Here is a 56,031-nt window from a genome sequence, read left to right on the forward strand (position 1 = left end):
CCCGGTCCCCCGTGGGATCGGCGCCGACGGACACCGGAGCCGACGCCCGCCCCGTCGCGTCCTTCCGGACCGGGCTGGCCACGAATCTGTCGAACCCCAAGGCCGTCCTCTTCTTCGCCGCCATCTTCGCGCAGTTCGTCGACCCGGACGGCGGGTTCGTCGCGGGTGCGACGATACTGGCACTGCTCACCGTGACCGGTGTCGCCTGGTTCGTCGGCTTCGCTCTGGCCGTGCGGACGCTCGCCGTGCGTATCGTCCGCAACGGTCCCCTGATTGAGCTGGTCAGCGGCCTCATCTTCGCACTGATCGCCGCCTGGATGATCCTCGAGGGCCTCCGCGGGGTCGTCGGGCAGGGATAGACTCGCAAAAACACAGTTGTCCGTCCGGGGGGCCCGCACCATGATCATCACCACCACAGATTCGGTCGCAGGACGAGAAATCCACGAGTATCTCGGTGTGGTCACCGGTACCGGCTACGCCTACACGCTGCGCAGCAGTGAGGACAAGAAGGCCGCTGCCGCCCTGAAAGCCCGGGGCCAGGCGCTCGACATGCCCCGGGAGGAGGCCGCCGGGCTGCGCGCCGATGCGATCATCGGTCTCCGGGGGTCTCCCACCCCTACACCGGTGCCATCGGGAACTTCGCGATCATGCTCACCGGGACCGCCGTCCGGCTCGTCTGAGCCTGTCGGCGTCTGCGCTGCTCCACCGGTGCCCTTACACTCGGCCGTGAAGCGCACAACCAACGAGGAGCACACACCATGATCGTTTCCACCACCCCGACCGTCGACGGCCGAGAGATCAGCGAGTACATCCGCGTCGTCGCGGGCGAGACCATCGTCGGCATCAACGCCCTGAAGGACTTCGCCGCCGGATTCCGGAACATCGTCGGCGGCCGTAGCCAGGGGTACGAGCAGGAGGCGGCCACCGCCCGGGAACAGGCCCTCGGTGAGATGGTGCAGCGCGCCACGGCACTCGGCGCGGACGGCGTCGTCGGCGTCAGCATCGAGTACGCCGTCCTCGGGCAGGGCAACATGCTGCTCGTCGCCGCCACCGGCACCGCCGTCCGCTTCCGCTGACCGGAGCCGCACGGTCTCCCGCCCCGGCGGTGTCGGGGCACCACTGGACCGCCCGTACACTGGACCGCATGGAAGCAGTCGACGTCGCGATCCGGGACGACACAATCAAACTCGGGCAGTTCATCAAGCTCGCCAACCTCGTGGACACCGGCGGTGCCGCCAAGGAGGCGATCGCCGCCGGTGAGGTCACGGTCAACGGCGAGGCCGACACCCGCCGTGGGCGCACCCTGCGCGTCGGCGACGTCGTCACCGTCGGTGGGGCGTCGGCGCGTGTCGCCGCCTCCGGCAGCGACGATGACGACGATTTCTTCGACGAGGCCACCGCGAACGATGACTTCGACCCCGAAAAGTGGAGGAACATGTAATGCCTGCGTTCATGGCACAGGACGGTATGCCGTTCTGGATCGACCTCACGACCTCCGAGATGCGGAAAACCGCGCACTTCTACTCCGAGATCCTCGGCTGGGACGTCGAGGAGGCCGCCCCCGGTTACCGGCTCGCCCGGGCCCAGGGGCTGCCCGTCGCCGGCTTCATCGAGCAGCCGGAGGACGCCACGCAGCCTGACACGTGGATCACGTACTTCCTCACCGGCGACATCGACGCCACCGTCGCCCGCACCCGGGAACTCGGCGGCACCGTCCTCACCGAACCGTTCGACGTCCACCTCGGCCAGGTCGCGATTCTCGTCGACTCCGCGGGTGCCATGTTCGGTGCGATCGAGCCCTCCGGCGAGGAACGCTTCGTGTCCGGAGGTGAACCCGGTACCGCCGTCTGGCATGAACTCACCGCAACTGGTGACTACGATCGCGCCGTCGACTTCTACACCGAACTGTTCGGCTGGACCGTCCGTCGGCTCGACGAGGACGGCGCCCGCTACACCCTCATCGGCGTCGACGGTTCCCCGTTCGCCGGCATCTGGGACGCGGAGGGCAGGTTCCCGCCGCAGATCCCCGGCTTCTGGCAGACGTACCTCGGCGTCAGGGACATCGCCGCGACGGCGGAGAAGGTGACCGAGCTCGGCGGAGAGATCATCCGCGGACCCTTCGAGGCCGAGTTCGGCACCATGCTGATCATCGCCGATTCCACGGGCGCGACGCTCACCCTGTGCGAGGCCGACGAGCCCGCGGAGGAGGGCAATGAGGCGGACCCGCTGGAGGGCATCGACCTCAGCCAGTTCGGCGGCTGACCGACACTCCCGTTGACCCGGGTGGCCACTTCGGGCCGCCCGGGTCTTTCGCTGTCCGGTGTTCTCGTCACCGCGTGCTAGCACGTACCGGCGAGACGTGTTTCCGCAGGACGGCATTTGCTACCGGGTGGGTTGGCACGTGTTGACGACGCTTCGGACGGGGCTCGGCCGGTGTCGTGGGGCGGGGTGTCCGGTGTTCTCGTTACCGCGTGCTGACACGTACCGGCGAGACGTGTTTCCGCAGGACGCTGTTTGCAACCAGGTGCGTTGGCACGTGTTGGTGACGCCCCTCAGGTCAGCCGTGGAGAAGATGTCGGGTCCGAAGACAAAAGTGTCCGGGAACCGGCGACCCGCCTTCGGTGCCTGGTGTCCCGGCGTGCCGAGGCGGACGGCCGCCCGTACCGTGGATGTGCCTGCCGGGACCTGGACGCTTGTCGACCGCTCCCGCGTGGCCCCTTTCTATCCCCGCAGGAAGGCCGCGGCGTCCTTCGCCATCTTCCGCGCGACGGTGGGCGTGACGATGCTGTGTTGTGCCGTATAGGTCAGTACCTCGGCGACGTGTTCCGCCCACCGGAAGCGCGGCACGGTGGTGTCCTGCTCACCGACCTGGATCAGGGTGCGCGGCCAGGTTGCGGGATCGGGTATCTCGGCGTCGCCGCGCACGACGTCGGGCAGTCCCCCGAGGTGCAGGCTGGGGCGGGTGAGCAGCAGCTTGTCGATGTCGCCCGCCACGAGCGCGGCCAGCGCAGCACCGGAGGATTCGCCCCAGGCGGCGACATGGCGTGCACCCTGCTGACGGGCGTGGGCGATGGCGGCGCGCGTCACCGCGCGCATCGCGGTGACCGGGTGCTCGGGTGCGAGGGGATAGTCGACGTCGATGATGGTCGTACCGGACAGCTCCGCCACGGCGGCGACGCCGGGCCGCCAGGCGTTGTCGAGACAGCTTCCGGCGCCGCGCCACCACCCGCCGCCGTGGAGGCTGACCGCCCAGTCACCCGTCGGTTCGGAGGGGGTGAACACCACACCGAGCCCGGGGAGATCGTCGGCGGTGATCCCACCGAGGTAGGCGACGCCGGGCATGCGGTGGCCGGCGGCGGTGCCGAGCATGAGCATGGCCGCGTGGGTGAGCCGGTCGGGCAGGCGCGCGGCCCAGTCGTCGCAGGTGACCCGGTCGCCGGTGCCGCCGGCCCAGGGTGGGGTGAGGTCGGGTGCGGGGTGGTGCTGGTTGAGGTACCAGGCGAGTTGTCCGAGCTGCCCCTCCTCGTCGAGGCTGCCTTCGGTGCCGCCGACGACGAAGTCACGTCCGGTGGCGTCGTCGTGGATGACCTGGGGTTCGTCGGGTGTCTCGCTCATGGTGACCATGCTACCGGCGGGTAGTGTCGGTCCCATGAACACATGTGCGTTCCGCACGCTCGACACTCCGTTCGGCCCGCTGACGGTGGTGGCCGGGGACGCCGGTGTGTTCCGGGTGCTGTTCCGGGGTGCGCTTGTCGACGACCCGTCCGGTTCCGGTGCGGCCGCGTGTCACGCCGCGCAGGCGGTCGGGGAGCTCGGGGAGTATCTGGCCGGTGGGCGTCAGGTGTTCGGGGTGTCACTGGATGTTCCGGAGCCGGTGACGTTCACGCAGCGGGCGCAGGCGGCGTTGCGGGGGATCCCGTTCGGGGAGACGGTGAGTTACGCCCGGCTGGCCGAGCTCGCCGGTAGCCCGGCGGCTTTCCGTGCGGCGGGGTCGGCGTGCGCCTCGAATCCGCTGCCTGTGCTGGTGCCCTGTCACCGGGTGCTGGCGTCGGGTGGTCGGATCGGTGGGTTCGCCGGCGGCGTGGACTTCAAGCGCGGGTTGTTGGCTCTGGAGGGGGTTGATGTCCCGGGCGCATCGTGAGATCGGTGCGCCCGGGACATCGGGGTGGATCATTCCCGTCGGTCGCTCAGTGGGCTTCGGTGCCCGGCGATCCAGGCGCCGATCGCCAGACCGGTGACCCAGGCGAGGACCGGGATGCCGGTGAGGGTGGCCAGGAGGGAAACCGACCGCTGGACGGTGTCGACCTGGTGGAAGACCTCCTTCAGGAAACCGTCCCTGTCTCCGCTGAGTATCTCGGCCAGGAGGGGGACGAAGGCGGCCAGGGTTCCCGAGACCGCTCCGCCGAGGCCGATGATCAGGCCCTGTGCGCCGACGTACCGGGCCAGGAGCCGGGGTGATCCGCCGACCGCCGTGAGGACATCGGTGTCCCTGCGGGATTCTGCGGCGGTGAGCAGCATGAGCAGGACCACGATGCCGTAGCTGATCAGGCAGGCGATCAGTAGCGGGAGCATCCAGGTCAACAGTTCGTAGGGGGGCTTGTTGGCCGTGTCCACCCGGAGCGGCTGGTCCCTGTTCACCTTCGTGTCCATCCGGAAGGAGTCGAGGGTGCTGACCGGTTCGAGCGTGCGCACCAGGGTGCCCGCGTAGGTGGTCCCCATGCCGATCTCGGCGGCGGTCTCCGGGGTGAGGAGCCAGACACCGGGGCCGTCGAGGGGGATGACCGTCACCGGGTGGGTGAGTACCTCGTTGTCCTGCGGTTCCTCTGTAGCCGTGTCGCCACGGTGGGCCGGGGCGATGGCGAATCCGTCCGTGTCCACGGTCTGTGCCGCGTGTTCCGGGGATGCGGGGCTTCGTCGTCTCTCGCGGCCGAATCCGGCGTCTCCGTCGACGGCGAGGTCGGGATCGGTGACGACGATCTCGCCCTTGTCCAGTGCCGTGTGGATCGCGGCGCGTTGCCGGTCCGTGAGGCCCTCCAGTGCGGTGACCGCTGAGCCGTCGTTGATGAGGATCTTCTCGTGGACGTCGGGGAGTCCGTGGGCGTTCCAGCCCTGGAACAGGGGGGCGTCGAGGTAGAATTCTTCATCGGCTGTCGTGCTGCCGGTGGCGGCGAGCCCCTTCCAGTCGGTGCTGTTCCACCGTCCCGGTTCGGGGATGAAGATGTCACTCTGTCCGGTGTGGGGCCGCTCGAGGATCCCGTCGATGCGTTCGTGTGCGGTGTCCGGGGTGAGATGGATCGCGCCTGTCGTGGTGAACAGTGCCGCGTCGTCCGGCAGTCTGTTCTCCCCCTCGTACACGGTCGTCGGGAGCCACAGGATGCTGAGGAATGTGGTGGAGACGAAGGTGATGCCGGCGATCGCCCCGACTGCGGGTGCAGTCCTCGTCATGGAGCGTAGTGCGTCGCGGGAGGCGAGTCTGCCGGGGAGGGGGAAGCGGGCGGCGACGGCGGCGGTGCCCCACAGCAGGAGGGGGGCGGACAGGACCAGACCCAGTCCGAGCAGGGGGTGGGTGAGGGCGTGGGTGAACGGTGAATCGGTCGCGACGCTCCACCAGGTGGCGATGAGCATGATCACGGGTCCGATGATCATGGGTCGGGAGAACCGGCGGATCCTGATGCTGCGTCCGCCACGGAGTGCGACGACCGGATCCTGCCGTCCCGTCTGTAGCGCGGGGAGAAGGGAGGATCCGACGCCCACGATCAGTGAGGTGACGATGACCAGGAGCGCCAGGTCCCAGGGCCAGTGGACCTCGACCCCGGGATCGACGGCTCCGACGAGCACCCGTTCGACGGGGATGGAGAGCACGCTGCCGAGGACCGCGCCGACGGCCCCGATCATGAGTCCCTGGATGAGCAGCACCCGGCGCAGGTGTGTCGGGGCGGCTCCGGTGGCCGACAGCAGACCGGTGAGCCTGGTCTGGCGTCGGGCCGCGACCGCGAAGATGGGTGTGACGACGGCGATGACGACCAGGAGTGCGAAGGTGAGGAGGGTCCAGTTCAGAAGGGCGCTGTCACTGGTCAGTCCCCGGAGGACGTCCCGGGCGATGGGCGCCGGTTGTCCGCTCTGTGTCGTCCGGTCGCTGATGTAGACGCCGTTTCTGTCGGCCCGTTCGGTGTCGAGACCGTCAGTGATCGTCTCGGTGAGCTCCGGGGGGATCAGGTAGCTGACCCGCCACGGTGACGTCTCGGGGGTGCCGGTGAAATCGGGATCGTCGATGATCCGTGATCCCGGGACATCGGCGAGGGACAGGAATGTTCCGCTGGGGCTCGGACCTGTGTAGGTGAGTTCGAGGGCGTGTTCGTCACCGTCGCGGCCCAGAACCGTGACCGTTGCCGTGTCGCCGGGTTTCAGGCCGAGACCTCTCGCGGTGTTTTCCCGGGTCATGAAGGATCCGGGTTCCGGTGCCCCGGTGACGGTGTCGGGGAGCGCGGTCGCGGTACGGTCGAAACTCGTGCCCCCGGGCGTGGATATCCGGGCTTCGGTGTCCAGGGTGGCTATCGGGTCGTCGGAGTCTGTTCCGAGGTTCTCGGCCATCCGTTGACGGTCCGGTCTCGCAACGGTGGCGGCATCGGGCGCCTCACAGTTGTCGACGGTGTCCGGGCACGGGGAGTGACTGAGCCACACATCGGTGTATGCGTCAGTGGGGTCGGTGCCCTGGTTGATTCTGTCGCTGAGTACGGCTCCCGCGAACACGAGGACCGCCATGACGGGCAGGGCGAACAGGAGGACGGCGGCGAGGGAACGCCACCGGTGGCGGGTCAGGTCGCGCCGGGCGATCCGGGCGGAGGTGAGCCAGGCGTTCATCGGGCATCACTCCCGGTGCGGGGCTGGACGAGCTGCCCGTCGCGGAGCCAGATGGTGCGGTCGGCGTAGGCGGCGAAGCGGGGTTCGTGGGTGACCAGCAGGCCGGCCGCGCCGGCGTCGATACGTGAGCGCAGGAGCGCCATCACCGATTCCGCCGTGGTGGTGTCGAGTGCGCCGGTGGGTTCGTCGGCGAGCAGCAGGGAACGCTCGCCGACGAGGGCGCGGGCGATGGCGACGCGTTGCGCCTGGCCGCCGGAGACCTCGGCGGGGAAGCGGTCGGCGAGTTCGGTCTGGCCGATGTCCTCCAGCGCCGCGAGTGCCGCGCCGCGTGCCTCGCGGCGGGGTACGTTGTCGAGCTCCAGGGGGAGGGCGACGTTCTCCGTGACGGTGAGCGTGGGGACCAGGTTGTAGTACTGGAAGACGAAGCCGACGTCACGGCGGCGGATCGCGGCGCGCTCCGTGGGGGAGAGGCCTGCGGTGTCCCGCCCGTTGATGATGACGCGGCCGTGGTCCGGGGCGTCCAGGGTCCCGGCGACGTTGAGGAGGGTCGACTTCCCGGAGCCCGACGGTCCCATGACGGCGACCAGTTCGCCGGGAGCCACGGAGAGGCTGACGTTCTCGAGGGCGGCGATGGTGTTGGGGCCGTCGGAGTGCAGTCGGGTGACGTTCTCCAGCGTGAGGATGGGGGAGGTGGTCATGATCGGGGGCCTTCCGGGTCTGCGAGGGTTTCAATGTGGTCGAGCCAGCGTGCCTCGGCCTCGAGGTCGAAGATGCGGCGTTCGAGCAGGAGACGTTGCGCGGTGCGGGCCGGGGGGATCGAGGCCTTGGTGAGGGTGATCTCGCGGAGCTCCCGCATCGTAGCCTCGCGTTGGCGCTGGATGAGCTCGCGACTGTTCACCCCCCGGATGACGGTCGCGACGGCGATCTTGATGACCAGGTCGTCGCGGTCGTTGCGGGGTCGGAGGGTCGGCTCGTTCCACCACTGCTCCAGGGCCGCGCGTCCGGCCTCGGTGGTGGTGTAGATGTCGGCAGGGCGGGTGGAGGTGGTGTCGGTTCCGGTTTTCTCGATGAGTCCGTCGCGGTCGAGTCGTTGGATCGTCTGGTAGACCTGCCCGATGTTCATCGGCCAGATCCCCTGTGTACGGTCTTCGAAGCGCTGCCGGAGTTTCCCTGCGCCGCAGGGTTCGTCATCGAGGAGTCCGAGTAGCGCGAACTTTATTGACATCGTCGGATCCTTAGGCAATCGGGCGGGGTGGTCACCCAGTATGTTACCCAGTAACTTACTGGGTAATCAATATGGTGGCCCCGTCAGAGAGCGCCAGTGGCGATTTGTCCCTACCGCTGGTTCTTCGCGCGCACCGATTCAGCTACGGCCGCGATCAGCAGCCCGACGAGTGCGGCGCACCCGGCTCCGCCGGCGGCGCCGAGCAGAGCGAAGAATCCGAGTGGCCCCACGTGATCGAAGACGAATCCGCCTTCCGGCCAGATCACCGGGGCGAGGGCCCTGGAGATGGGGTAGGCGGCGAGCCACCCGAGGACAATCCCTCCCATCGCGGAGAAGGGCATGAGAACCAGTACCAGGGCAATTTTGCGGCGGACGGTCAGTCCCCAGAGAATGGCGGCGATAAACGCCAGTGTGCTCTGGATGACCCACCTGTTGTAGGGGGCATCCAGGCCCTCCAGTCCACCCGAGGGGGCTGGGGCCCCGGCTTCGCACCATGAGGCGAAGTCGGGGCCCCGTGCGTACTCGGGGGCGAAGTCGCAGCTGTCCTGCAGCTGGCGTGTGCCCTCGAGTCCCACCACTGACAGTGCCCCGAACCCACCGGGGACCGTACGGGCCGTCCACCAGCCGGTGGGCGGTGTTCCGTCCAGTGCCGGGATGTCGGTGGCGGAGAGAATCACCTGACGTGCGGCGTCCGGATCGCCGGCTTCCTCGGCCCGCTCATCCACCGCCGGGCGGAAGGTTCCGGCCAACCGGAGCCGGGCCCCGACCTCAGTGCCGGTATCCGCGGTGACGCGGAGATCGACCTCGTTCCCCGCGGACAGTCCCAGCTTCCGGGCGGTCAGATCGTCGAGGAGGAACTCGCCCGGCCCCGGACCTTCCGGGATCCGGACCCCGAGCAGATACGCCAGGGTCCGTTGTGATCCTTCTCCGGTACCCAGGGTGGCGCTCGCCTCGATCACGGGAACGGGGTCCGCATCCGGGCCGACGACGTCGGTCATGCGTTCCGGGATGGGTGGACACGGCGTGTCACCCGGGCATCCCTCCGGCGCGTCACGGACGGCGGAGTAGCCGTACAACGGGGACGCGGGGACATCCCGGGCGGCGCTGGACAGGAGGGAGCGGCTCGTCACCGCCTGTGCGGTGATGGACGCGTAGAGGAGGAGGATGAAGATCACCAGAATGATGTTCGACCAGTTCCACTGGCGTGTCTCCGTCGGTGCCGCGGGCTGTCCGTAGGGGGGCGGATAGTGTGTCATCCGGGTCTCATCCTCTCGTGGCCGGTGTCACCAGATGGTGACGCGCCGGGTTGGTTCCAGGTACATCATGCCCTCGGGGTGCACGTCGAAGGCGCGGTAGAACTCGTCCACGTTGGCCGCGATGATGTTGCAGCGGAACTCGGCGGGCGAATGGGGGTCGACGGCGAGGTACTGGGTGGCCAACTCCGGCCTGATGGCCGTCCGCCAGACGCGCGCCCAAGAGATGAACAGGCGCTGCAGGCCGGTGAACTCGCGGCCCTCCATGTCCGGGTCGCCGCCCTCGTGGTCGACGGTTTCGGTGGGGGCGGAGTCGAAGTCGAGGCCCTGATCCGCCAGGTAGCGACCGTAGGCGACGACGGCGATGCCGAGGCCTCCGAGATCACCGATGTTCTCACCGAGCGTGAACTCCCCGTTCACACCGGTGGATTCGGTGCCCTCCAGCGCACCGGGGACCCGCCCGTTGAACTGGTCGACCAGTCGTGCGGTCAGTTCCTCGAAAGCGGCCCGGTCCTCGTCGGTCCACCAGGAATTCAGGTTGCCCTCTCCGTCGTACTGGCTGCCCTGGTCGTCGAAACCGTGCCCGATCTCGTGCCCGATCACCGCTCCGATCGCGCCGAAGTTTGTCGCTGCGTCGGCGTCGGGATCGAAGAAGGGCGGTCGGAGAATCGCCGCGGGGAAGGTGATGTCGTTAACGACGGGGTTGTAGAAGGCGTTGACCGTCTGAGGGGTGGTCACCCACTCCGTCCGGTCGGCGGGCTTCCCGATCTTGTTCAGCTCGTAGTCGTGGAGGAAGGCGCTGCCGCGGCGGACGTTCGCCACGAGATTGGCACCCCCCGGCTCGAAGGTCAGCCCCTCGTAGCTGCGCCAGTTGTCGGGGTAGCCGATCTTGGCGTTGAATCTGTCTAGCTTTACCAGAGCTTTCTCCCTGGTTTGCTCGGTCATCCAGACGAGGTTCGTGATCCGCTCACGGTAGGCCCCGATCAGATGGTCGACGAGGGTGAGCATCTGCTTCTTGTGTTCGGGCGGGAAGTGCTCGGCGACGAAGAGTCTGCCGATCTCCTCACCGACGAAACGCTCGGCCAGACCGATTCCGCGCTTCCAGCGGTCGCGCTGCTCGGTGGCGCCCTGGAGGACGGTCCCGTAGAAGTTGAAGTTGGTCCTGCTGATCTCGTCCGTGAGCAGACCCGCCCGGGCGTTGAGGATGTGCCATGTGGCCCAGAGCTTCCAGTCCGCGAGATCCGCCGCGCGCAGCAGCTCGTCCAGGTGCCCGAGGTAGGACGGCATCATCACGATGAGCCGGTGTTCCGGAAGGCCCGACGCCGTGCAGAGGGTGCGGACGAGCGCCGGGAGATCGGCGAATTCCGTCGGGTTGAACGTCTTCACCGCGTCCCGGGCAGCGACGACATCCCAGTGTCCGGCGGCGATGCGCTTCTCCAGCTCGACCACGCGCTCGGCGGCGTCGGCGGCGGAGAGTCTGCCGAGGCGCCCTTCGGGGAGGAAACCGAGCATGGTGGCGACGTGCGCGCGGTAGGTGGCGAGTGTCTCCGCGTGGGCGGGATCGCGGTAGTACGCCTCATCCGGCAGCCCGAGACCCGACTGGACCAGGTATGCCAGTGCCTCCTCGCCGGCGGAGTCCTTCTCCACCCAGAAGCCTGCGGGGGCGCCGACCCCGTCCCGGTCGAGACGTCCCAGGGCGGCGACGAACTCCTCCGGGGTGTCGACGTCGAGCTGGTCCAGGTCCGCGTCCAGGACCGCTACACCCGCTTCCTCGATGGCGTCGGTGTCCATGAAGCAGTCGTAGAGGGTTCCGGCGCGGCCGTTGTCGGCCTCGACGATGACGCGGACGTCCTCCTCCGCACGATCACGGAGTTTGTGGAAGTTGCCGTCGACACCACGGTCATTCGGGATGACGTGGGAATCGAGCCAGGGGCCGTTGACATAGCGGTAGAGATCCTTCATGGGTCCAACTCTACGGGCTTCCAGATCCGTGCCACCGGCAACAGGTAGCGACAGTGCTCGCGATTGTGTACCGGAGCAGGCCGCACCAAACCCCCGAGCACGCGCTTCTGGTGGCGGTGGGGGTTCTGGCTGCGGCGGGGACACCCGCGGCGGCCACCACCGTCCTGGCACATCCGGGGGAGGGTGAGGATGACCGGTCCCAGCTCGTCCTCGGCGACACGCCCGATGACCAGTGGGGCGTTCCGGTGACGGTGAACGGCTCCGACCCGGTGCTCCGCCGGGTCGAGGGGAGCAACCGCCCGCGCACATGTTGAGCTTTCGACGGTATCTCCGTCAGCTCCCTGGCGCTGGACGGTGACGGCGCCCCGGATCACGCGGCCGGGCGGATGCTCCGGGCGCTCAATGTCGATGGGGTCGGAACTCATCTCCAGCCGCCCTGACGGGATCATCCGGCCGCCGGAACCCGATGATCCGGACACCCCGAGTGTCGGGATGGTGTTGCCGGGACCGGTGGAGAGAGCGGACGGATCCAGGTCACCTCCGTCAGCGGAGAAAAAAACACCGGGGATGTCGTTCGAGAGGTACGTCAACAGCTCGTGGATGCCACGAAGTCCGGAACGATGACCGCGCGGTACAACCCGGCGGTGTCAATCGGGGAGTCGGATGTACGGCGCGTTCCGGGGCCGGATGGGTGTCGGGTCGCCTGGTAGCGTCGTCGGGCATGGGACGCTACCGTCTGAAACCCCAGTTCCGGGCTTCGCATGTCATGCAGTTGATCGGGGTACTGATACTGGTTGTATCGGTACCGCTTTTTGTCATGGGTCGACTGCCCGCGAGTTCGCGGTCCGCGGACGAGGTGGTCCTCGGTGACTCCGTCGGCGGTGGCTGGCAGATCCCACTGCGGTACGCCGACGGCGAACCCGTCATGTGTGAGTCGTCCCCGGACGCGATGCTGGAGGGTGGCTGGGACTGTGCCGGTACCAGCGTCAGGTCCCTGGTGGCGAAGGATGTCCCGGATCCGGACCTCGCCGCACGCCGGATGCTGCGCGCGATGGGTGTGTCCCGGGGAATGGACCTCGAGGTCACGCGGGACGGTGACCTCCTCGAACTGCACCACCCGGAGCGAACCGCGCCATCCGGGGAACGAGTGCGGGAAGAACAGTTCACGGGCCTGGCGTTGTCGGGTTCCGGGGATCACGAGGGGGAACTGCTGGTCGTCGCGGTCCACGGTGAGCGGGGCGACGACTTCACGGAACTCGTCCGGCCGCAGATCCGGAACAACGGTGAGCGTGATGTCACCGAGCTGGATCTGCCGTCTCGACTGACTTCGGAGGTGCGGGTGTGAACAGGTTCCTGCGGGGTTCTTTGTGGGTTCTGAACGGCATCGGGCTCGTCGGGGGATGTCTGGCTCTGGTGGTGGCGCTGGTCGCCGGTGCGGCCACGGACGGTGAGCTGCCTTCGATGGGTGTCATGGGGCTGAGTGTGTTGCTTGCGGTGCTGGAACTCTCGGTTGTTCTGCTGGTGATCCGGTTCAGTCCGTTGTGGCCCCGCGCCGGGGCAGGCTATGTGGTGGCGGCACTGCTGTGGGGGGCCACGGTGTCCCCGCTGCTCGTTTTCCCGCTGGCCTCGGCATCCCTGGATCTTCCCGCGAGGCTCGGACTCGACCACTTCGAGGCGTCCTGGGGAGGCGCCTATCCGGAGGAGACGGTCAAGACCCTGGGGGTACTGATCATCCTGTTCAGTTTCCGCCGGCTCGTCCGACCCTGGCACGGCTTCGTCACCGGGGTTCTCGTCGGCATCGGGTTCGAGGTCGTCGAGAACGCCGGGTACGCGGTGATGGGTGCACTGTATGACCCGGTCAGTGACATGGACGGGATGCTGGGGATGTGGGGGTTGCGGATGGTCGCCGGCCCGTTCCTGCACGTCCTGTTCACCGGTATGGCCGGTTGGGGACTGGGTGTGGCGGTGTTCACCGCTCATCGCGGTCATCTGTGGCGGCTCGGTACCGGGTTGCTGTGGGTTTGTGTGGCGTTCACCGCGCACTTCTGCTGGAACATCATGCACGACGACCTGAGGGTGAGCATCGTGTCCATGGGGGCCATCGCTCTCGTCATCTACCCGTTGTTCATCTGGGTGGTGGTCCGTGCGTGGCGGTCCGCTCGGACGGACGCGGGGTATGTCCTGCTCGATCGGCCGGTGGTTTCGGTGCGCCAGCTCGAGCAGGGTGGCTTCGCCGTACTGGGGACAGGTGACGTCCGGCCCCGGGGCGAGAACCGGCCCCGGAAGTGACGGAACCGACACCCCGGTGTGCGTGTTGCAGGAGTTAAAGGTGTGACTCGTGTGAATTTTGCTGTAGATTTACGTCCATGGACTTTTTCACGCACGATCGCGCTGCCGTGCGCGCGACGCACCACCGCGCCGTCATCATTCCCGCCACCGCACTCATGACCGCGCTCGCGCTGGTCGCCGCTCTGCTGGGCGCCCCGAAAGCCGCCGCGTTCAGCATCTCCTCGCCCCAGGGCGTCGACGTCGCCAGCTGGCAGCACCCCGGAGGCGCCGCCATCAACTGGCGCGAGGTCTCCGCTTCCGGCCACCGGTTCGCCTTCGTCAAGGCAACCGAGGGCATCGGCTACGTCAACCCCTTCTTCGTCGCCGACTCCAAGCAGGCCCAGAACGCGGGCATGCTGATCGGCAGCTACCACATGGCCCGCCCCAACTCCTCCGCCACGGCGCAGGCCGCCGAGTACGCCGCGGCACTGGCGACGCAGCCGCAGCCCTCCCTGCCTCCGGTACTCGACATCGAGTATGCGGAGAATCTCGGACCGGCCCAGCTCAGCGCCTGGGTACGCGAGTTCGTCACCGAGATCGAGCGACTCACCGGCCGCAAACCGATCATCTACACCTACCGGTACTTCTGGCAGGAGAATATGGCGAACACCAGCGAGTTCAGCGACTATCCGCTGTGGCTCGCCGCCTACGAGAACCGGCCGCCGAGTGACATCCCCGGTGGATGGAACCACATGACCTTCTGGCAGCGCGCCGACAACGGTGTCGTGCCCGGTATGGTCACCGTCTCCGACGTCAATCTGTTCAACGGCAGCGAGCAGCAGCTCAACGACTTCAGCGCCGGCATCGACGTCAACCTCGGTGAGGTACTCACCGCCGGCATCGATCTCGACGCCATCGGCGGCCGGGTCGCCGAGCTCGAGGCGCTGGGCAACAACAACCGGGAACTCGTCGGCGCGATCCTCGCCGTCGCTGCCGGAGCCCTCGCCATCGGTGCCCTCGTCGCGGTCGCCCAGAGCCAGGGCATCGACCTCGGCCCCGCCACCGAGCTCGTCGACCGGGTCCGTGGTCTCATCGCGAGCGGTGACCTGCCCGTCCCCGATCTCCAGACGATGCTCCAGACGGGTGAATACACGATCGGCGATCTCCTCATCCTGCTGGAGAACGCCCAGCACTTCGCCGAGCAGATCGGCTGATCACCGGCCCGCAGCGCACCGCCGACGGGCGGCACCCGAGACAGATCCGGGTGCCGCCCGTCGGCCTTTCCGTGTCTCGTCCGCGGTCGGTCGAAGTACGGCGCCCGTTGCGAACCCCGAATGGACCCCGAGTGGGTGTCGCCGGTCCCGCCCGGAGGCGGTGGCTGCGGGGGGGGGGGGAGCCCCGAGCTTCTCTGTTTTACCTGTTGCACCGTGCCACCGCGTTCCGGCTGGGTTGCGGGCACGGATCGGGCCCACGGTCCGTATCCGGTACGTCGTGAGACCCCGGATGGCGGGCTGTGACGCAGGACGCCGGGACCCCCGGGACGGGCCGGACCCGGTGGTGACGCGGAGAAGGAGCGCGAGGGGCACCATTGGCACCGGCCGGAGGCAGGAGCAAAAGTCCCGGTTCCCGGCGGCTGTGCACCGGGACCCCCACCAGCCACTGTCGGGGCCCGGACGACGGAAAGGCCCCCTCCGCAGCTGTTCGCTCTGCGGAGGGGGCCTTTCCCGGAGACTCCGGTCAGTCGTCGATCTTCATCTTGCCCGGATTCCAGAAACCGGAACGCTGCACCGTGCGGTAGTCGATCACCGCATCGACGGGGGCCTCACCGCGGGAATCGGTGCGCAGCTCGTAGGACTCCAGGGAGCCCCAGTCGCGGTGCCAGTCGTCCTTGAGGTAGCTGGGCAGCTCGGTGGCCTTGTTGACGGCCTCGGCGACGCCCATGACACCGCCACCGTTGTAGTCCTGCCACGGGGAGAGCGTCACCTTGCCGCCGTGGTCCGGGGAGATCCGCCAGAGCGGGGTCTCGGCGACTCCCGCCCAGTGGTCGAACGGACGCTGGCAGGGGAACTGCAGCGACACCGACCAGTCGAGCAGTGTGGGGTCGGCGGAACCGACGACGTCGTTCAGCGAGCGCAGTGTCGGGACCCGGGGCGGCGTGACGGCGAGCCACTGATCCGGGTCCAGACTCGTGTCTGCGGCGACGATTCGGACGACGTTGACCTCGGGCGGAAGCTGATCGAGCGGAACACGCAGGTTCCGCCAGCCGGGAGCCGGACCGATGTCGAGGGGCTCGATCTTGTTGACGTCGGTGACCTCACCACCCGGGCCACGGGTGCCGTACTCGATGACGAGGCGTTGCCCGTCCTGACGGACCCCGTTGATGTCGTTGTGTTCGATCCGGCCGGCCGCGGACACCACCAGCAGCGGTGCGTCCGGACGGCGCTCCGGGAGTTCGTACCAGGAAGTGGTGACCTCGGCGGGGAACTGCGGGCCGGCGGTGTAGGAGCCGAGGACAGGTACCTCGCGGTAGTCGATCCCGAACGGGAGCTGCGCGACGGATCCGTTGACGCCCACGTCGCCGCGGATACCGCCACCCGAACCGGAGTCCTGGCCACCCGTGTCACCGGAGGCGGTGTCCTCGTCGGTGGCGCCGGCGATGGAGCCGGCTCCCGCTGCGGCGGTGTCGACGCCCGCGGAGTTGATCGACGGCGGGACGTTGTTCGCGTCGAAACCGCGGTTGTCCTCGCTCTCCAGGGACTCGCCGAGCGGCGTCCCGTCGACGGGGGTGAGGAAGCTGTCGTTCGTGTCCGATTCGATCAGGGCGTCGTTCGCCAGTGCGCAGCTGTTGCCCGTGAGGGAGCGGAGGTTTCCGAGTCCGATCGAGTAGGCCGGGTACTGGGCGACGAAGCCCTTGCCGAGGGACAGCATCGAGAACACGACGACGAGGGCGGAGACGACCGCGAGCGGGGAGGCCGCCAGGCCGTCGAAACGGCGCAGACGACGCTGCTTCTCCGCCGCGTACTGCTCGGCCCGGCCCTCGGCCGCGGCGCGGGCGGTGGCGACGTCCGAGACGAAGGACTGCACCGCGCCGAGTGCGAGCACGGCGAGCGCGATGAACAGCATCACCGTGGACGCCTCGATGTGCCGGTACTGGATCGTCTTGTCGAACCACGGGACACCGTAGCTGGAGACGTACCACCAGCCGTTCGTCCCCGACAGCGCGAACGCGAGAAGGAAGAGGATCGCGCCGATGAACAGGGTGCGGGAGCGGGCGCTCTTCAGTGCCATGTTCGACACCGCGATCGCGGCCAGTGCAGCCAACGCCGCCCCGATACCGGCGTACACGCCGAAGTGGTGGGTCCACTTCGTCGGGGTGAACATCATGAAGAACATCGTTCCGAAGAACACGAGCATCAGGCGCATCGACGGGCCCTTGGCGGAGCCGGGGACACGACCGTTGCGCAGCACACTCGCCAGCACCAGGGCGAGGCAGACGAAGAGCATGAGCACGGCGAAGCGGCGGGCGAAGGACCCGTCGACTGTCTGCTGCATGAGGGTCTCGTAGCGCACCCATTCGTCGTACCAGTTCAGTGACGGGCCCTTGGCGGAGCGCACCCGGATGGACTCGAGGACGGTTCCGAGGGTCTGGTCACCGAACACGGCGAGCAGGATCGCGGTCCCGGCAGCCAGGAACGGCGCCATCATCGCGGCGGCGGCATGGAGTGAAGCGCTTCTCGGGCTACCCGGTCCCGCGCCGAGAAGCGGCATCCTGCGCAGGCCGATGCGGATCATCCCGGAGAGCCCGGCGAGCAGCGCCGCGACGGCCATGAGGCCGGTGGGGCCGGCGCCGAGGCACACCGTCGCGATGATCACGGCGACGGCTGCGGGCAGCAGCCTGGAGGTGGCGATGGCCCGCTCGATGGACACCCAGGTCAACAGGGCGCCGACGGCGATGACCGGCTCGGGGCGCAGGCCGTTGTTGTAGACCATCCAGAAGCCCAGGAAGGAGAACGCCGCGGTCCAGTGTGCGACCCGGCGGTTGTTGATCTTGGATCCCAGGCGGGGAAGGACCTCGCGGGTGATGATCATCCACGTCAGCAGGCCCGCGATGAGCTCCGGCAGGCGCATCCACACCGAGGCGGTGGAGACCTGCGCCATGAGGCCGAGCAGGTCGTAGTAGGGGGCACCGAACGGCGATTCGGGTACCCCGAACCAGCGGTAGTAGTTCGCCATGTAGCCGGAGTGGTCCGACACCCGCGCCATGGTGAGCAGGTACCCGTCATCCGACGTGTTGGCACCGAAGATGTACCACCAGACGAGCACACCCCCGACGATTCCGTCGAGGAGCCTCGGGCGGAACCAGCCGACGGGCAGGAAACGCCGGGCCCGACGACCGTCGAGAATGTCCATCCGGTGCAGCGTCCACAGCGCGACCGCGAGCAGCACCAGGCCCGAGAACATCGTGACGTACTTCAGGGCGCTCGGCGCGGAGGTGAAGCGGGAGTTGATCTCGATGTGGGCCGACAGGCCCTGATCGATGAGTCCACGGGCTGCGGTCCCGTCGCCGTTCAGCTCCGTGTAGATGCCGGTCAGCTGGGGCCGCTGGTCACCGGTGACGGTACCGCTGTACTCCTCACCGTCCGGGCCTCGGGCACCGTTGATCCGGACCGTCGTCTCCTCCTCCGTGGAGGAGACGTGGAGCACGGCATCCCGGGGGAGTGCCTCGAGCTGTTCGGTGTCGAGTTCGAAGGGAACCTGGTTGCGGACGATGACGTCGAGACCCGTGGGGGTGAGTCGGACGAACAGTCCGCGCGTGGTCGCGTCCTCACTGTCGGCGGGCAGGGTGCCGAGGACGGTCGACTGGTTCTCGCGCAGTTCCGTGAGTGCGGACACCGGGATGTCGATGTCGACTGACTGGGGCACATAGCTGATCAACGGCGCGTTGACGCTGTTCAGGGAGTCGTTCTGTGGCCAGTCGAAGGAGGACTGGGTCTGGGAGACCGGCATGAACGGCGTGAGCACGAACATGAGGAAACCCAGGACACCACTGACTATGGCGAGGTTGAGCAACCGTCTCGACGCGGTGGGCGGGGTATTAACGGCTGTTGCTGACACAGCAGATGATTCTACGTCAGAGCTTTCCCCGGGTTTCATCGGCTGCGGGTCACCACCACGAAGGGACCCACCTGTTCGACGTCCCAGGGGGAGCCGTCCCCGGTGAACGATGCGGGGTTGAACCAGACGCCACGGAACCGGACGTTCGGGTTGTTGGGGTAGATGTCCTCGGCGATGTCGTACTTCCAGCCTTCCTGCCGGTCCCCGGCGTCACCCCGCAGGATGAATACGTCGGGCGGGGTGAAGGGGGAATCCTCGAGCGCGGCGATGAAATCCCGCGGCTCGGCGAGCACGTTCCACGAGGCGGTCGCCCACTGTTCGATCTCCCGGTTGCGGAGATCGAACTCACCGAGCGGATTGGCGTAGTGGCTGGTGAAGGCCTGGAAACCCCGGTAGGGGTGGTAGGACATGAAGTTGTGTTCGTCGGTGAGGACGACGGTGTCACGGGGGATGTTGCCCCTGCCGCGGATCAGTTCATCGATCTCCCCGTACCAGACACCCGAGTCCGGCGGGTAGAGGTCCGCGCGGACCCCGTCACCGTCGGTGTCGGTGTACGCCAGGTCGATGGCGTTGTGGTTGCGTTGCGGGATCGTCTGCGCGTACGCGACACCCGCGATGAGCAGCAGCGTCACCATGACGAGCGTGACGTTGCGTCCCGTGCGCGCCGAGATTTGGTGGGGATAGAGGGCGTCCGGCCCCAGCAGCCGGATCTCCGCTATGGCGAAGACACCCGCGGTGGCCAGTTGCAGGGTGACGACGGCATCCATCCGGAACCCGAGCAGGGTGTTTCCGGCGAGGGTCGCGATCATCGACGCCACGATCCAGCCGTAGAACACGACCAGTGATATGCCCATGGAACGGACATCGCGGTCCACCGCCCGGACGACGAGGAAGATCATGCCCAGCAGGCAGAGGGCCCCGGCCGCGGAGAAGGAGAGCATCGGCATCGGGACCTGGGTGCCGTTGTACGGCAGGTAGTGCATCGCCGTCGCGCCGGAGTGCGGCTCGCCGCTGATGATCGCGAGCAGGTACGGCCCCCACACCACCGATGCGATGGCCATGGAGCAGACACCGATGAGGACCATGCGCAGCAGCGGGAGCCAGGACCGGTCGACGACCGCTGCGAACACACCTGAGACGGTGACCACGGACAGCGCGATGACCGCCGTGTAGAGGGTGTAGATCGATGCCGAGGCACCGAGGTAGATGATCATCCCGGCCATCGCGAGCCGACTCCCGTCGAGCGCACGGCGTACCAGGACGGTGGCGGCGGGAACGCCTAGGGCGACGATCGCCGCGTACGGTTCCTCCGGGGAGACCACGAGGACGAGGCAGATGCTGGTCAGCCCGATGCCCGTGGCTACGGAGAGTGATCCGCTGAGACGCTGCCAGGTGGGAACCACCATCGACGCGGCGGCGGCCAGGGACACCAGGGCCCAGGGCTGGAACGCCGCCCAGCCCGCCATTCCGAGCAGGTTGGCGAAGCGACCACCGAACCAGAACCAGGCCCCCGGATAGTAGGAGGGCATGTCGATGTAGTTCATGTCGCTCAGCGCCGGTGAGTCGGTCAACCGGGTGAGGAACTGGGTGCGGAACCCCTGGTCGACGGTGATGCCGTCGAGGTAGAGGCGGGTCGCGGACAGTGGGAGCGCGAGTGCGGTGACCACGAGTGCCGCGGGAGACAGATAGCAGACCACGTAGGTCAGCCACACGCGCCACCGGGGTCGCGTGGGGGTCAGGCGTTCGCTGTCGGGGAACTCGGCCACGGGGGGATCGGATTCCTCCGCGGCATCCCGGGTGGTTTCCGGGGCGATTGCGGCACCCGGCCCCCGGGCGAGGGACCGGACCCCGTCGGTCTCCGATCCGCGGCGCCGGCGGTCATGGTGCTCGTCGCGCAGCCACAGGAAGATGAGGCTGATCACCAGCAGGAGGACCACCACGGTACCGGCGGTGGACAGGGCCCTGGAGACCAGGGAACCGCCGAACGCGGGGAGACTGGTCATCTTCAGGATGAACCAGCAGATCAGCGTCAGTGTGCCGCCGCCGATGCCGGCCGCGGCGATCGCGAGGACGGTGGCCCGACCTCCGAGGGCATCCGAGGTGAAGTCCGCGCCCCCCGCCGGGGCGGTCGGGCCGAAGAACACCCTTTTGCGTGTCGTCCGGGCGGGTACGGCAGTGAAGCCATCCGTCGCGTGTGTCATGTGTCCAAGTCTCCCACACCCGGCCCGGACACGGCGGTCACGGACCCGGTGCGGGAGGCGTCGAGCGGGTCAGAACGGGAGCTTGCGGAAGATCGCCCGCGGGATGTGGTTGAACACCATCATCACGTACCTGAACAGCGGGTGGACCCAGACGGTGTCCTTGCCGGCATCGACCGCCGAGACGACCGCTTCGGCGACCTGCGAGCGGTCCACGGTGAGTGGAGCCTCCTCGACGTCCGCGCTCATCCGGGTCCGGACCTGGCCGGGGCGGACCACGAGCACCTTCGCCCCGGAGCCACGCAGAGCTTCGCCGAGCTGGCTGTAGAAACCGTCGAATCCGGCCTTGGTGGAACCGTAGACGAAGTTGGAGCGCCGCACCTTCATTCCGGCGACGGAGCTCAGTGCGACGATCGTGCCGTGGCCCTGCGCCTCGAAACGCTGGCCGAGCAGCACGCCGACGGAGACGGCACCGGTGTAGTTGACCTGGGCGGCGTCGACGGCCTTGGCCTGGTTCCGCCACAGTTCCTCGTTGTCACCGAGGGTGCCGAAGGCGACGATGGCGATGTCGACGTCACCTTCGGAGAACGCTTCCTCGATGACGGCGGGATGGCCGTCGAAGTCGGTCGCGTCGAAGTCGATGACGCGGATCTCGCTGGCTCCGGCGCGTTCGAGCTGCGCCTTCGCCTCCTCGAGGTGCGGGGAGTTCTCCCGCGCGGCGAGGGTGACCGCGGCTGGGCCGGCGGCGAGGAACTCGGAGGCGATGGCGACGCCGATCTCCGAGGTGCCGCCGAGCAGCAGGATGTTCTGGGCCTTGCCCACAGCATTGAGCATGTCGTGTTCTACTTCCTGATCGTTGTCGTGTGGGGGTCGGTCTAGTGCAGCTCGAGGCGGCGGGACAGATCCGACGCGAAGACCCCGTTCGGGTCGATCGCGTTTCGGGTGTCCAGCCAGGACTGCATCTGCGGGTACATACTGTGGAAGTTCTCCGCGGAGGTCCGCGACTCCTTGGCCAGGTAGAGGCGGCCACCGAACTCCATGACGCGGCGGTCCAGTTCGTCGAGGAAGTGACCCAGGCCCGGTTTGATGGGGAAGTCCACGCACACGTTCCAGCCCGGCATCGGGTAGGACAGCGGGGCACGGTTGCCCTCGCCGAACAGCTTGAATACGTTCAGTGCGGAGTAGTGGCCCGAGGACTGGATGTCCCGGATGATGTCCTTGAACGGTTCGACGGCCTCGCGCGGCACGACGAACTGGTACTGGAGGAAGCCCTTGGGACCGTAGCCGCGGTTCCACTCACCGATCAGGTCGAGCGGCTGGTAGAACTGCGTCAGGTTCTGTACCTGGTTGCGGTAGGTGCCCGACTTCAGCCACCACAGCTCGCCGACGGCGATCATGGACAGCTTGTTCATGGTGAACGACGGGAAGATGTCCGGCACCGTCACCAGCTGCGGGGCGTTGAACTTCAGCGGATCCTTCGCAAGTTTCGGCGCGAGTTCCTCGAGCTGCGCGAGCGTGGCCAGGGAGCCGCGTGAGATCGCGGCGCGGCCGAGCTTCGGTGGAGCCGAGATCGCGTCGAACCATGCGGATGAGTAGGTGTAGTTCTTCTCCGAGCCGTCCGAGTGGAACTCGATCGTCTCGCCGAGGCTGTGGGTCATGTCGCCGTCGGCGATGAAGTACGCGGTCTCGGTGCGGGTCATCCTGATCCGGGCGCGGACGATGATGCCGGTCAGGCCCATGCCGCCGACCGTCGCCCAGAACAGGGAACCGTCCGGGTCATCGGCGGAGCCCTCGGGTTCCAGGTGGAGGATCCGGCCGTCGGCCACGAGCAGCTCCATCGAGACGACGTGGTCGCCGAAGGACCCCGCGGAGTGGTGGTTCTTGCCGTGGATGTCCGGTCCGATCGCACCGCCGATGGTGACCTGGCGGGTGCCCGGGAGGACGGGTACCCACAGGCCGTAGGGCAGTGCGGCCTTCATCAGCTGGTCGAGGGTGACACCGCCGTCGACGTCCACGATGGCGGAGGCCGAATCGATGGAGTGGATCCGGTTCAGCGGCGTCATGTCGACGACCAGGCCACCGGCGTTCTGGGCCGGATCGCCGTAGGAGCGGCCCATGCCGCGGGCGATCACGCCACGCCGAAGGTGGGCGGGCTTGCTGTCGTTCTGTTCGGCGACCAGCTGCACTGCCTTGACGATCGTGTCGAGGTCTTCCGTGGACAGGACCTCGGCGGTCGTGGGGGCCGTACGACCCCAGCCGGTCAGTTTCTTGGCTTCTGTGTTCAGGGCCCCGGAGGCACCGCTCGAAGCAACGGTGCTGGACGCGCCCTTATCGCTCGTCATCGATTGTCCACGCTACCCCCAGAACCGGCCGGGTGGGGATGAATCGGACCCGATCGGGCGCTTTTACAGGAAGAAATCAGCGTGTGATTTCCCACAATCCCACATGTGGGCGTGAGGCCCTGCGGGAAACCACCGGGAAAGAGCGACGGCCGATCGTGTCCCGTGACGGGTGGCACGACCGGCACGGTGGGCGGATCCGGGTGCTACAGGTCCATCATCTGACGGATCTCCGCGGGTAGCTCCCCCTGGGAGGTGATCTCCGGTCCGTCGTACTCCCGCAGGATCTCGTAGACCCGCACCCTGTCGATGCTGTCCAGAAGCGGTAGTTCCTGCGCCATCAGCATCGTCATGTGCTGATTCAACGGCAGCTGGGTACGCTCCGCGGCGATATGCCCCGGTGCTTCCCCGGAGTTGCGATCCTGGCCCTTGAACAGTCCGAACATGCGCCCGAGTCTAGCCAACGCGGGCCACCGTCCGTACCCCGACCACCCCGGTAGGCTGCGGGGCATGGCAGCACCACGCACAGAATCGCGGGCCGGGATCGTCGCCGATCTGCCACTCGCCGTCGCGGGTGGCGTCGTCACCGCGATGCCCGACCACATCTACCACCTACTGATCCGCTGGGGCGTCGACGTCGTGGTCGTCGCCGCAGCCGGGGCAACCACCGCAGCGCTCACCGACACCGTGCCCCGCGCCCCGGTGAAGGAACCCGACGGCGGTGGGGGCACACCCGTCGAAATGCGGGGCGACGCTCCCCGCCCGGTCCACCCGACTGTGCTCGTCATCGGACTCGCTCTCCTCGGCACGAGTTTCTACGTGGACGCCCGCATCACACGAGTACTCGTCGGTTGGCTCCGTTCCCGGGGCGTCACCCGGCCCCACACGGTGCTCGGGGTGTGCACCGTGCCGGTCCTGCTCGGGGTCCGCGCACTGGAGAAGACCACGGAATCACCGGATGGGACAATGAAGCGGTGACCGACACGCTGAACACCACGACCACCGGTGGCGCCGCGGATCCCGCGCACCACCCCACGATCGCCGTCCTCGACGCCTCGGACCCGACCCTCCGCACGGTCTGGCACGTGCAGACGGACCCGAACTCGGCGACCGGCCGCTACAGCGGGGCCTGGATCGTCGGGGAGACCCCCACCGACGGTGGTACGCCCGATTCGGAACCGGATCCGGAGGGGGCGGACGCCGGGACGCCGGGAACCGGGTCCGTCGACCCCGCGTCCGTCCTCGAGTCACTCCTGCGTGGCACCGTAGTGCTGGCCGTCGGCGACACCGACCCGGACACCGTGGCCGGTGCCGACAGCCGCGCCGGAACGACGACACTCGCCGCGATCCACGCCGCCCTCACCCGTGCCGCAGACGAGATCCGCGCCGCCGCGAAAAAGGCGCACGAGGAGAATCCCCACCTCACCGTTCCCCGGCTGCCGGCCGTCACGTTGCCCGACGACGGGCCCGACAGCGGCGCAGCATTCCACGGTGAGGAGATCGCCCGCGCCGCATGGTGCACGGCACAGGCCGCGGGTGAACTGGTGGAACAGTGGTTCGCGGTCGAATCCCAGCGCCGGAGTCGCGCCCACCTGAAGGAGACCTTCGGCCCGGACGTCCGGCCCCTGCCGTTGGGCTGACGCCGTCCCGGCCGGGCCCCCGCGACAGGATAGGCGGTCCTCTACCTCGACGGCACGGACCGCTTCAGCTGGCTACGCTGGGGGCCATGCCCACCGATCCAGCCCGTGGAAACGTCATCGAGCTCGCGCCCCGCCGCGACGCCCGTGCGTCCGCAGGCGGACCGGACCGCAACCGGGAGCCCCGCACGCTCATCATCCGGGCGACCCTGTGGTGCGCGGACCGGGAGATCCACAGACAGGTGGGCCTGAACGACGCGATGTCCCTGACGGAACTCCACCGTGTCCTGAGCATCTGCTTCGGGTTCCACGGTCACGGCGCCGGTGCCCCCTGGTCCTTCACCTCCGGGACCCAGACCTTCCGGACCGACGGATGTGTCCACGACGTTCTCTCCCGACCGGGCGACATCGCCATCTACACCTGGGGACTGTGGCGCATGTTCGTCGAGGTCATCGAGTCCTATCCCCGTGACCGGGGAACACCGCGCGCGCTATGCATCGGCGGTTCCGGGAGTCTGCGGCCCGGCGGGACGGGGCCCGTCGACTTCGAGCCGGCGGACATCAACGCCGAACTCACCGGCAAAGAGACCATCGCCTCCACCCTCGCCCTGGTCGACGAGGATGTCGCGGACCTGATCAACCGTTCCCGCATCTTCGACTTCATCCCGCTGCTCCAGGCACTGGACCTCGCCCGCCCGGTGCAGCTCACCGGACAGGCGCGCACCGTTCTGGACGGGCTTCCCCGGGAACGGGAGCCCGAGGCCCGCGACGCGTTCCTGGTCACGGTGCTCGCCCTGTCCTCCCTCGTCGACGCCGGGTTGGCGGACAACGTCATCGAGGCAACCATGGCCGAGATCGGCTGGGTGGACGATGACGACGGTGCCCTCACCGCCGACCGGACCCGTGATCTGTGCGCCGGGTCCCTGCACGCGCTCGCCGGGGTGGGCGGGTTCGGTGCGGATGCCCTACCGCCCGTGGAACGGCTGGACCTGTACCGTTATCTGCTGCGCGCTGACCCGCCGCGGTCGAGCGGGTAGCATCACCTGGCGTGGCCGACTACGACGACAACACCGCACCCGACGCCCGCGACCCGCGGCAACCCGACCCGTCCACCGCGTCAGCTGCCGGGGACCCGGACGACGGACTCTTCGTCTCCACCGAGGAGATGGAGGCGCAGGTCGCCGCCGGCGCGGACGAGTACACCGGTCCACTGCCCCCCGCCGAGACCGGTGACGGCCGTGACGTGAAGACACAGGGCGTCAGGTTCATCATCTCCGGAGGCATCTCCGCGGTGGTGGACATCGGACTGACGTGGCTGTTCCAGATGATCTTCGGCCTGAGCCCGTTCGCGTCCCGCAACATCGGCTTCATCTTCGGCACGATCACCGCCTACGCCATCAACCGGCGCTGGACGTTCCAGGCCGCGCCCTCCCGGGCCCGGTTCATCGCGGTGGCGGTGCTCTACGCCCTGACCTGGATCCTGAACACCCAGCTGTACAAGTACCTGTTCGGGTTCCTCGTGGAGCGCGACATCCCCGACCTGTTCTCCCTGGTGGTCGCTTTCGTCATCGCGCAGGGCATCGCGACGGTGGTGAACTTCGTCGTCCAGCGCACCGTGATCTTCAAGGTCCGCTGACCGGGGCCGTCGTCCCGGATCTCAGGGGCGCTCGAAGCGTTCCCGGCGCCCCATGCGGTGCAGGCGCAGCCAGTCCCGGAATCCGGCAGGATCGCGCTGCTTGACCAGGAAGAACCAGCCGAAGCGGGCGTACTCCTGGGGGAGCAGGTGGCGCATGCCCGGCTGGTTCATCAGGTAGCCGCGGTTGCGGTAGGTGAAGAACCGCTTGCCCTCGTTGTCCGGGTACTGGGTGTGCATCCGCCCGCCGAGGATCGGCTTGAACTCGTCCGAGCCGTCCGGGTGCAGGTAGGCGCAACTCAGGCAGGTGCCGAACTTCAGCCCGGAGCGGGCCAGCCTGCGGTGGTACTCGACCTCGTCGCCGCGGATGAACAACCGGAGGTCCGGCACACCGATGCGTTCCATCGACGCCGCGGAGATCAGCGCGCCGTTGAACAGGGAGGCGATACCGGGCAGGAGATCATCGTCCGGGTTCGCCGGGTCGATGAGTTCACCGCGCCTGCGCCGCCACTCCAGTCCCCGCCGCAGCGGGAATGCGAGGAGGTCCGGTTCGTCGAGGTTGCACACAACCGGTGAGACCTCGTCCAGGCCGTGCCGCTGCGCGCACTCCTGCAGTGTGGCGAGGACCTCCGGGCCCTCGGGGCGACCGTCGTCGTCGGCGCACCACACGGCGTCCGCGCCGAGGGCGAGGGCGGTGAGGAACCCGTAGGCGAAACCACCCGCGCCGCCGAGATTCGTGCGGGACGGCAGATAGACGCCCCGGTCGCCGGCGATCTCCGCAACCGCGTCCGACACGGCCCGCTCGCAGCCGTTGTCCACCACGATGATCCACTCCACGGGTGCCGACTGGGCGGCGACAACCTCAAGGGATGCGCGCAGGAGGTCGGCGCGACGGTGGGTGACGATGACCGCTGCGACGCGGTCCGAGGTGGTGAGAGCCATGCGGCCATTGTCGCACAGGGGCACGTCCGGACAACGCCGTCACGCGCCGACCGGCGGTGAAAAATCCGGGTCGGCGCGTGAGATCGGGGGCCTGTGCGGGGCCGGGACGCGGCGGGTCAGTCCTTCGGCACGAACCAGCTGGTGATCGTCGTCGGATGCGTGATGGCGGTACCGACACACGCGGCGAACGCGCCGCGCGCGAATACTCCGGCGACATCCTCGGGCCGGTGCAGGCGCCCCTCCACGAGGACGGGCCGGTCCACCGCGGCGAGCACCTCGTCGATGAAGTCGTGGTCGGGCCCCGGGGTCTTCTCCCGTGCGTGCTCGTAGCCCGGGGTGTAACCGGCCAGCGTGGTGCCGACGATGTCCGCACCCGCCTCCGCGGCGGCCACCGCATCGGGGACGGAGGCGCAGTCGGCCATCACCGCGACACCGGGGAACTCGGCGTGGATCGCGGCCACGGCGTCGGCGAAGGACTCGCCGTTGCCGCGTTCGCGGAGGGTGGCGTCGATGGCGACGACGTCCGCGCCCGCGAGTGCGCACGCCCGGGCGTGCGCCACGGAGGGGGTGATGTACACGCCGTCGTGGCCGTGCTTGATCAGCCCGATGACGGGAACCTCGACGGCCTGCCGTGCGGCGGCGATGTCGGCGACGCCCTGGACACGGACGGCGCGCGCACCTCCCTCGACGACGGCCTGGGCCATGGCGGCGGTGATCTCCGCGCGGCGCAGCGGCTCACCGGGATAGGCCTGGCAGGACACCACCAGTCCGCCGCGGAGACGGTCGAGGAGGGCGTCGATGCTCATGTCACTCATGGGTGGGGCTCCTTCTTCAGGGGTTTCAGACGTGCACGGGCGTGGTGCGCCGCCCCGACGAGGGCGGCGTCATCGCCCAGCTCGGCGGCGACCAGGGGGGTGCCCCGGAGCGGGGCCATCAGTGTTTCAGCGTAGGCCTCCTCGAGCGGCCGCCACCAGAGTTCGCCCATCCGGGTGACACCTCCGCCGACGACGACCAGTTCGGGATCGAGTGCGTTGACGAGGGAGGCTACCGTGTGGCCGGTGACTGAACCCGCGGACATGATCACGTCCGCGGCGAGGGCATCGGTTCGGGCGGCCGCCTGGAGCTGATGGCCGTTTCCGACCCCTTTTCCGCCGAGCTGCGCGTAGAAACGGGTCATGCCCGGCCCCGAGGCGAGATTCTCCAGGGTGTCCGTGTAGCCGGCACAGTTCTCCGGATCGGTGGTGGTGACCCTGATCTGCCCGACGTGGCCGGCAACGCCGTGCGCGCCGGGCACGAGCCCGCCGTTGACGATCACCGCCCCGCCGATGCCGGTGCCGACCGCGACCATCAGCATCGATTCGTGGCCACGCCCGGCACCGCCGGCGAGCTCGCCGAGGGCGTGGGCGTGGACGTCGTTGATGACGGAACAGGGGAGGCCGAGTGCTTCCTCGACCCCGGCGGCGAGTTCGGTGCCGGCCCACCCGCGGATGGCGTCCGTCGCGGAGGTGATGCGCCGCCCGTCCGGGCTGACGACCCCCGCGCTGCCGATGCCCACCAGCGTCGGTGCCGGGTCGCGCGCGGAGTCGATGACGCGGCGCGCGACCCGCAGCACCTGGCGGACGACGGAGGCACCGTCCTCCCGGCTCGGGGTCGCCGCGGTGGACAGTCCCGTGACGGTGTTGTCCGCGTCGACGAGGGCCACGTTGATCTTCGTTCCTCCGATGTCGACGGCGAGAACGCGGCCGGCGTCACTGTCACTGTTCACGGGGAACCGTCCTCTCGGTTGGTGCGGTGATGATCCGGTGGATCAGGAGGCGAAGGGGGCGATTTCGGCGGACTCCGGATCGATCGTCGGCTCCAGGCCGCACGACCTCAGCACCTCGGCGATGGCCGTGAGGTTCTCACCGGTCAGAGCGGCGACGGGTTCCGGCATGCGGTTCGTCGAGAACACACCGAGGAGCATCAGAGCGGTCTTGAAGGCGCCGACCCCGGCACCGAAGCCCACGGCCCCGGTGGTGACCAGGACGATGCGCATGAGTTCGGTGAGGTGGTCCTGTTCGGCGCGGACCGTGTTCCAGTCGCCGGCACGGTAGGCGTCCCACTGGCGGACGTAGGCGGCCGGATCGACGTTGCCGAGACCGGGCACGCAGCCGTCGGAACCGGACATGTACGCACCGTCGACGACGACCTCATGGCCGGTGAGCAGGGTGAGGGGGCGGCCGGCGGCGGCGTTGTCGCGGGCGAGGAAACGGAAGGACACGTCATCGCCGGAGGAGTCCTTGACACCCGCCAGAACCCCGTCCAGGCCCAGCTTGAGCAGCAGGGCACCGGGCAGTTTCACGTGCACGCAGACGGGGATGTCATAGGCGAACAGGGGTAGGTCGACGGCCTCGTGGATCTTCCGGAAGTGCCGTTCGATCTCGTTGACCCCGCCGAGCGCGTAGAACGGCGCGGTGGCGACGATGGCGTCGGCCCCGAGTTCGGCGGCGGTGCGGGCGTGCTCGATGACGCGGTTGGTCTCCGTGTCGATGCAGCCGACCAGGACGGGCACACGCCCGGCGACGGTCTCTACCGCTGCGGCGATGATCTCCCGGCGGCGCTCATCGGTGGAGAAGACGACCTCTCCCGATGAACCGAGGAAGAACAGGCCGTGCACCCCGGCGTCGATCATGCGGTTGACCACCCGGTCGAAACTGGCACGGTCGAAGTTTCCGGCGTCGTCGAGAGGGGTGACTACCGGCGGGATGACACCGGTGAAGGGGGATTCCACTGTGGGCTCCTAGTTGATTCTCAGATGGGTGATACGGGGTACTGGCCGTCAGTTCGCGAAGGCGGACTTCGCGGGGTGCAGCAGAGACGGTGCCGCACCGAGCAGGGTACGCGTGTACTCGTCCCGGGGATTCTCCAGGATCTGTTGCGCGGGCCCCTCCTCGACGACGGTGCCGCCGTTCATCACTGCGATCCGGTCGGAGACGTAGCGCACGGTCTGGATGTCGTGGGAGATGAACACCATGCCGAGGTTGAGATCGTCCTTCAGATCGGACAGCAGGTTGAGGATCTGGGCGCGGACCGAGACGTCGAGCGCCGAGGTCGGCTCGTCGGCGATGATCGCGTCCGGGTTCAGGGACAGGGCACGCGCGATGGCGACGCGCTGCCGCTGGCCGCCGGACAGCTGACCGGGCAGGGCCTGGAGCACGCTCTCCGGGAGGCCCACCAGGTGGATGAGTTCACGGATCCGCTCCTCGCGGTAGCTCTTGTTGTTGATCTTGTGCACCACCATCGGGTCGAGCAACTGCTCGGCGACGATCATGCGTGCGTTCAGGGCGGTCGCCGGGTCCTGGAAGACGACGGAGACCACGCGGCCGATCTGCTTGCGGTCCTTCGCGGAACGCTTGGTCACCTTCCGGCCCTGGAAGTACACCTCGCCCTCGGTGGGGTCCTGCAGGCCGCACATCACGCGGGCGGTCGTGGACTTACCGCAGCCCGACTCGCCGACCAGGCCGAGGGTCTCACCGGCGTTCAGCTTCATGGTGACGCCGCGGACGGCGTGCACCAGGTGGGGTTTGAAGATCCCGCCCGACCGGGACCGGAACGTCACGGACACGTCCCGCAGCTCGATGATGGGCGTCGTACCGTCGTCGTTGGCCGCCGCGCGTCCGGTGGAGTCCACCTGGCGCGCGCGCACCACCTCGTCCGGGTGTTCCGGCGCGGACTCGACGGTGTCCTGCTGGAAGGAGTCGAGGGCGGATTCTGTCTCGGTGCGGGCGACCTCGTTGGTGTCCCGCTCGTTGTCGTTGGACATCGGATTGCTCACTTTCCGCTCTCGGCGAGTTCGGGTTGCACGGCGTAGAAGTGGTGCTCGCTAGCGGCACGGGTGAGCACCGGGCGGGTGTCGAGTCCGACGGTCGGGTGCGAGGATCGGGGCGCGAAGCGGTCACCACGGGGGAAGTCCCGTGGGCTGGGGACGACGCCGGGCACCTGGTGCAGGCGGCCGGATCCGGCCTCGATGGACAGCACCGAGCCGAGGAGGCCACGGGTGTACTCGTGCCGGGGATCGGTCATCAGCTCGACGGTGGGCGCCTGCTCGACGACCTGGCCGGCGTACATGACGGTGATGGAGTGCGCGACCTCCGCGACGAGCGCTAGGTCGTGCGAGACGAAGATCATCGCGAAGCCGAGCTTGTCCTGCAGATCGTTGAGCAGCTCGATGACCTGCTTCTGCACCGTCACGTCGAGCGCGGTGGTCGGCTCGTCGGCGATGATCAGTTTCGGGTCACGGGTCAGGGCCATGGCGATGAGGACACGCTGGCGCTGACCGCCGGACAGCTCGTGCGGGTAGGACTCCAGGGTGCGCTTCGGATCGAGGCCCACCAGCTCGAGGAGTTCCTCCGCGCTGCGGGTTCCGCCACGCTTGGTCAGCTGCTTCAGCTGGGCCTTGATGAGCATGGACGGGTTCAGGGAGGAGAGTGCGTCCTGGTAGATCATCGCGATCTCGTGGCCGCGGAGCGCCGCGTGCTGCTTCGTCGACAGCTTCAGCAGGTCGGTGCCGTCGTAGATGATCTCGCCGTTGATCGTCGCCCTGCTGTCGAGCAGACCCATGATGGTCAGTGCCGTGATCGACTTGCCGCAGCCGGACTCACCGACCAGTGCCATCGTCTGCCCGGGGCGGACCTCGAAGCTCACGTGGTCGACGACGTCGACGTCACCGTGCCGCGGGAACCGGAGGCAGAGATCCCTGACCTCGAGCAGCGGGGGTACGGAGTAGTCGGGGACGAAGCGGTCCGTGCGGCGGCACTCCACCTCCCGCAGCTCGGCGAGCCGCTTGTTCAGGTCCTCCTCCTGGACCTTGTAGGCGGCGACCGGGTCGGACGCCAGGCGGTCGGCCTCCCGCTTGCCGGCGGTGTCCTGCGGGTTGATCTTGGTCGCGCCGGGTGCGGCGACGAGCGCGTCGGTGATTCCCTCGGCGAGGACGTTCAGGGCGAGCACCGTGATCATGATGGCGAGACCGGGGAACATCGCGGCCCACCAGAATCCGGTGAGCACACCCTGACGGGCGGAGGCGATGATCGAACCCCAGGAGGGGTCGGGCTCCGGGACGCCCGCGTTGATGAACGACAGGGACGCCTCGAAGACGATCGCGTCGGCGACGAGCACCGTGGCGAACACGAGGATCGGCGCGACGCAGTTGCGGGCGACGTGCTTGATGAGGATCCAGGTGCGGGCCGCGCCGGAGACAACGACCGCGTTGACGTAGTCCTCGCCCCACTGGTCGAGCACGTTGGCGCGCACGACGCGGGTCAGCTGGGGGATGTAGAGGAAGCCGATTGAGAAGATCAGGATCGGGATCGAGTTGCCGAACACCGCGATGAACACCGCCGCGAGGGCGATCCCGGGGAAGGACATGATGATGTCGAGCACGCGCATCAGGGTCTCGGAGACCCAGCGCGAGCTGACCGCCGCGATCGAACCGAGGACCGCGGCACACGCCAGCGCGAACAGGGTGGCGCAGATGCCGATGGTCAGGGAGATCCGGGCGCCGTAGACCATGCGCGAGTAGACGTCACGGCCGAGGTAGTCGGTGCCGAACCAGTACTCGGAGTCCGGTGCTGTGTTCGGCCTGGTGATCAGGAGTGGATCGTGGGTGGCGAACACCGGAGCGAACACGGCGATGATGATGATCGCGGCGAGGAGGATGACGCTGATGCGCGACGGCACCGACATCGCCCGCCAGCGGCCGAACCGTAGTCCGGGCCTGGAAAGCTTGGTGGTGAGTTCTCTGCGCATGTCACACCGTCCTGATACGCGGGTTGATGAGGATGTAGAGCATGTCGACGACGATGTTGACGACGACGAACGCGAGCGCCACCGTCAGCGTCACGCCCTGGACGAGATCGGCGTAGTTCGACTGGATGCCCTCGAGGATCGCCTGCCCCATGCCGGGGAGGGCGAAGATGACCTCGATGATCACGGCACCACCCATGAGGTAGCCGATGCGGAGACCGAGGACGGTCACCGGCGTTATCAGCGCATTGCGCAGGACGTTGCGGGCCACGACGATGTGCTTGGGGATGCCGGCGCCGAGCGCGGTGCGCACGTAGTCCTTGTCGAGTTCCTCCACCATTGAGGTACGCACGACGCGGATCAGGGAGCCTGCGACCGGGATACCCAGTGCGAAGGCCGGCATGAGCATCCGCATCATGTAGGCCCTGGGATCGGACTCGAACGCGATCAGCGGGCCCGAGGCCGGGAGGATGTCGTTGTTGATGGTGAACGCCTGGATCAGCAGAACCGCGAGCCAGAAGGACGGCGTCGCGACGAAGATGATCGAGAACACGCGGATGACCTGGTCGATCCAGGAGTCGCGGTAGAGGGCGGCGAGAACGCCGAAGATGAGGGCCATGACCACGGCGATGATCAGCCCGTAGAAGGTCAGGGAGATGGTGACGGGGAAGGCCTCCGCGATACGTCCGGAGACGGGGAGTCGCTGTGAGGTGTAGCTTCCGAGGTCGCCGTGGAGGAGACCGCCGAGGAAGGCGAGGTAGCGGACGAAGAGCGGATCATTCAGGCCGTATTCCTCGTGGTAAGCCTCGATCTGTGCGGCGGAAGCGCCCTCACCGAGGGCTCCGTACGCCGGGTCGACCGGGTTGAAGGACATCACGAAGAAGACGAGGAATGTGATGCCCAGAATCATGACGGGGAGTGCCAGGAGCCGGCGCCCGATGAGCCTGATCAGGTTGGACACTTGAGTACCTCAGATAGTTGTCCCGGACGGCGCCCCGGTGTGCGGTGCCATCCGGCATCCATGTGGCCCCCGCGCCGTGCGGGGCAGGGGCCACATGGATGGTCCGGGAAGGGGATTACTTGACGTTGACGTCGAGGAAGGAGATGCCGGTCAGGGCGATCGGCTGGAAGCCCTCGACCTTGTCGTCGTTCCACGCCGAGGTGACGCTGCGGTGGAACAGCGGGTAGATCGGGACCTCTTCGGCGATGACGTCGTAGGACTGGTTCCACAGGTCCTGCTGCTCGTCGCCGGTCGCACGGACGGCCTTGTCCATGAGCTCGTGGAGCTTGTTGTAGCCCTCGGAGCCCTTCCAGCCGGAGCGCTTCTGGGTCCAGGCGTTGTCGCCGTACCACCAGTTCATCAGCAGGTCGGGGTCGTTGCCGAAGACCGAGGGGTCGCCGGGCGCGAGGACCACGTCGAACTGCGGGTCGTCGACGTCGGTGACGTTCGAGTACATCGCGCCGGACGCCTGCGTGTCGATGGTGTCGACGGTGATGCCTGCCGCACCGAGCTGCTGCTGGATCAGGGGCGCCATGTTGGCGATCCAGCCGTGGTCGGTGGTGTTGAGGGTGAAGTGCAGGTCCTCGACGCCGGCCTCCTTCAGCAGTTCCTTCGACTTCTCGGGATCGTAGGTGTAGACCTCGGACGCCTCGTGGTAGTTCGGGTGTGACTCCGGGAGGAAGGAGGTGGCCGCCTTTGCGGTGCCGTCGAGGGTGTTGTCGATCAGCTCCTGGGCGTTGATGCCGTAGAGCACCGCCTGGCGGACCTTCGCGTCGTTGAAGGGGGCCTTCTGGGTGTTGAACATGACGAAGGGGAGGTTGAAGCCCTGCTTGGACTCCATCTCGACCTTGCCCTCGAGCAGGCTTCTGCTCACCGAGGGGACGTTCTCCATGGCGACGACGGAGCCCTCGCTCATGGCGGTCACGCGGGCGGTGTCGTCGACCAGGATGTCCCAGCGCATCTCATCGGCGCCGGCGGGGCGGTCGCCGTTGTAGTTCTCGTTCTTCGCGAACTTGACGTGCTTGGACTTGACGGCCTCGGTCATCTTGTAGGGGCCGGTGCCGATCGGGGCGGACTTCAGCTCGTCGTCGGTCTGTCCCGCGGGGACGACCTTGACCAGGGAGATGCGCTCGTTGACCAGGGAGAAGGGGTACTTCGTCTTGATGGTCACGGCGTTGTCGCCGTTGGGTTCGACGGAATCGATGAAGCCGAGCATGGGGGCGTAGAAGCCGTCCATGGTGCGGTTGAACGCGGCGACGACGTCGGCCGGGGTTACCTCGGTGCCGTCGGAGAACATCGCGCCGTCACGCAGGGTGACCTCGTAGGTGGTGTCGTCCACCTTGGTGGGCAGTTCCGCGGCGAGCGCCGGGTAGACCTCGCGGGTGGCGGGATCGAGTTCGGTCAGTCCCTCCATCGTGTGCCAGTTCGCGGCGAGCGCGAGGGCGGAGGTGGTGGTGCCGGGATCGTAGTTGTCGGTGTCGTAACCGACGGCGGCGGTGATGATCTTCGCGCCGTCGCCGGAGCCGCCGTCGGCGGTGGTGTCACTGGTGGTGTTTCCGCCGCCACAGGCGGTCAGTCCGAGAGCGGCGACCGCGGTCAGTCCGGCCATTCGCGCGAAGGTGCGCTTTGAAGTGGATGCTCGCATTGAGGGCTCCTCATTGGGGTATGCGGGAAGTTGTCAGACATCTTACGACCTTGATGATACGGGGTGTGTGAACTCCACTCAATGAAAGCGGAAACGAAAAGTAACGAAACGCACACGGCGGATACCTGACATGTGCTTTTGATTCCAGTGAGCACCCCTAAAAGGGGTTGTTTACCGGATTGGGCGTGATAGTAGAGGCCTGTGAACCGCTAGGCACCATGGCCTATTTATCTCCTGAATCACATTTGGTGATCGATCTCGACGGCGCTCACAAGAGCACTTGCCGAGGGTGCCCTGTCGGACAACCGTGATAGCTTTAGCTGCATGAGCGAGATGCGTGCCGGAGATCCGGAAACAGGTGCGGTGGGAGAGCCGTCGATCGTGCAGGCGGTTTTGTCCCGGCCGCAATCCGCTCGCAACCGTAAGGATGCGACCAGCGAGGCGATCAAGCAGTTCATACTGGACAACAGACTGCGCCCGGGGGATCCGCTGCCCGGCGAGACCAGTCTCGCCGAAACCCTGGATGTCTCACGGTCCTCCGTCCGGGAGGCGCTGCGCCGGCTGGAGGCGCTCGACATCGTCGTCGTCCGCCGGGGCTCGGGATCCTTCGTCGGGGCGTTGTCGATGGCCCCGCTGGTGGAGGCGCTCGTATTCAGGACCACGCTGTCGGCCGGCGGGGATCTCGCCACTCTGCGGGAGGTCATCCAGGTGCGTCGCTTCCTCGACCTCGGAATGTCGGAGGCGCTCTGCGGTCGACTGCGCGGTACTAGCCAACCGGGTCTCACGGCCCTGGTGCACTCGATGGTCGACAGTGCGGAGAAGGGTGAGACATTCACGGACGCCGATCTGGCGTTCCACGACGGACTGCTCGCCCTCGCCGGCAACGAGGTCGTCCGGCAACTCGTCAGCTCGTTCTGGCAGATTCATCAGGCGGTCGTCCCCACCCTCGGACTGGCCGTGCACGAGGGGCTGGTACAGACCGCGCACGCCCACGGGGACATGCTTGAGGCAGCGATGGTGGGCGACGTCCGTGCCTATGAGCGGGCCGTCTGCGACCACTACCTCCCGCTGGAGACGATCCTCGACAACCGGTGAGCAGACACCCCCGGGTCGTCACCCGGAGACGGGGCCCCGGCCGTGGATGCCGGTGTTCTCCTCCTGCATGCGTCGGATCAGGTTGCGTACGTGATCCGCCGCGCCCTTGCCCTCGTAGGCCTCGACCACGTCGTCGACCTGTCCTGCCTGCCGGATCTGTCCGTGGTCGACCCACAGCGCCGTGTCGCAGAGCTGGGCGAGGAAGTCGTTGGAGTGTGAGGCGAACACGAGGATTCCGGACCGGGCGACGAGTTCCTCCAGGCGGGCACGCGCCTTCGCCATGAACGCGGCATCGACCGCGCCGATTCCCTCGTCGAGCAGCAGGATCTCCGGCTCGATGGACGTGACGACCCCGAGTGCCAGACGGATCCGCATGCCGGTGGAGTATGTGCGCAGCGGCATCGCCAGGTATTCGCCGAGTTCGGAGAAGTCCGCGATCTCCTCCATCTTGTCCTTCATCTGCTTCCGGGTCTGTCCGAGGAACAGTCCGCGGATGATGATGTTCTCGTATCCGGAGATCTCCGGGTCCATGCCCACGCCCAGGTCGAAGACCGGGGCGACGCGACCGCGGATGTGGGCGCTGCCCCGGGTCGGCTCGTAGATCCCGGACAGCAGGCGCAGCAGTGTCGACTTGCCGGCTCCGTTGTGCCCGACCAGTCCGACCCGGTCGCCCTCGCGGAGGTGCAGGTTGATGTCCTTCAGTGCCTCAACCACGACGACGTTGTCGGAGTTCCGGCCGATGGCACCGCCGGCGGCCCCCAGGAAGGCCTTCTTCATGGAACGGGATTTGGCGTCGAAGATCGGGAAGTCGACGCAGGCGTTGTAGGTGTCGATGGAAACCATGTGGTGTGTTCTCCTTACACCCAGTAGCTGACGCGGAATCGCCACTGCTTCATCGCCAGCAGAGCCAGGCACAGGCCGGCGACGGTGCAGCCGATGACGATCCACCAGTGGTAGACGGGCAGATCCGCGCCGATGAGCGGGGCACGGAGCACCTCCATGTAGTGGTACAGCGGGTTGAGCTGGGCGAGTTTCGCCCGCTCCGAGATCTCCCCGCCCTGATCCTTCAGGGTGGTGGTGGTCCAGACGATGGGCGTGATGTAGAACATTAGCTGCACCAGTGCCTCGAGGAGTGGGGAGACATCACGGTAGCGGGTGGCGATGATGCCGAAGAACATCGACACCCAGACCCCGTTGAGCACCAGCAGGAAGAGCGCGGGGATCGCGAGGAAGCCCTCCATTCCGAGCGGCCGGGGAAAGACCATCATCAGCACGAGCCAGATCACCATGTTGTGTGCGAGGAACAGCAACTGGCGCCACACCAGCCGGTACACGTGCACCGACAGGGCGCTCGGTAGCTGCTTGATCAACCCCTCGTTCTCGATGAATATGTCGGAGCCGTCCTTGATCGCGCCAGAGATGAAGTTCCACATGATGAGGCCGACGGTGACGTGCGGCAGGAACTCGGCGACCGGGATCCGGAAGAGCACGGAGTAAAGCAGGCCCAGGGCCACCGCCATGACGCCCGTGGCGATGGTGATCCACAGGGGGCCGAGTACGGAGCGGCGGTACCGCTGCTTGATGTCCTGCCAACCGAGCTGAAGCCACAGCTCATGCTGGAGAAATCCACGCACGAGATCGGACCATGCTGCCGCGAATGTGGTCGACCGGGAGCGGCTCTCGCCGGGGTCCTCGGCGCGGACCAGCCGCGCTATGTCCCCGGACAGGTCTTTGGTTGAATGGCTATCTGACACAATGAACACCCTAGCGGCCCAGGTGCGCTGCGCGCGGCAGGCGGGCATACTGGCGAGTGATCACCGGACGGAATGAGGAGGCGACATGGCGCTTGATGTGGCCCGCGTGCGCGGTCTCTATGTGTCGTTGAGTGACGGTTGGACATATCTCAACGCGCATGAGCTTCCCCAGATCCCGGAGCGGGTCGCCTCAGGTGTCGCCACTGCGTTCCGGACCTCCGCATCGGCCACGTCGGGTCAGGTGGCCACCGGTACCCACGGTCTCACCGCCCCCGGTGGCGGTCGGCGCGGTGACATCCACACCGATTCCGCACGACGCGCGATCGCCGATCTCGTCGGGGCCTCCGCTGACCGAGTGGTTCTCGGGCCCAACCGGGAGACGCTGCTGCGTACCGTGGCCGATTCCCTTCGCTCGCGGCTGCGCCGCGGTGGCTCGGTAATCCTGGGGCGGTGCGCCGACCCCTCGCTGAATGGTCCGTTCGCCGCACTCGATGCGCTCGACGGAGTAACCGTCCGGTGGGCCGAACCCGATCTCGGAACCGGGGAGTGGCCGGCCTGGCAGTACCGGGACCTCGTCGACGGCTCGACCCGGTTGGTCGTGGTCAACGCGGCGCACCGGCTCCTCGGGACCGTGGCTCCGGTCCGGGACATCGCGGAGACCGTGCACTCCAGGTCGCGCGCATGGGTGTTCGTCGACGCCTCGACCGTCGCCGCGTACCGCGGTATCGACATGGACGACTGTGGGGCGGACGTCGTTCTTCTGGACTGTGCGGCGTTCGGCGGTCCGCAGGTCTCCGCACTGGTGTTCCGGGACACGACGATGTTCCCGAGGCTCGACGGCGCCTGGGAGGGCGCGCCCGTCGACAGGGCGACGAAACTCGAACTCGGTCCTCTGCCGACAGGCCTGCTCGGGGGCGTCGCGCCCGCCGTGGACCACCTGGCCGGGCTGAAGGAGGACGCCCGTGGCAGCCGGCGGAACCGGCTCATCGAATCCGCCGGGGAGCTGGAGGACTACATGCACTTCCTCTCACTCCACCTGATCGACTCCCTCCAGTGGCTCGGCGGCCTCCACCTGATCGGAATCACCGGTGAGACCGCCGGGGACGTCTACCGCCAGGACCGTATCCCGAGGGTGAGCCTCGTCGTCCCTGGGGTGGACGCACAGACCGTTCACCAGCGACTTGTGGACAATCGACTGATCACCACGGTCAGCCCACGCGACCCCCTCCTGGAGCAGATGGGTGCCCGGGAGGCCGGGGGCTCGGTGACCGTTTCCCTCGGCCCGTTCAACACGACCGCCGACATCGACCAGCTGACCCGGGCCGTAGCCTCCTTCGGCTGACGACACGGGTGCCCGCCCGGTCAGTCGAAGGTGAGCACGAGTTTGCCCGTCACCTCTCCCGAATCCAGGAGGCGGTGCGCCTCCGTGGCCTGATCGATCGGGAGGGTGCGGTGGATGCTCACCCGTACCCGGCCGTCCTCGAGCATCGGCCACACGTGTTCGACGACCTCGGCCACGATCTCCGCCTTGTCCTCCAGGTCACGTCCCCGCAGACCCGTCGCGGAGATCGATCCGCGCTTCGACAGCAGGCGCCCGATGTTCAGCTCGCCCTTCACCCCGCCCTGCATGCCGATGATGACGAGATGTCCGTCCATCGCCAGCGCGCGGAGATTCGGGTCCAGGTATTTGGCGCCCATGATGTCGAGGATCACGTCGGCACGATTCTTCAGCACCTCCGCGAAATCCTCATCCCGGTAGTTCACCAGAATGTCTGCGCCCAGTTCACGGCAGGTCGCGAGCTTCTCCGCGGAACCAGCCGTTACCGCGACCGTGCATCCTAGCTGCTTCGCGAGCTGGATGCCGAAGGTGCCGATTCCACCGGCACCGCCGTGCAGGAGCACCGTCTGTCCCTCGTGCAGTCCCGCGACCATCACCAGGTTGGACCACAACGTGCAGGCAACCTCCACGACGGATGCGGCATCCACGAAGGAGTAGCCCTCCGGTACCGGCAGCAGCTGCCCGACCGGAACCGCGACGTACTCCGCGTATGCGCCACCGGCCAGCAGACACGCGACCCGCTCCCCCTTCTCCCGGTCGGTGTCACCCGGATTCGCGATCACCCCCGCGCACTCGAGGCCGATGATCTCGGACACCCCGGGTGGCGGTGGGTAGTGGCCCGCGGCCTGCAGCAGGTCCGCGCGGTTGACGCCCACGGCCTTCACCTCGACCAGCACCTCTCCCGGTTTGATTTCCGGTTTCGGTGCTTCGCCCCAGGTGAGCGAGGTTCTGTCGTCCGGGTTTGCCAGTGTGATTGCCTTCATAACGCCCAGGGTAGGGGAAACCCGCCCCGATGTCCGGCGTTCCGGGCCCCGTCGCCGCGGTCGGGGCCATGTTGGTGCCGCGTCGCGGTGATCCGCTAGAATCAGTCGGCACCGAGGAAGTATGGCAGAGCGGCCGAATGCACTCGCCTTGAAAGCGAGCGTCCCTTAAACCGGACCGGGGGTTCAAATCCCTCTACTTCCGCCGAGAAAGCCCCCTGCACGGCAGGGGGCTTTCTGCGTGTCGGGAGAGCTGTCCGGGCGGGTATGTTGGACGGATCCACATGGGCCGGTGGGGGAGGCGCTGAATTCGGTGCGGGTCCACGCCCGGCCCGCCTGCCGGGAATGGGCGTGGGGAGCGTCCGACGCCCGGTCGTGGTGCAACTGTCTGGCCGTGTCCGAAAGTGTCTGACTGTCCGGGTTTTGAGGCCGGACAGCTAAATGAGACGAACATCACTCAAGACAAAACCTAGATCTCGAGTTCACTGCAAGGTGCTTGACCTAGGGTTATTTTCTGACATGAAAATCGTATCCATTGCTCCCTCTGACCATCCAGATTTCTGATATGAAGGCCGGTTGGGGGATTCCTGAAATATGGGCATGTGTATTTGATTGGGAACCTGTGTCGGTACCTGGTGCGCGATAATCTTCCTGTGGGAGTTCCGGTGCCGACGGGGTGGGGCGCCGGCGAAGATGGCGGCCACCGGGTGGGGGCGGGGAGGGATCCCGGAGCTGTCCGTGCTCGGACGAACGTCATGGTGGGGTGTGGGGCGCATTCAGGGCGGCGGGGTCTCTTCGTTCGGTGTTGTGTCGCGCGCGGCGGACCGGGACCTTATTTCACCGGGTGTTTCTGCTGCTCGGTGGGTCCGGAGGCGGGGTGATTTCCTGTCTGAGGTGGCAGGGTGCGGGTGTTCCGTGGGGCGGCCGAGGGATTGTCCGGGGTGGCCGTGTCTGTATTCCCCGATCGCCTTACGGTCCTCCCGTCGGTCGTTCCGGGAACACGCTACCCCGATTTCTGTGCATGTTCGGCAATGCACGATACGTTCTGGATGTGATGTTTTGAGGTATAAAAATGCCTGGACGGGCGTTCGGGCGGTGAGGCTCTGGAATCGACGGGTGCGGGGAAGGGTATTTATCCCGCACGTTTTTCAGGGGAATGGGGTGTCGAATATGAGAATCAAATGGTCTATGAAACTGCTCCGGGTGCGCGGTGTCCCGCTGGCCCACTGATCTTCTCTGGGGGTTTCCGGGACCGCCTTGGAGCTGTCGTCAAAGGTGCTACGAATTGAGTTTCCGGCGCACACTTTCTAATCTCTCCCCGTTCTTGACAACTCGTTAAGACGGGGATTCAGCGCTGTTCATGGGCGGTATCGAACCATCATGGCGAATAGCTGGGACCCCCGTCGAAGATAATTCGAAAGGTGGTGCCCGTGTATCCAACAGTGCGACAGGTCAGGCAGGGGGCGATCCTGCTCCTGGCACTCGTTCTGGCCGTCTTCGGGTTGGCCGTCCCGGCCGGGACCGGAGTGGCTTCAGCGGCGGAATCGGCAGATCAGCAGACCCTCGTGACACCCGTCCGGATCGACAGCGGGATCGCCGACTTCGGTCACAGCTTCCGGCTCGCGGAAGACGGTGAGAAAAGGTCTGTCGCACTGTTCGCGGTGGAGCTTCCGGAAGATAGACTGGCACGCGCCTACTGCATCAACGCGGTCGTCGCCAGCGCCGACGGCGGGCACAACCTGAGCAGCTTCGGTGCCGAGGGGATTCCCGGCGGACCCCACGTCCGCTGGATCCTGAAGAACGCTTACCCCGGGATCGAGGCCGATGAACTGGCCGAAAATGCCGGAGTGACGGGGACACTCTCCGAGAAGGACGCCATCACCGCCACCCAGTTCGCACTCTGGCACTTCACCAACCCCGACGTTCGCCGCCCCACGCTCATCGGAGTGGACGACGAGACCAGAGCCAGAATCGAGGAGGTCGCCGACCATCTGGTCGAACGCGCAGTCGCGGAGACCGCCCCCGAGGCCAACCTCGCCCTGACCCCACAGTCGTTCGACGGCCACGTCGGCTCCGATATCGGAGAGTTCACCGTTTCGTTTTCCGCGGACAACGGCGAGCTGACCATCGAGGAAGCGCCGGAGGGTGTCGAACTGGTCAACCTGGACTCGGGTAGCACCGTCGGAACGCACACGGCGGTCACCTCGGGGCAGCGCTTCTCCGTCCGGGTCCCCGAAGGCCTCACTGCAGGTAGCGCGAAGCTCAAACTCACCGCAGATGTACCGCTCCAGTCCGGCTCCGTCCTCGTCTACGAGGGTGGGAAGGCCCAGCAGCTGGCCCTGGTCTCCGACACCCATCCCGTGCAGCAGCAGGCCGTGTCGAAGGTCAACTGGACCGAGGTCCCGACTGTTGCACCGAAGATCGGTACCCGGGCCCGGGACAGGGAGGACAGTGACCAGATTCTGGCATTCGACGGTGGAATCGTAGTGGACACCGTCAGCTACACCGGTCTCATTCCCGGAGAGCGCTACACCCTCACCGGTGTTCTCGTTGACGGAGAGACCCACAAGGCCATCGACGTGACCGCCCGACGGGTATTCACCCCGGAGGGCGCAGATGGTTCCGTCGACGTCGAGTTCACCGTTCCCGCCGGCTACGCCGGTCGAAAGCTCGTCGCATTCGAGCGGCTGTTCTCCGGCGATGACACGACCGCGGAACCTGTCGCCGTCCACGAGGATCCCGAGGATGCGGGCCAGACAGTCACCGTGGAGGAGGAGCCCGTCGTCGAGATTCCGGTGACCGAGATTCCGGTGACCGAAGAGCCTGTCGTTGAGGAGCCGGTGACCGAGGTGCCCGATACCGAGGATCCCACGGTTGAGGAGCCTGTCGTTGAGGTTCCTGTGGTGCAGATTCCGGTGACGGAGAAGCCTGTTGTCGAGGTGCCGGTGACTGAAGAGCCGGTCGTTGAGACTCCGGTGGTTGATGAGCCGATTGTCGAGGTTCCTGTGGTGCAGGTTCCGGTGACCGAGGACCCTGTTGTCGAGGTGCCGGTGACCGAAGAGCCGGTCGTTGAGACTCCGGTGGTTGACGAGCCTGTCGCCGGCGGAACCGAAGTCGAGGAGCCTGAGGAGGAGACCGTGACACCGGCCCCCGGTGACAACTGCACCGATGGTCGGGGCCTGTTCTCCACCGACGATGACTGCGGACCTGCTCTTTCTGTACGGGGACTCGCGCTGGCACTGCTGCCTGCCGTGGTTCTGGCGGTGATCGCCGGCGGCGCGTCGAGCGCAGTCGCCGTCACCGCACCGGTCACGGGTTCGTCGCACGCCTCCGTCGTCGATCACCCCCGTCGGGAGTCCGGTTCCGTCCATCCACCGGCGGCGACGTCGACCCCGGCCCTGGCCTCCGGGACTCCGTCGCAGCCCGGGCAGGCGCAGCCGCAGTCTCAGCTCGACGGTCAGCAGCCGCAGGCGGATCAGCCCAATCAGGTGAATGGGCAGCAGCTGGCGAACACCGGAGCAGACGTTCTGTTCATCGTTCTCGCGGGCCTGGTGCTCCTCCTGCTCGGGGCAGGGCTCCTTGAGCGTAGGCGGCGCGCCTAGCGTCCGGGTCGTCTGACCGGCGCCGTTATCCATCTGATGCCGGGCCAGGCAAATCAGAAAGGGGCGGGCCCACCACATGATCGTGGTGGGCCCGCCCCTTTTTCGCGCTGTGACCCGCTACTGCACGTCATCCCAGGCGGTGAGGAACTGATTGAGTTCTTCACCGGTGGTCACGGTGACGCGAACGCCCTCGTCGAAGGCACGGATGAGGACGCCGCGTTCTGCGAGCGCCTCGGCGAACTCCCGGGCACGGGTGGTGGGGATCCAGACGAAGTTCGTCTGTGATTCGACCGCCTCCGGGATCCGGGCGATCAACGCCTCACGCTGTTCGACGGCTTCGTCGGTGCGCTGGAGCAGCTCGTCTGCGGCGGCCAGAGACGCCAGGGCTCCGGCCTGGCCGACGGCATTCACACTGAATGGGAGTGCCATGCGATTCACGGCATCGATGATCTGTGGATTGCCGAAGGCGTAGCCGATGCGTACTCCGGCGAGGCCGTAGGCCTTGGAGAACGTCCGCATGCCGACGAGGTTCGGATACCGGTCGAGGAGTTCCGTGGAGACCGGGTTGTTCTCGTCGCGGACGTATTCGATGTACGCCTCGTCGAGGACGACGACGATGTCGTCGGGGATACGGTCCATGAACGCGGTGAACTCGTCCTCGGTGATGTTCGTGCCGGTCGGGTTGTTCGGGTTGCAGACGAAGATGAGCCGGGTCCGGTCGGTCACCGCGGCCGCCATAGCGTCGAGGTCGTGCCGGTGGTTGTCGTCGAGAGGGACCATCACGGGATTGGCACCCACGACGAGACAGAATATGGGATAGGCCTCGAAGCTGCGCCACGCGAAGATGACCTCATCACCGGCTTTGCAGGTGGCCTGAACAATCTGCTGGCAGAGCGCCGAGGAACCGCAGCCCACGGCGATCTTTTCCGGGGTGAGCCCCAGTGCGTCCGAGAGTTCCGCCTTCAGCGCGACGACCCCCATGTCCGGGTACCGGTTCGCGGTGCGGGCGGCTTCGGTCATCGCCTCGATCGCGCTCGGTAGAGGCGGGTGGGCTGCCTCGTTGCTGGACAGTTTCAGGGCATCCGGTACTGCGCGGCCCGGAATATAGGCGGGAATGGCGGAGACATCGTTTCGGATCATGTGTCTCACACTACAACCAGCAGAGTCGGGAGTGTGTGGCCTGTGGTTTTGCCGTGGCGGGGAGACTCGGGGTAACATCATCGCTGGTTTCACGTCATCTGCATCCGTGCGATGTCCGTGGGATCGATGGAGGCGTGCCAGAGCGGCCGAATGGGACTCACTGCTAATGAGTTGTCTTCCTAACAGAGGACCGGAGGTTCAAATCCTCTCGCCTCCGCCACCCGCAAGGGTCAACTGAATAAGCGCCCGTAGCTCAACGGATAGAGCATCTGACTACGGATCAGAAGGTTGGGGGTTCGAATCCCTCCGGGCGCACTCTGTGTTGAGACAGAAACGGAAACGGCCCCACCCCGGGTAACGGGGCGGGGCCGTTTTCTTTTACCGGATATGATCTTTCACCTGGGTATTTGTCGAGTCTTTCGGGGCGGGTGTAATGTAGAATCTCGTTGCCGGGGCCGCCATGGTCCAAGGCCGCATGCGCCCGTAGCTCAACGGATAGAGCATCTGACTACGGATCAGAAGGTTGGGGGTTCGAATCCCTCCGGGCGCACCACAGTTTGAAGGCCCGGTACCGTGACCACGCGGTACCGGGCCTTTCATGTGCGTGCCGGTCAGTACACCTCGATACGGGCGCCGAGCATTTCCGCGTGGGCGAGCTGGTTGATCCAGCCGGGCGTACCGGGCTGGAACCGGATCACCGGACGTGGAGAGGCGAGAAGGCCGCCGTTGTCGGTGTGCATCCCGGAGCGCGCCTCGTACCGGATCCGGGACCGGTAGCCGGAGTCAACGAGTTCCTCGATGCTGGGGCGTTTGTCCGCGAGATTCGCGCGGACGTCGTTGAGCAGTGCGAGCGTCTCGTCCAGGGCGTTGAGAAGCGCCTCGTTGTTCGTCTCGCACATGGCGCGCACCAGGGAGGGGGCGCTGCCCGCGACGCGGGTGCCGTCGCGGAAGCTGCCCGCGGCGAGAGACAGGGCGAGTGCCCCGCCGTTGTCGCCGACGATCGCGAGCGACTCCGCGAGCAGGTGCGGGAGATGGGAGATCCGGGCGACTGCGGCATCGTGGTTCCCGACCTGCGCCGGGATGACCTCGGCACCGACGCGGGTCGCCATGTGCACCACGTCAATCCAGAGGGACACCCACTGTGCGGGCGGGGGAGTGTCGTCCAGGGCACGGTCGAAGGTGACCACCCAGGCCGCCCCCTTGAACAGGTCGCGTTGGCTGGCGGTCCAGCCGCTGTCCGCGGTGCCGGCCATCGGGTGTCCACCGACGTAGCGGTCGGCCATGCCACGTTCACGGACGAGCTCCAGCACCTTCGTCTTCACGCTCACCACATCGGTGAATCCGCAGTCGGGTGCGTGGTTGTCGATGGTGTCGAGGAGCGTGGGAATTGCGGGCATCGGGGTCGCCATCACGATCAGTGCGCCGCACTCCTGTGCCTTCTCCAGGACATCGGGGAGGGAATCGGTGACGTCATAGCCGTCGTCAGCGGCGGCGCGGGCCGCGGACGGCGAACGGTTGTATCCGAATACCGGGTGCCCGGAGGCGGCGAGATCGCGGAGCAGTGATCCGCCGATCAGTCCGAGGCCGAGGACACAGACGGGCCGGGAAATTGCGGTGGTGGTCATCTGACAATCCTCCCATATCGCGACTACGGTTACCGGTATGGATTCCAATGGCTTTGACAGCGACACCGGTGAGCATGACGATGATCTCTGCTTCGCCGTGACCGTCTCCCGGACGGGCGGGGAGTGGGACGTCCGCGAGATCGACGACTGTTTCGATTCTATCGATGACGCCGTGGCCGCGGTCGGGCGTCTGCGCAGTGAGAGCGCCTCGTTCGCGATGCTCTGCGTCGATGACGAGTATTTCATCATCCTCCGGCCGGCGCCGGGTGGTGTCCGGTTGCTGCTGTCGGACGCGACGATGGCCATCGACGACGATCTCGCCGCCGGTGCACTCGACGAGATCGGTGCGGACATCCCGGAACTGGACTCCGACGAGCTGGACAAGGTCGATCCCTGGGCGGAGGGGGACATCGAGATCCTCGCCGATCTCGGTGTCAGCGAGCAGGTGATGACCGTCATCTGCGACGACTCGGAGTTGTGGGCCTCGGAGCAACTGCTGAGGATCGCCGCGGAGCTCGGTTTCGAGTCCGAACTCGCGGACGCCGTCGACCTCGACATCGACTGACGGACTGGCCTCCGTATGCCGGTACTGCCTGACCCGGAATGGCTGTTCCGCGCCGAGACGCTCATGCTCCGGGCGATCGAGGTTGCCCGGACGACCCCGCCCGGTGATGTGCCGGTCGGAGCGGTCGTCATCGATTCGTCGGGCCGGGAACTGGCCGTGGCGACGAACCGTCGGGAGACGGATTCCGACCCCACCGCGCACGCGGAAATCCTCGCGATCCGGCGGGCGGCGGCCCGCCACGGTGACGGGTGGCGGCTGACGGGATGCACACTCGTCGTGACCCTGGAACCGTGCACGATGTGTGCCGGGGCGCTCCTGGACGCCCGCATCGGCGAGGTCATCTTCGGGGCGTACGAACCCAAGACCGGGGCGTGCGGCAGTGTCCACGATGTGCTCCGGCCGCCCGGCGCGGTGCGCTGGCCCGAGGTCCGTGGGGGTGTTCTGGGTGGGCGGTGCGCTGAACTCATGACCGGCTTCTTCGGCACGATCCGGTGACATACGGGGGTTTCAGGGCGGTCCGTCAATGGTCGGATGACAGTGTCGGTTCGCTGGGATTATCGCTGTAGCCGGACGTGGTCGGGAGAAGATGGTCCCCCTCCTCAGGGCGGTTTCATGTGTATCTCCTGTGGTTCGACTGAACCGCATTTCAGGTGGTACTTTTCGGTGCCTGTGCCAGATAACATTCCGGATAAAGTTGCCCCACGGACGTGCCTGTTCCGCGGAATGCACCTAGTATGGGGTTTCCGATCAACCGACTGACAAAGGAGATTTCATCATGGGTTTCGATAGCAAGGCTGACGATCTCGGCGGCAAGATCAAGGAAGGCGTCGGCGAGGCGACCGACAACGAGAGCCTGGCCAACGAGGGCCGCGCCGATCAGGTCAAGTCCGACATCAAGGAGGGCGTCGAGAAGGCCGAGGAGGCCGTCCGTGACGCCGCCGACAAGGTCAAGGACATCTTCGACAAGAAGTAACCCGTCGCGGCACGGCTGGCGTGGGAATTTGTTACCCGACGCCCCGTGCGGTTAGGCTGGTCGGCGGTGGCGTGTCCGAGCGGCCGAAGGTGCTCGCCTCGAAAGCGAGTGTTGGGTAATCCCCAACCGGGGGTTCAAATCCCCCCGCCACCGCCAGTCGAAGAGACCCCCGGATCCCCGGGGGTCTCTTTCTGTTTGGGGTATCCCCGGTGCTCCGCGCGTCAGGGGGTCGTCTCGTATTACAGTGGCACCGGTACCGCGCCACGGTGGCGCGACGGACCACGCGGGTTCCGTATCCTGACACACACCGACGAATCACGCCGCGACAGAGGAGAAACACCTGTGGCCAAGCTGCTGTATAAACTCGGACGCTGGTCTTTCCGGCGGAAATGGGTCGTCCTCGTCGCGTGGGTGATCATCATCGCGGGTGTCGGCGGCAGTGCGGGTGCTCTCCAGCGGGGGTTCAACGACATCTTCAACATCCCCGGTACCGCCTCCGAAGCGGCCGCGGACTCCCTCGTCCGGAACTTCCCGGACCAGCGCAACCCGCTGACCTCAACGGGCGTGACGATGGTGTTCGCGGCCCCGGAGGGGCAGCGGCTCGATGAGCCCCGTTACACGGAGGCGATCGACCGGGTCATCGCCGACATCGACGAGCACGTACCCGGAGTGATCGACCGGGACCGTTTCGGCAACCCGGTCAGGCTCAATCCGAAGCTGCAGAAGGCGGTCATCGACCAGTCGGTCTCCGCGGGTCTACCGGAGGAGACCGCGGAGGCTGACGCGGAGAATCTCGCGCTGGTCAGCCCGGACGGGCGGATCGGCTACACCAGCTTCAGTCTCGATGTTCCCCTGCCCGCCGACGTCACTGACGAACAGCGGGCCGCAATCCGTGCCGCGATGGATGTCGGACGTGAGGCCGGACTCCAGGTGGAGACCGGCGGCCCCGCGTTCGGTGATCCCCTGGTGATCAAGTCGACGAGTGAGATCATCGGTCTCGGCGTGGCGTTCCTCGTCCTGCTGTTCACGTTCGGTTCCTTCATCGCCGCGGGCCTGCCGCTGATCACTGCCGTCGTCGGTATCTCAGTGGGATCCTCGGCGATCCTCATCGCCACCCACTTCGCGCCCCTGAACAACGTCACACCGGTTCTGGCGGTGATGCTCGGGCTGGCCGTCGGCGTGGACTACACCCTGTTCATCCTGTCCCGCTACCGCGCCGAACGAAACCACGGGCACGGGAGGAACTCCCCCGAACACGCGGCGGGCATGGCCGTCGGCACCGCCGGCTCCGCAGTCGTGTTCGCCGGGCTGACCGTCATCATCGCCCTGGTCGCCCTGACGATGGTCCGCATCCCGTTCCTCTCCTGGATGGGTGTCTCCGCCGCGTTCACCGTCGCCGTCGCCGTCGCCGTCGCGCTCACCCTCCTGCCCGCCCTGCTCGGGCTGTTCGGTCGGTTCGCGTTCGCGGGCCGGGTCCCCGGTCTCGGAGCACGTCGCCGCCCGGAGCGGGATGAAGGTGACTCCACCGAGGAGGGGGCCCGGAAACGCTCCAAGGGCCGTTCCTGGGTGACTTTCGTGCACCGGGCACCCGCCCTCGTGCTCACCGTCGTCGTCCTCGGGCTGTCCGCACTGTCCTACCCCGTCCTCAACCTGCAGATGGCGTTGCCGTCGGACAGCACGTTCAGCAAGAGCTCCACGCAACGGAAATCCGCGGATCTGCTGGCCGAGGGCTTCGGCGCGGGAATCAACTCCCCGTTCCTCATGATCATCGACGCCCATGACGTCGACCCCGACGCCCGGATACTCCGCCCCCTCGTCGATGCCCAACGCGCGGGCGATCCCGAGGGATTCAACCCCGTGGACGCGGCGGCGATGGCCTCCTACGCCTATGTCGCGCAGCGGTACAACACGAACCCGGACATCAAACACGTCCAGATCATCGGGCTCTCCGAGGACATGCGGGCCGCCCAGCTCCTGATCACTCCGCGCAGCGGCCCCGCCGACCCCGTGACCTCCCAGCTGCTCGGATCGCTGCGCGCGAGCGACCGCGAGATCGAGGACGCCACCGGCATCGACATCGGCGTCACCGGTCTCACCCCGATCCAGCGCGACGTGACGAAGAAGCTCGCCGAGGCGATGCCCGTCTATCTCGCCGTCGTCGTCGGACTCGCCATCGTGCTCCTGCTCGTGGTGTTCCGCTCCATCATGGTGCCCGTCATCGCTGGCCTCGGGTTCCTGCTGTCGGTCGGCGCGGCCTTCGGTGTCACCGTCCTGTTCTGGCAGGAGGGGCTGTGGGGCATCGTCGACACGCCGGCCCCGATCATCTCGTTCATGCCGATCTTCCTCATCGGCGTCACCTTCGGCCTCGCGATGGACTACCAGATGTTCCTGGTGACCCGCATGCGCGAGCACTGGATAGCCACCGGCGGGAAGCGTACCGGGGGATCGCGTTACAACGCCGTCGAGGAATCCGTCATCGAGGGATTCAGCATGGGGGCCCGCGTGGTCACCTCCGCCGCGCTCATCATGATCGCAGTGTTCGCCGCGTTCATCGATCAGCCGCTGCCGTTCATCAAGATCTTCGGCTTCGCCCTCGGCGCCGGTGTCCTCTTCGACGCCTTCTTCATCCGCATGAGCCTCGTGCCCGCCGCAATGTTCCTGCTCGGCCGCGCGACCTGGTGGATGCCGAAATGGCTGGACCGCATCCTGCCGACCCTGGACATCGAGGGGGCCGTGCTGGAGGAACAGTTCGACGGGCCCCGACCCGCGCCGGTGGAGTCGGCGAAGGTGGCCGCCGATACCCGCGGCTGATCAGCTCCGGCGCTACAGTGACAGTCATGACTGACACCACCTTCACCCTCGGCACCCGCCTGGAATCCAGCCCCCACGGGCGCACCGGGGTGATCCACACCCCGCACGGCGACATCGCCACCCCGGCATTCATCCCGGTGGCGACCAAGGCCACGGTGAAGACCCTCACTCCGGAGCAGATCCGGCAAACCGGTGCGCAGGCGATCCTCTCCAACGCCTACCACCTCTACCTCCAGCCGGGCCCCGACATCGTCGACACCGCCGGAGGGGTCGCCGCCTTCGAGAACTGGCACGGGCCCACCTACACCGACTCCGGTGGATTCCAGGTCATGAGCCTCGGCGTCGGCTTCAAGAAGGTCCTGGCCATGGACACCACGAACCTGACCGCAGCCGACGTGAAGGCCCGCAGCAAGGACCGGTTCGCCCACGTCGACGAGGACGGTGTGGATTTCCGCAGCGTCATCGACGGGTCGAAGCACCGCTTCACCCCGGAGGTGTCCATGCAGATCCAGCACCAGCTCGGGGCCGACATCATGTTCGCCTTCGACGAGCTGACCACCCTCATGGACACCCGCGAGTACCAGGACGCCTCCGTCGAGCGGACCCACCGCTGGGCCCGCCGCTGCCTCGAGGAACACAACCGGCTGACGGAACAGCGCGTCGGCAAGCCGCTGCAGTCCCTGTGGGGGGTCGTGCAGGGGGCACAGTACGAGGACCTGCGCAGGCAGGCCACCCGCGGCCTGGTGTCGCTCTCCGACGAGTTCCGCGCGGAGGGGAAACGCGGTTTCGGTGGCTACGGTATCGGTGGCGCCCTGGAGAAGGAACGTCTCGGCACCATCGTCGGCTGGGTGTGCGATGAACTGCCCGTCGACGCGCCCCGGCATCTGCTGGGCATCTCCGAGCCGGATGACCTGTTCACCGCCATCGAGGCCGGCGCCGACACCTTCGACTGTGTCGCGCCCACGCGCCTCGGCCGACGCGGTGGCGTCTACACCCTCGACGGGCGCATGACGTTGACCGGGGCGCGCTTCAAGCGCGATTTCGCGGGTATCGACGAGGAGCTCGGCGGCTACGTCAGCGAGAACTACTCCCGCGCCTACATCCACCACCTGCTCAAGGCCAAGGAGTTCCTGGCGGGCACGCTGTGCACGATGCACAACCTCTACTTCATGATCCGCCTCGTCGACGGGATCCGGGATGCCATCGAGGCGGGGGACTACGAGGCGTACCGCGACGAGTTCATGGGCCGCTACTACGCGTCGAAACGGTAGGTGGGTCCGGTTGGGCGGTGTCGGGACCGACCGGGCGGGACCGTCGTCGGTGACAGCCCCGCGGGCGGGCGTTGGTCAGTAGTTCTCGCGTTTCTTCACCCAGGCGATGGCCGCGTACGTCAGTGGCATCATGATGACCTCGATCGTGGTCTTCCAGAGGAATCCGACGAGGGTGTAGTTGACGGTGTCGCTGACGGTGGTGATGCCGATGACGGGAGCGGCTATGAGGCAGAACAGCAGGGTGTCGCCGAACTCGCCGACGATGGTGGATCCGATGAGCCGGGCCCAGAGGGTTTTCTCGCCGGTGCGTCTCTTGATGGCGACGAGGACGTAGGAGTTGAGCAGTTGTCCGGCGAGGTAGCCGACGAGTGAGGCGATGACGATACGGGGCACCACTCCGAGGACGCTGGCGAACGAGTCCTGGCCGTCGTAGAAGTCGGCCACCGGGAGTGCAATGGCGACGGTGAACGCGGCGACGGCGAGCAGCATGACGGCGAAGCCGGTCCAGATGGCGCGCCGCGTGGCGCGGAATCCGTAGCACTCCGCCAAGACGTCGCCGATGATGTAGGCGAGGGGGAAGAGGAAGAAGGCACCGTCGGTGATGATCGGTCCGAGCGTCACCCCCTTGGTGGCGGTGATGTTCGAGATCACGAACACGGAGACGAACAGTGCCAGCAGTACCGGGTAGTAGGAGCGCTGGACGGGAATGAAACGGGCGTTGGCGGACGCTGCGGAGGTGTCGGCAGCGCCCTGCCCAGACGGGATTTCGGAGTGTGTGGTCATGGCGAACATCGTGCCACAGGAGCTACCGCTGGCACCCACCGGTGCATGACGCGCGGCACCGTTAGCATGGTCCCATGTCCGTTTCCCCCTCCGGCGCCGGCCGCTACGCGCCCTCACCCAGCGGCGACCTGCACTTCGGCAACCTGCGGACGGCGGTGCTCGCGTGGCTGTTCGCCCGGCGCTCGGGGAGGCGTTTCCTGCTGCGCGTGGAGGACATCGACACCCAGCGGTCATCGACCGAGTCCGCGGATCGCCAGATCGAGGACCTGCTCACGCTGGGACTCGACTTCGACGGTGAGGTGTGGAACCAGCAGGACCGGTACCCCGCCTACGAAGCCGCGGTGGAGGAACTGCGTGCCCGCGGGCTCGTCTACGAGTGCTACTGCTCGCGCCGGGAGATCCGGGAGGCGTCCGGTGCCCCGCACGTTCTCCCCGGCTGCTACCCGGGAACGTGTCGGGATCTCGACGATGTGACGCGGGATCGACGGCGGGCGGAGCTCGCCGCGGACAACCGTGTCCCGGCGCTCCGGCTCCGTGCGGAGGTCACGGAATGGACGGTGCGCGACCACTACGCCGGGGATTACACCGGTGAGGTCGATGATCTGGTGTTGCGCCGTGGGGGCCAGTGCCCGGACTGGGCGTACAACCTAGCGGTCACGGTCGACGACGCGGCGCAGGGGGTCGACCAGGTGGTACGTGGGCGGGACCTGCTTTCCTCCGCGCCGCGGCAGGCGTACCTGGCGCATCTGCTCGGGTACCCGGAGGTCGGCTACGTGCACGTTCCCCTGGTTCTCGGCCCGGAGCGGAAACGGCTGGCGAAGCGGGACGGGGCGGTGACGCTGCGGCAGATGCTCGAGCACGGGTCAATGGCCGGGGTCCGCAGCCGGATCGCCCGGTCGGTCGGAGTTGACGGGGTGTCGGACATGGGCGACCTCCTGGAGCGTTTCGATCCCGCTGCCCTACCGGGCGATGACGTGGTGTGGGTGGCACCGGATCAGCGGGGGAGATGAATCGTCGCCGGGGTCGCCCGTGCGGGGAACCTGCGGGTGCCGGTCTCGACGCCCAGTGTGCGCCGTGGCGGTGGGATTCGACTGCCGGGGACAGACGAAAAAGAGACACCGGGTGGGGTGTCTTTTTCTCAGTGCCCGAGGAAACGACGCCAGATCCGCTTCGCGATGCTCTGGTCGGGCTCGGGCTCGGGTTCCGGGTGGGGTATCAGCTCCGGGGGAGCGGTGCCCTCCGGTACCGCAGGGTGGTCCACGGTTTCGGAACGGGTGTCCGCCGGTGCCGGAAGGCCGGATGCCGTCTGTGTATCCGGGCTCTCAACCGTGGGTTCCGTCGCCGCCGCGGGCTCCGGGGCGGCGGTTTCGCACTCCGGAAGGTCGGCGGCCTCAGCCGCGAGGCCTGCGCGGATCCCCAGGGTGCTTCAAGCCACCTCGGCGATGCGGCGCTTCACGGAGGTTCGCAGCAGCGCGAGGTTGGAGGAGTGCCGGTCGACGGCCACGTAGATGAATGACTGGTCGTCGAGCATCCGGATGAGGTGCAGCTGGTCGTCGAGGGTGAGGAGCATGTCCTCGAGGCCGGTGTCGAGGCCGAGAGCCTTGATGGTCTTGTACTTCGCCTTGACCATCTCGCTGTTGTAGGCGGATGCGACGTCGAGATCGAAGTTCGCCATCTTGGAGGCGCTGGCGAGTGACATGCCGGTATCGAGGTCGACGACGGAGGCACCGATGAAGCCGTCCAGATCATTGGAGATGTTGGCGATGAGGTTGTTCAGGTCTTCCTGACGGGACATGGCGATCCTTTCAAAAGAGGATTGTTTATTCTGATAGTAGCGCGTCCGGGTATCAGTTCTCGTGGCGACCGTTGCCATGGCATATGCTGATCACCGAATGCTTGAAAAATCATAACTGCAGCTGTAACCTGTCCGCCATTTCAGGAGCCCCAGTGACCCATTCCCGCGAGAGATCCGGCATCCCGGAAAACGCGATACCGGAAGACGCGATCATCGGTTCACCGTCGGACTCGGAGGTCGTATTCATCGGTCCCCCCGGAGTCGGGAAGACCACCGCCGTCACCACATTGTCGAGCGCCGCGCCCGTGACCACCGAGGTTCTCATGGTCGATGGCGCGGCAGCGTTCGCGGGCACCTCCAAACTGACCACCACCGTCGGCATCGATTACGGGATCTGGGAGCGCGGTGACGGCACCCTCGTCGGGCTGTTCGGCACCGC

General features: G+C 67.1%; 50 protein-coding genes and 5 tRNA genes (2 of these 55 only partly in view). 29 read left to right on the forward strand and 26 right to left on the reverse strand.

Features of this window, described 5'->3' with window-relative positions; translation table 11 throughout:
- From JDV75_RS08580 to JDV75_RS08600, 5 genes are all read left to right on the forward strand, one after another.
- A protein-coding gene (locus JDV75_RS08580) for a LysE family translocator (RefSeq protein WP_198738843.1) crosses the window boundary here: on the forward strand, window positions 1–359 show its 3' portion. Its footprint begins 301 nt before the window's first position; the window shows 359 of its 660 coding nt (coding positions 302–660); its start codon lies off the left edge, out of view; its stop codon occupies window positions 357–359.
- Between the two features lie 40 nt (window positions 360–399).
- Window positions 400–762 carry a YbjQ family protein gene (locus JDV75_RS08585; protein WP_198738844.1) on the forward strand — a complete coding sequence of 121 codons (363 nt, stop codon included), beginning with the start codon at window positions 400–402 and terminating at the stop codon, window positions 760–762.
- Entirely contained in the window at window positions 759–1,076 is a 318-nt protein-coding gene (locus tag JDV75_RS08590; protein ID WP_198738845.1) for a YbjQ family protein, read from the forward strand. Before JDV75_RS08585 ends, JDV75_RS08590 begins: the two co-directional genes overlap by 4 nt.
- A 68-nt stretch (window positions 1,077–1,144) precedes the next feature.
- Window positions 1,145–1,441, forward strand: coding sequence for an RNA-binding S4 domain-containing protein (locus JDV75_RS08595; RefSeq protein ID WP_198738846.1), 297 nt, complete (start codon window positions 1,145–1,147; stop codon window positions 1,439–1,441).
- Entirely contained in the window at window positions 1,441–2,262 is an 822-nt protein-coding gene (locus tag JDV75_RS08600; protein ID WP_198738847.1) for a VOC family protein, read from the forward strand. The genes JDV75_RS08595 and JDV75_RS08600 overlap by 1 nt, the downstream gene beginning before the upstream one ends.
- A 459-nt stretch (window positions 2,263–2,721) precedes the next feature.
- Here JDV75_RS08600 and JDV75_RS08605 read toward each other — a convergent pair whose 3' ends face one another.
- Entirely contained in the window at window positions 2,722–3,615 is an 894-nt protein-coding gene (locus tag JDV75_RS08605) for an alpha/beta hydrolase (protein WP_198738848.1), read from the reverse strand.
- 34 nt (window positions 3,616–3,649) lie between these two features.
- On the opposite strand from JDV75_RS08605, the gene JDV75_RS08610 reads away from it, so the two are divergent.
- Complete coding sequence (locus JDV75_RS08610) at window positions 3,650–4,141, forward strand: methylated-DNA--[protein]-cysteine S-methyltransferase (protein WP_198738849.1); 492 nt, start codon at window positions 3,650–3,652, stop codon at window positions 4,139–4,141.
- A 29-nt stretch (window positions 4,142–4,170) separates the two neighbouring features.
- On the opposite strand, the gene JDV75_RS08615 is transcribed toward JDV75_RS08610, so the two are convergent.
- The 5 genes from JDV75_RS08615 to JDV75_RS08635 all read right to left on the reverse strand — a co-directional run bounded on the left by JDV75_RS08615 (window position 4,171) and on the right by JDV75_RS08635 (window position 11,301).
- A complete protein-coding gene (locus JDV75_RS08615; protein WP_198738850.1) occupies window positions 4,171–6,861 on the reverse strand; it encodes an ABC transporter permease in 2,691 nt (896 codons plus the stop codon).
- Window positions 6,858–7,559, reverse strand: coding sequence for an ABC transporter ATP-binding protein (locus JDV75_RS08620; protein ID WP_198738851.1), 702 nt, complete (start codon window positions 7,557–7,559; stop codon window positions 6,858–6,860). Before JDV75_RS08620 ends, JDV75_RS08615 begins: the two co-directional genes overlap by 4 nt.
- Entirely contained in the window at window positions 7,556–8,086 is a 531-nt protein-coding gene (locus tag JDV75_RS08625; RefSeq protein WP_198738852.1) for a PadR family transcriptional regulator, read from the reverse strand. Before JDV75_RS08625 ends, JDV75_RS08620 begins: the two co-directional genes overlap by 4 nt.
- Window positions 8,087–8,196: 110 nt before the next feature.
- On the reverse strand, window positions 8,197–9,342 hold the full coding sequence (locus tag JDV75_RS08630) for a hypothetical protein (RefSeq protein WP_198738853.1): 1,146 nt from the start codon (window positions 9,340–9,342) through the stop codon (window positions 8,197–8,199).
- A 27-nt stretch (window positions 9,343–9,369) separates the two neighbouring features.
- The gene (locus tag JDV75_RS08635; protein WP_198738854.1) at window positions 9,370–11,301 is read right to left on the reverse strand and encodes a M13 family metallopeptidase; all 1,932 of its coding nucleotides are present in this window, start codon (window positions 11,299–11,301) and stop codon (window positions 9,370–9,372) included.
- A gap of 53 nt (window positions 11,302–11,354) precedes the next feature.
- Here JDV75_RS08635 and JDV75_RS08640 point away from each other — a divergent pair, with 53 nt between their 5' ends.
- The 4 genes from JDV75_RS08640 to JDV75_RS08655 all read left to right on the forward strand — a co-directional run bounded on the left by JDV75_RS08640 (window position 11,355) and on the right by JDV75_RS08655 (window position 14,783).
- Window positions 11,355–11,615, forward strand: a complete 261-nt coding sequence (locus tag JDV75_RS08640; protein ID WP_198738855.1) for a hypothetical protein — start codon at window positions 11,355–11,357, stop codon at window positions 11,613–11,615.
- A 407-nt stretch (window positions 11,616–12,022) separates the two neighbouring features.
- On the forward strand, window positions 12,023–12,646 hold the full coding sequence (locus JDV75_RS08645) for a hypothetical protein (RefSeq protein ID WP_198738856.1): 624 nt from the start codon (window positions 12,023–12,025) through the stop codon (window positions 12,644–12,646).
- Between the two features lie 20 nt (window positions 12,647–12,666).
- Window positions 12,667–13,590 carry a PrsW family intramembrane metalloprotease gene (locus tag JDV75_RS08650; RefSeq protein ID WP_198738857.1) on the forward strand — a complete coding sequence of 308 codons (924 nt, stop codon included), beginning with the start codon at window positions 12,667–12,669 and terminating at the stop codon, window positions 13,588–13,590.
- A 77-nt stretch (window positions 13,591–13,667) separates the two neighbouring features.
- A complete protein-coding gene (locus JDV75_RS08655; RefSeq protein WP_232958376.1) occupies window positions 13,668–14,783 on the forward strand; it encodes a GH25 family lysozyme in 1,116 nt (371 codons plus the stop codon).
- A gap of 523 nt (window positions 14,784–15,306) precedes the next feature.
- Here JDV75_RS08655 and JDV75_RS08660 read toward each other — a convergent pair.
- The 5 genes from JDV75_RS08660 to JDV75_RS08680 form a co-directional block, all read right to left on the reverse strand.
- Entirely contained in the window at window positions 15,307–18,723 is a 3,417-nt protein-coding gene (locus tag JDV75_RS08660; protein ID WP_198738858.1) for an arabinosyltransferase domain-containing protein, read from the reverse strand.
- Window positions 18,720–20,885, reverse strand: coding sequence for a galactan 5-O-arabinofuranosyltransferase (locus JDV75_RS08665; RefSeq protein WP_198738859.1), 2,166 nt, complete (start codon window positions 20,883–20,885; stop codon window positions 18,720–18,722). Before JDV75_RS08665 ends, JDV75_RS08660 begins: the two co-directional genes overlap by 4 nt.
- Window positions 20,886–20,954: 69 nt before the next feature.
- Window positions 20,955–21,716: a decaprenylphospho-beta-D-erythro-pentofuranosid-2-ulose 2-reductase gene (locus JDV75_RS08670; protein WP_198738860.1), complete on the reverse strand. Its 762-nt coding sequence runs from the start codon at window positions 21,714–21,716 to the stop codon at window positions 20,955–20,957.
- Window positions 21,717–21,757: 41 nt separating this feature from the next.
- The gene (locus JDV75_RS08675) at window positions 21,758–23,224 is read right to left on the reverse strand and encodes an FAD-binding oxidoreductase (protein ID WP_198738861.1); all 1,467 of its coding nucleotides are present in this window, start codon (window positions 23,222–23,224) and stop codon (window positions 21,758–21,760) included.
- A 203-nt stretch (window positions 23,225–23,427) separates the two neighbouring features.
- Window positions 23,428–23,667 (reverse strand): hypothetical protein, encoded by a 240-nt coding sequence (locus tag JDV75_RS08680; protein WP_198738862.1) that lies wholly within the window; start codon window positions 23,665–23,667, stop codon window positions 23,428–23,430.
- Window positions 23,668–23,731: 64 nt separating this feature from the next.
- Here JDV75_RS08680 and JDV75_RS08685 point away from each other — a divergent pair, with 64 nt between their 5' ends.
- The 4 genes from JDV75_RS08685 to JDV75_RS08700 all read left to right on the forward strand — a co-directional run bounded on the left by JDV75_RS08685 (window position 23,732) and on the right by JDV75_RS08700 (window position 26,494).
- Complete coding sequence (locus tag JDV75_RS08685) at window positions 23,732–24,199, forward strand: hypothetical protein (RefSeq protein WP_198738863.1); 468 nt, start codon at window positions 23,732–23,734, stop codon at window positions 24,197–24,199.
- On the forward strand, window positions 24,196–24,861 hold the full coding sequence (locus JDV75_RS08690; RefSeq protein WP_198738864.1) for a hypothetical protein: 666 nt from the start codon (window positions 24,196–24,198) through the stop codon (window positions 24,859–24,861). The genes JDV75_RS08685 and JDV75_RS08690 overlap by 4 nt, the downstream gene beginning before the upstream one ends.
- Window positions 24,862–24,947: 86 nt before the next feature.
- On the forward strand, window positions 24,948–25,895 hold the full coding sequence (locus JDV75_RS08695; RefSeq protein WP_198738865.1) for a hypothetical protein: 948 nt from the start codon (window positions 24,948–24,950) through the stop codon (window positions 25,893–25,895).
- A gap of 128 nt (window positions 25,896–26,023) precedes the next feature.
- On the forward strand, window positions 26,024–26,494 hold the full coding sequence (locus tag JDV75_RS08700) for a GtrA family protein (protein ID WP_198739097.1): 471 nt from the start codon (window positions 26,024–26,026) through the stop codon (window positions 26,492–26,494).
- 21 nt (window positions 26,495–26,515) lie between these two features.
- Here JDV75_RS08700 and glfT1 read toward each other — a convergent pair whose 3' ends face one another.
- The 8 genes from glfT1 to JDV75_RS08740 all read right to left on the reverse strand — a co-directional run bounded on the left by glfT1 (window position 26,516) and on the right by JDV75_RS08740 (window position 35,859).
- The gene (glfT1, locus tag JDV75_RS08705; protein ID WP_198738866.1) at window positions 26,516–27,433 is read right to left on the reverse strand and encodes a galactofuranosyltransferase GlfT1; all 918 of its coding nucleotides are present in this window, start codon (window positions 27,431–27,433) and stop codon (window positions 26,516–26,518) included.
- Window positions 27,434–27,549: 116 nt separating this feature from the next.
- The gene (locus JDV75_RS08710; RefSeq protein ID WP_198739098.1) at window positions 27,550–28,239 is read right to left on the reverse strand and encodes an N-acetylmannosamine-6-phosphate 2-epimerase; all 690 of its coding nucleotides are present in this window, start codon (window positions 28,237–28,239) and stop codon (window positions 27,550–27,552) included.
- Between the two features lie 5 nt (window positions 28,240–28,244).
- Window positions 28,245–29,198: an ROK family protein gene (locus JDV75_RS08715; RefSeq protein WP_198738867.1), complete on the reverse strand. Its 954-nt coding sequence runs from the start codon at window positions 29,196–29,198 to the stop codon at window positions 28,245–28,247.
- Window positions 29,199–29,240: 42 nt separating this feature from the next.
- Window positions 29,241–30,203, reverse strand: a complete 963-nt coding sequence (locus tag JDV75_RS08720) for a dihydrodipicolinate synthase family protein (RefSeq protein ID WP_198738868.1) — start codon at window positions 30,201–30,203, stop codon at window positions 29,241–29,243.
- 48 nt (window positions 30,204–30,251) lie between these two features.
- On the reverse strand, window positions 30,252–31,235 hold the full coding sequence (locus JDV75_RS08725) for an ABC transporter ATP-binding protein (RefSeq protein WP_198738869.1): 984 nt from the start codon (window positions 31,233–31,235) through the stop codon (window positions 30,252–30,254).
- A gap of 8 nt (window positions 31,236–31,243) precedes the next feature.
- Window positions 31,244–33,217, reverse strand: coding sequence for a dipeptide/oligopeptide/nickel ABC transporter permease/ATP-binding protein (locus tag JDV75_RS08730; protein WP_198738870.1), 1,974 nt, complete (start codon window positions 33,215–33,217; stop codon window positions 31,244–31,246).
- A 1-nt stretch (window position 33,218) separates the two neighbouring features.
- A complete protein-coding gene (locus tag JDV75_RS08735; protein WP_198738871.1) occupies window positions 33,219–34,175 on the reverse strand; it encodes an ABC transporter permease in 957 nt (318 codons plus the stop codon).
- A gap of 115 nt (window positions 34,176–34,290) precedes the next feature.
- Window positions 34,291–35,859 carry an ABC transporter substrate-binding protein gene (locus JDV75_RS08740; RefSeq protein WP_232958377.1) on the reverse strand — a complete coding sequence of 523 codons (1,569 nt, stop codon included), beginning with the start codon at window positions 35,857–35,859 and terminating at the stop codon, window positions 34,291–34,293.
- A 324-nt stretch (window positions 35,860–36,183) separates the two neighbouring features.
- On the opposite strand from JDV75_RS08740, the gene JDV75_RS08745 reads away from it, so the two are divergent.
- Window positions 36,184–36,954 (forward strand): FadR/GntR family transcriptional regulator, encoded by a 771-nt coding sequence (locus tag JDV75_RS08745; RefSeq protein ID WP_198738872.1) that lies wholly within the window; start codon window positions 36,184–36,186, stop codon window positions 36,952–36,954.
- A gap of 18 nt (window positions 36,955–36,972) precedes the next feature.
- Here JDV75_RS08745 and wzt read toward each other — a convergent pair whose 3' ends face one another.
- Both wzt and wzm read right to left on the reverse strand, forming a co-directional pair.
- Window positions 36,973–37,797: a galactan export ABC transporter ATP-binding subunit Wzt/RfbE gene (gene wzt / locus JDV75_RS08750; RefSeq protein ID WP_198738873.1), complete on the reverse strand. Its 825-nt coding sequence runs from the start codon at window positions 37,795–37,797 to the stop codon at window positions 36,973–36,975.
- 14 nt (window positions 37,798–37,811) lie between these two features.
- Window positions 37,812–38,681, reverse strand: coding sequence for a galactan export ABC transporter permease subunit Wzm/RfbD (gene wzm / locus JDV75_RS08755; RefSeq protein WP_418884393.1), 870 nt, complete (start codon window positions 38,679–38,681; stop codon window positions 37,812–37,814).
- Window positions 38,682–38,793: 112 nt separating this feature from the next.
- Here wzm and JDV75_RS08760 point away from each other — a divergent pair, with 112 nt between their 5' ends.
- Window positions 38,794–40,050 carry an aminotransferase class V-fold PLP-dependent enzyme gene (locus JDV75_RS08760; protein WP_198738875.1) on the forward strand — a complete coding sequence of 419 codons (1,257 nt, stop codon included), beginning with the start codon at window positions 38,794–38,796 and terminating at the stop codon, window positions 40,048–40,050.
- A gap of 20 nt (window positions 40,051–40,070) precedes the next feature.
- On the opposite strand, the gene JDV75_RS08765 is transcribed toward JDV75_RS08760, so the two are convergent.
- Complete coding sequence (locus JDV75_RS08765) at window positions 40,071–41,030, reverse strand: NAD(P)H-quinone oxidoreductase (RefSeq protein WP_198738876.1); 960 nt, start codon at window positions 41,028–41,030, stop codon at window positions 40,071–40,073.
- A gap of 115 nt (window positions 41,031–41,145) precedes the next feature.
- Between JDV75_RS08765 and JDV75_RS08770 the strand changes: the two genes are divergently transcribed.
- Together JDV75_RS08770 and JDV75_RS08775 are read left to right on the forward strand one after the other, a co-directional pair.
- A tRNA-Ser gene (locus JDV75_RS08770) sits at window positions 41,146–41,232 on the forward strand.
- Between the two features lie 1,225 nt (window positions 41,233–42,457).
- Window positions 42,458–44,629 carry a VaFE repeat-containing surface-anchored protein gene (locus JDV75_RS08775; protein ID WP_198738877.1) on the forward strand — a complete coding sequence of 724 codons (2,172 nt, stop codon included), beginning with the start codon at window positions 42,458–42,460 and terminating at the stop codon, window positions 44,627–44,629.
- 117 nt (window positions 44,630–44,746) lie between these two features.
- Here the strand turns inward: JDV75_RS08775 and hisC are convergent, their stop codons facing one another.
- On the reverse strand, window positions 44,747–45,769 hold the full coding sequence (gene hisC / locus JDV75_RS08780; RefSeq protein ID WP_198738878.1) for a histidinol-phosphate transaminase: 1,023 nt from the start codon (window positions 45,767–45,769) through the stop codon (window positions 44,747–44,749).
- Window positions 45,770–45,897: 128 nt separating this feature from the next.
- Between hisC and JDV75_RS08785 the strand changes: the two genes are divergently transcribed.
- From JDV75_RS08785 to JDV75_RS08795, 3 genes are all read left to right on the forward strand, one after another.
- Window positions 45,898–45,989, forward strand: a tRNA-Ser gene (locus JDV75_RS08785).
- A 22-nt stretch (window positions 45,990–46,011) separates the two neighbouring features.
- Window positions 46,012–46,084: transfer RNA gene (locus tag JDV75_RS08790), tRNA-Arg, on the forward strand.
- Window positions 46,085–46,246: 162 nt separating this feature from the next.
- Window positions 46,247–46,322, forward strand: a tRNA-Arg gene (locus tag JDV75_RS08795).
- Window positions 46,323–46,380: 58 nt separating this feature from the next.
- Here JDV75_RS08795 and JDV75_RS08800 read toward each other — a convergent pair.
- Window positions 46,381–47,394, reverse strand: a complete 1,014-nt coding sequence (locus tag JDV75_RS08800) for a prephenate dehydrogenase (RefSeq protein ID WP_198738879.1) — start codon at window positions 47,392–47,394, stop codon at window positions 46,381–46,383.
- Window positions 47,395–47,431: 37 nt separating this feature from the next.
- On the opposite strand from JDV75_RS08800, the gene JDV75_RS08805 reads away from it, so the two are divergent.
- From JDV75_RS08805 to tgt, 6 genes are all read left to right on the forward strand, one after another.
- On the forward strand, window positions 47,432–47,959 hold the full coding sequence (locus tag JDV75_RS08805; RefSeq protein ID WP_198738880.1) for a tRNA adenosine deaminase-associated protein: 528 nt from the start codon (window positions 47,432–47,434) through the stop codon (window positions 47,957–47,959).
- A 15-nt stretch (window positions 47,960–47,974) separates the two neighbouring features.
- On the forward strand, window positions 47,975–48,454 hold the full coding sequence (locus JDV75_RS08810) for a nucleoside deaminase (protein ID WP_198738881.1): 480 nt from the start codon (window positions 47,975–47,977) through the stop codon (window positions 48,452–48,454).
- 280 nt (window positions 48,455–48,734) lie between these two features.
- A complete protein-coding gene (locus JDV75_RS08815) occupies window positions 48,735–48,932 on the forward strand; it encodes a CsbD family protein (RefSeq protein WP_198738882.1) in 198 nt (65 codons plus the stop codon).
- Between the two features lie 65 nt (window positions 48,933–48,997).
- Window positions 48,998–49,088: transfer RNA gene (locus tag JDV75_RS08820), tRNA-Ser, on the forward strand.
- Window positions 49,089–49,274: 186 nt separating this feature from the next.
- The gene (locus tag JDV75_RS08825) at window positions 49,275–51,743 is read left to right on the forward strand and encodes an MMPL family transporter (protein WP_198738883.1); all 2,469 of its coding nucleotides are present in this window, start codon (window positions 49,275–49,277) and stop codon (window positions 51,741–51,743) included.
- Between the two features lie 26 nt (window positions 51,744–51,769).
- Window positions 51,770–53,014 carry a tRNA guanosine(34) transglycosylase Tgt gene (tgt, locus tag JDV75_RS08830; protein ID WP_198738884.1) on the forward strand — a complete coding sequence of 415 codons (1,245 nt, stop codon included), beginning with the start codon at window positions 51,770–51,772 and terminating at the stop codon, window positions 53,012–53,014.
- A gap of 75 nt (window positions 53,015–53,089) precedes the next feature.
- Here the strand turns inward: tgt and JDV75_RS08835 are convergent, their stop codons facing one another.
- Window positions 53,090–53,797: a queuosine precursor transporter gene (locus JDV75_RS08835; RefSeq protein ID WP_198738885.1), complete on the reverse strand. Its 708-nt coding sequence runs from the start codon at window positions 53,795–53,797 to the stop codon at window positions 53,090–53,092.
- Window positions 53,798–53,871: 74 nt separating this feature from the next.
- Here JDV75_RS08835 and gluQRS point away from each other — a divergent pair, with 74 nt between their 5' ends.
- The gene (gene gluQRS / locus JDV75_RS08840; protein ID WP_198738886.1) at window positions 53,872–54,807 is read left to right on the forward strand and encodes a tRNA glutamyl-Q(34) synthetase GluQRS; all 936 of its coding nucleotides are present in this window, start codon (window positions 53,872–53,874) and stop codon (window positions 54,805–54,807) included.
- A 416-nt stretch (window positions 54,808–55,223) separates the two neighbouring features.
- Here gluQRS and JDV75_RS08845 read toward each other — a convergent pair whose 3' ends face one another.
- Window positions 55,224–55,592 carry a roadblock/LC7 domain-containing protein gene (locus JDV75_RS08845; protein ID WP_198738887.1) on the reverse strand — a complete coding sequence of 123 codons (369 nt, stop codon included), beginning with the start codon at window positions 55,590–55,592 and terminating at the stop codon, window positions 55,224–55,226.
- Window positions 55,593–55,744: 152 nt separating this feature from the next.
- On the opposite strand from JDV75_RS08845, the gene JDV75_RS08850 reads away from it, so the two are divergent.
- Window positions 55,745–56,031 carry the 5' end (the start) of a hypothetical protein gene (locus JDV75_RS08850; protein WP_198738888.1) on the forward strand. 316 nt of this gene lie beyond the right edge of the window, so the window shows 287 of its 603 coding nt (coding positions 1–287); it begins with the start codon at window positions 55,745–55,747; its stop codon lies off the right edge, out of view.

This window comes from Corynebacterium meridianum (genome assembly GCF_016342265.1).
GTDB lineage: Bacteria > Actinomycetota > Actinomycetes > Mycobacteriales > Mycobacteriaceae > Corynebacterium > Corynebacterium meridianum.

Excerpts from the sequence above, each read along its gene's own strand:
- JDV75_RS08730 (WP_198738870.1), bottom strand. The coding sequence starts at position 33,217 with ATGCGCAGAGAACTCACCACCAAGCTTTCCAGGCCCGGACTACGGTTC.
- JDV75_RS08695 (WP_198738865.1), top strand. The coding sequence starts at position 24,948 with ATGCCCACCGATCCAGCCCGTGGAAACGTCATCGAGCTCGCGCCCCGC.
- JDV75_RS08805 (WP_198738880.1), top strand. The coding sequence starts at position 47,432 with ATGGATTCCAATGGCTTTGACAGCGACACCGGTGAGCATGACGATGAT.
- JDV75_RS08645 (WP_198738856.1), top strand. The coding sequence starts at position 12,023 with ATGGGACGCTACCGTCTGAAACCCCAGTTCCGGGCTTCGCATGTCATG.
- JDV75_RS08670 (WP_198738860.1), bottom strand. The coding sequence starts at position 21,716 with ATGCTCAATGCTGTGGGCAAGGCCCAGAACATCCTGCTGCTCGGCGGC.
- JDV75_RS08760 (WP_198738875.1), top strand. The coding sequence starts at position 38,794 with ATGGCGCTTGATGTGGCCCGCGTGCGCGGTCTCTATGTGTCGTTGAGT.
- JDV75_RS08655 (WP_232958376.1), top strand. The coding sequence starts at position 13,668 with ATGGACTTTTTCACGCACGATCGCGCTGCCGTGCGCGCGACGCACCAC.
- JDV75_RS08835 (WP_198738885.1), bottom strand. The coding sequence starts at position 53,797 with ATGACCACACACTCCGAAATCCCGTCTGGGCAGGGCGCTGCCGACACC.
- JDV75_RS08625 (WP_198738852.1), bottom strand. The coding sequence starts at position 8,086 with ATGTCAATAAAGTTCGCGCTACTCGGACTCCTCGATGACGAACCCTGC.
- JDV75_RS08665 (WP_198738859.1), bottom strand. The coding sequence starts at position 20,885 with ATGACACACGCGACGGATGGCTTCACTGCCGTACCCGCCCGGACGACA.
- JDV75_RS08815 (WP_198738882.1), top strand. The coding sequence starts at position 48,735 with ATGGGTTTCGATAGCAAGGCTGACGATCTCGGCGGCAAGATCAAGGAA.
- JDV75_RS08660 (WP_198738858.1), bottom strand. The coding sequence starts at position 18,723 with ATGAAACCCGGGGAAAGCTCTGACGTAGAATCATCTGCTGTGTCAGCA.
- JDV75_RS08740 (WP_232958377.1), bottom strand. The coding sequence starts at position 35,859 with ATGCGAGCATCCACTTCAAAGCGCACCTTCGCGCGAATGGCCGGACTG.
- JDV75_RS08595 (WP_198738846.1), top strand. The coding sequence starts at position 1,145 with ATGGAAGCAGTCGACGTCGCGATCCGGGACGACACAATCAAACTCGGG.
- JDV75_RS08590 (WP_198738845.1), top strand. The coding sequence starts at position 759 with ATGATCGTTTCCACCACCCCGACCGTCGACGGCCGAGAGATCAGCGAG.
- hisC (WP_198738878.1), bottom strand. The coding sequence starts at position 45,769 with ATGATCCGAAACGATGTCTCCGCCATTCCCGCCTATATTCCGGGCCGC.
- JDV75_RS08685 (WP_198738863.1), top strand. The coding sequence starts at position 23,732 with ATGGCAGCACCACGCACAGAATCGCGGGCCGGGATCGTCGCCGATCTG.
- JDV75_RS08620 (WP_198738851.1), bottom strand. The coding sequence starts at position 7,559 with ATGACCACCTCCCCCATCCTCACGCTGGAGAACGTCACCCGACTGCAC.
- JDV75_RS08725 (WP_198738869.1), bottom strand. The coding sequence starts at position 31,235 with ATGTCCAACGACAACGAGCGGGACACCAACGAGGTCGCCCGCACCGAG.
- JDV75_RS08605 (WP_198738848.1), bottom strand. The coding sequence starts at position 3,615 with ATGAGCGAGACACCCGACGAACCCCAGGTCATCCACGACGACGCCACC.
- JDV75_RS08615 (WP_198738850.1), bottom strand. The coding sequence starts at position 6,861 with ATGAACGCCTGGCTCACCTCCGCCCGGATCGCCCGGCGCGACCTGACC.
- JDV75_RS08680 (WP_198738862.1), bottom strand. The coding sequence starts at position 23,667 with ATGTTCGGACTGTTCAAGGGCCAGGATCGCAACTCCGGGGAAGCACCG.
- JDV75_RS08585 (WP_198738844.1), top strand. The coding sequence starts at position 400 with ATGATCATCACCACCACAGATTCGGTCGCAGGACGAGAAATCCACGAG.
- JDV75_RS08845 (WP_198738887.1), bottom strand. The coding sequence starts at position 55,592 with ATGTCCCGTCAGGAAGACCTGAACAACCTCATCGCCAACATCTCCAAT.
- JDV75_RS08710 (WP_198739098.1), bottom strand. The coding sequence starts at position 28,239 with ATGAGCATCGACGCCCTCCTCGACCGTCTCCGCGGCGGACTGGTGGTG.
- JDV75_RS08810 (WP_198738881.1), top strand. The coding sequence starts at position 47,975 with ATGCCGGTACTGCCTGACCCGGAATGGCTGTTCCGCGCCGAGACGCTC.
- JDV75_RS08610 (WP_198738849.1), top strand. The coding sequence starts at position 3,650 with ATGAACACATGTGCGTTCCGCACGCTCGACACTCCGTTCGGCCCGCTG.
- JDV75_RS08765 (WP_198738876.1), bottom strand. The coding sequence starts at position 41,030 with ATGAAGGCAATCACACTGGCAAACCCGGACGACAGAACCTCGCTCACC.
- glfT1 (WP_198738866.1), bottom strand. The coding sequence starts at position 27,433 with ATGGCTCTCACCACCTCGGACCGCGTCGCAGCGGTCATCGTCACCCAC.
- JDV75_RS08745 (WP_198738872.1), top strand. The coding sequence starts at position 36,184 with ATGAGCGAGATGCGTGCCGGAGATCCGGAAACAGGTGCGGTGGGAGAG.
- gluQRS (WP_198738886.1), top strand. The coding sequence starts at position 53,872 with ATGTCCGTTTCCCCCTCCGGCGCCGGCCGCTACGCGCCCTCACCCAGC.
- JDV75_RS08800 (WP_198738879.1), bottom strand. The coding sequence starts at position 47,394 with ATGACCACCACCGCAATTTCCCGGCCCGTCTGTGTCCTCGGCCTCGGA.
- JDV75_RS08700 (WP_198739097.1), top strand. The coding sequence starts at position 26,024 with ATGGAGGCGCAGGTCGCCGCCGGCGCGGACGAGTACACCGGTCCACTG.
- JDV75_RS08600 (WP_198738847.1), top strand. The coding sequence starts at position 1,441 with ATGCCTGCGTTCATGGCACAGGACGGTATGCCGTTCTGGATCGACCTC.
- tgt (WP_198738884.1), top strand. The coding sequence starts at position 51,770 with ATGACTGACACCACCTTCACCCTCGGCACCCGCCTGGAATCCAGCCCC.
- JDV75_RS08630 (WP_198738853.1), bottom strand. The coding sequence starts at position 9,342 with ATGACACACTATCCGCCCCCCTACGGACAGCCCGCGGCACCGACGGAG.
- JDV75_RS08675 (WP_198738861.1), bottom strand. The coding sequence starts at position 23,224 with ATGACGAGCGATAAGGGCGCGTCCAGCACCGTTGCTTCGAGCGGTGCC.
- wzt (WP_198738873.1), bottom strand. The coding sequence starts at position 37,797 with ATGGTTTCCATCGACACCTACAACGCCTGCGTCGACTTCCCGATCTTC.
- JDV75_RS08635 (WP_198738854.1), bottom strand. The coding sequence starts at position 11,301 with ATGAAGGATCTCTACCGCTATGTCAACGGCCCCTGGCTCGATTCCCAC.